Source organism: Aeromonas sp. R5-4 (assembly GCF_040908215.1).
GTDB lineage: Bacteria > Pseudomonadota > Gammaproteobacteria > Enterobacterales > Aeromonadaceae > Aeromonas > Aeromonas veronii.
Map to the genome: position 1 here is coordinate 1 of NZ_JBFODG010000002.1, position 56971 is coordinate 56971.

Consider the following 56971-nt stretch of genomic DNA (forward strand, 5'->3'; position numbering starts at 1 on the left):
TGGTGGAGGGAGAAGGATTCGAACCTTCGAAGGCAGAGCCGTCAGATTTACAGTCTGATCCCTTTGGCCGCTCGGGAACCCCTCCACGGGGTATTGCTTTAAAATTGTCGCACTTGAAATGGTGGAGGGAGAAGGATTCGAACCTTCGAAGGCAGAGCCGTCAGATTTACAGTCTGATCCCTTTGGCCGCTCGGGAACCCCTCCACAAGTGCGAGGCGCATACTAACAGATCTTCCGGTTTTGTGAACCCCCAAGCAGGATTTTTCCATTAAAAGAATTGGATTTGTGGCCGATAACCAGTGAAATCGCCATTTTCGAGAGTTATCTCATGCTGCCCAGTTCAATCCGTAATCACCTGCTCGTTGATGAGGGCCAGTTGGGGCAGCGCCTCAACCGTGACCTGCAGCATGGGGATCGGGCTGATTTCCGGCTGCATCTGGCCCTGCTGACCGATGCGGTGGAGGAGCAGCCCTGGTTTGATGCCAAACCGGCGGCCACTTCCCAGAGCCGTGACTGGCGTCTGCACTTTGATCTGCGACCGGCAGAGGTGCTGGTGGCTGAAGGGGCGGGGAGTGACTGCAGTGCCATCAATGAGCGGCTGCAGCAGGGGGGAAGCATGGTGGATGTGCGGCTCTGGCTGGTGCTGCAAACACCGCCGCTGGCGGTCAAACAACCGCTGCTGGATGAGGCTGTCTACGACAACCTGTCACCGCTGGCGCGGGAGCGGTTGCAAGGAAAGCTGGCCGATATGCCACGCCAGGAGGATCCGCTGGTATTGCTGCCGATCCTCGATCGTTTGCAACAGGGGGTGGATACCCGGTTGCACTGGCTCAGTTGATGGCGCCTGTTCACTGGTGTAACGCGATGCTTGTCGGCAAATCACAGGCAACAAAAAGGCGGGTGACCCCGCCTTTATGCTCTTTGGAATTTTTAGCCTTGCGGCATGCAATCAAGCGTCAGCTTCATCCGGTTGCGGCTGCTCTTTGAGCGCGGCATTGGCACGACGGGCAATCGGCTTTTCGGTGTGACGGTTGAGTTGGCGCTCCAGTTTTTGCCCCAGTTCGTTGATGGCGGCGTAGAGATCCTCATGCTCTGCCTGGGCAAACAATTTGCCGTTGGGGATGCCAGCACTGGCTTCGACAGTGAACATCAGACGCTCTTTGGAAACAATCACATGGGGTGTGATGAGAGGCACCTGAAGACGTTCGAGCTTTTCAAAACGGGATTCGATGCGCTCGCGGATAGCCGGGGTGATGTCGATGATTTTGCTGGTAATTTCGATTTTCATATTGGCCCCCTTCGGGTCGTCTTGCTTGTGTCTTCACCTTCAGATTACTCATTGGTAAAGATTGAAATGTGATCCATGTCACATAACCTTCCCTTGGCTATTCAGCAACTTATAAATTGTGATCTTTTCCGGTTTCGTGCCAAAAACAGCTTGAGCTCCATGAAACTGGCAGGCAGTATGACGGGAATAGGATCGTTTCTGTCCCTTCTTGGCAGCACTTCGTGTCGACCTCATGTCCGGTTTCCACTGCTTGATATCGCATGTTTGTACTCTTCCCTCGCAACCTCTGAGCTGATGAGCGGATGCAGGGGGCGTTGCTATGCCTGATTGGACATCAAACGTGGTTGGTTGTTGTGTTGGAGTGGTAAATGAAGCAGCAGGCCACGCAAGTCATGTGGTTTTTCGATCGGCAACATGATCAGTGGAGTCTCTCTGATCAGGGGGCCTACCAGCAGTGGCAAGGGGAGGGCAATCATCCCTGGGCCGCTCGCCTGTTACCGGAAGATGAGGCAGGCTTTGCCGACTTTCTCGTCCGGCTTCATGAATCACATCTGCCTGAACAGTTTATCGGTCATCTGAAAGATGATCAGGGGCAGCTCAACCATGTGCTCTGGAGCGGCCAGTTTGTGCCCACCCAGCAGATCTGCTGTGGCTGGCTGGCTCCTCTTGATACCGCCAACAGTTCAGTATCCTCTCTCAACCTCTCTTTGCCGTTGCTGCAAACCACCCTGCTCACCCAGTTGGCGCAGGCGCTCTCTGCCCGCACTGGGCTCGATTTCTTCAATACCCTGGTCAGCCAGCTGGCCCATATCCTCAAGGTGGATGCGGTCTGGGTGGGTGAGTTGTGCGGTGCCGACCGAGTCAAAGTGCTGGCTGCCGACGGGCTGGCGCAGAAGGACTATCCGCTGGCGGGTTCCCCCTGTCAGGAGCTCTACAAGCAAGGGGCCATCTGTTTCGAGGTGATCGACGAGTCGCAGGAGTATCAACCCTGGTTGGCGGCCGGGCAGACTTATTATGGTCAGCCGCTGTTTGATGCCAGAGGCCAACTTCTGGGCCATCTGGCGCTGCTCTATTCGGCCCCGGCAGATACCAGCAATCTCACCTCGGTGCTCAATACCTTTTCGGTACGGATGGTGGCCGAGCTGGAGCGTCTGCAATCCGATGCCCAGATGCGCCTCTCTGCCGTTGCATTCGAGACCCACGAAGGGATCATCATTACGGATCCGGGGTTCAAGATCCTGCGGGTCAACAACGCCTTCAGCCAGATCACCGGCTTCGACAGCCAGTCGGTGCTGGGCCTGCATCTGGAAGAGGATCTCTGGCCCAATCTGGGTGGGCTCGGCTACGAGCTCAATACCCTCAGCCGCTGGCAGGGGGAGACCCAGCGTCGCCATGTCGATGGTCACACCTATCCCCAGTGGGAGATAGTGACGCCGGTGCAGGATGAAAAAGGGGTGATCAGCCACTTTGTCATCTGCTTCGAGGATATCTCCGAGCGCAAGGCGGCCGAGCGACGCATCCAGGATCTCGCCTATTACGACGAGCTGACCGGATTGCCCAATCGCCGTCAGCTCCACGAGACCCTGGTGCAGACCTTCAACGAGGCGACCCGCGACGGTCTGATTGGCGCCCTGCTCTTTATCGATCTCGATCACTTCAAGACCATCAACGACTCCCTCGGCCACGCCACCGGTGACTGGCTGCTCAAGGAGGTCGCCGCCCGTCTCAAACGGCTGGTGCGACAGGGGGATTGTCTGGCCCGCCTCGGTGGTGACGAGTTTGTACTGCTGCTGCCATCGCTCTCGGCCAGCCCGCCCCAGGCGGAGATGCAGGCCGATATCATTGCCGAGAGGCTCATCACCGAGATTGCCGCTCCTTATACCTATGTGGGGCAGGTGCTGCACATCGGTGCCAGCGTCGGCATTACTTTGTTTCCGGATCGGGAGCAGGGGGTCGATGATCTGCTCAAGCAGGCAGACACCGCCATGTATCAGGCCAAGTCCGCTGGCCGCAAGACCCGTCGCTTCTTCGATGCCTCGATGCAGCAGCAGGCGGATCGCCGTCTGCTCATTCACAACGAATTGCGCAATGCCCTCAGCCAGCAAGAGCTGACCCTCTACTATCAGCCTCAGCATATGGTCGATGGCGGCGATATCATTGGTGTCGAGGCACTCATTCGCTGGCAGCCAGCCGGTCGCTCGCTGGTTTCGCCTGCCGAATTTATCCCCATTGCCGAGGAGACGGACCTGATTGTCGATATCGGCAACTGGGTGCTGCACGAGGCGTGCGCCCAGTATGTGCTGTGGGAGGAGAACGGCATCCACATTCCGCAGATCTCGGTCAACGTCAGTGCCAAGCAGTTCCATGCCACCGATTTTGTCGAACGGATCCACGATGTGTTGGCGCAAACCGGCATGGATCCGGCCTGCCTCAATCTGGAGATCACCGAATCCGTGGTGCTGGGTCATGCCGAGGACACCATCAGCAAGATGACCGAGCTCAAGGAGCTCGGCATCAGCTTTGCCATCGACGATTTTGGCGCCGGTTACTCCTCCCTGAGCTACCTCAAGCGGCTGCCTGCCGATGAGCTTAAGATCGACCGCTCATTCATTCAGGACATCCCGAAAGATGGCGACAACATGGCCATCGTCGAGGCGGTGATCGCCATGGCGCGACATATGGGGTTCAACGTCACGGCGGAAGGGGTGGAGTCCCGTCAGCAACTGGAGTTTCTCAAGGCGCAGGGGTGCAGTTTCTATCAGGGCTATCTCGCCTCCAAGCCGCTGCCGGTGCCCTATCTGGAGAAATATGTACAGCGGCTGACCAGACCGGAGCAACTGCGTGAAATGCAGCTGAGCGAGGCAGAAAAATAGTCCCTGCTCCCCGCTGTAGCGCTGCCCGGCAACGGGTAGAATGAGAGGCAGTAGACCCACCGCCACCGGGCGGTGTATTGCCCTCAATGGAGATGTTCAGTGAAAGCTGTATGGGGAATTGTTTTGTCGGCGCTGTTTGTGCCGACCCTGATGGCGCAGACTGCCGACCAGACGCTCTACCGTCAGGCGTATGACGCCGTACGGGCCAATGACCAGGCCCGTTTCCAGCAAATTCGTGCCCGTTTGACCCATTATCCCCTGTTGCCCTATCTCGACTACTATCAGCTCGCCTTTCGTCCGGGGGCGGCGGATTACAACGATGTGACCCGCTTTATCCGCCAGCATGGGGATACCCCCCAGTCCAACCGGCTGGAGCGCAGCTATCTGACCTATCTGGCCCAGAGCCAGCAGTGGTCGCAGTTCCTGCGCTTCTATCCGGCCAAGCCGAGCTCCACCGACCTGCTCTGCATGCACTATCAGGCGCTCTATTACACCGGCAAGCCGAAAGAGGCGTTGCAGGGGGCGGGCAAGATCTGGATGAGCGGTCAATCGCGCCCCGATGCCTGCTCCCCGCTGTTCCAGCTGTGGCAGGCATCCGGTCAGCGAACCCAGGAGAAGATCTGGCAGCGGATGACGCTGGCGTTCGAGGCGGAAAACCCCAACCTGATCCGCCACCTTGGCGCGACCCTGGGTAGCGGCTTGCAAAGCTATGGCGATCAGATGGTGACCCTGTTCGAGCAGCCCGCCAAGGCGATGAACCCGGCCTATTTCAGCAGCAACCCCTATTCCCGCAAGCTGCTCTCTCTTGGTTTGACCCGCTATGCCAATCAGGAACCGGAGTCGGTGCTGCGCCAGCTTGCGCTGTTTCGCAGCCGTTTCGGCCTGACCCAGGCCGAGGTGAAACCGGTAGAGCGTGCCATTGCCCGCCGCCTGCTGCTGGATCGCTCCATAGCCCAGCGCAGTTGGGTCGACAGCACGGTGAAAAAGCTGGCGGATCCCGATATCACCGAGCTGCGGGCACGTCTTGCGATTTGGGAACAGGATTGGCGTGGCCTCTCCGGCTGGGTGAAGATGATGCCGATGGCCCGTCAGAAAGAGGATCGCTGGCGCTACTGGATGGCGCGCTCCCTTGAAGTGCAGGGGCAGCAAAAACCGGCGCGGGATCTCTATCTGGAGACCGCCAACCTGCGTGGTTTCTACGGTTTCATGGCCGCCCAGCGCACCGGTGTGCCCTATCGCATCAAGAACCAGAGCGTCAAGCATGTACCGGACTGGCGCACGGCCAGTCAGCGCTGGCCCTTCCTGTTGCGGGTGCGCGAGCTGCTGTCGATGAACGAGATTGCGGCGGCCCGCTCGGAGTGGATCCACAACATGGATCGCAATCCGGTGGCCCAGCGCATCGAGTTTGGTCATATCGCCCTCAATCAGGGCTGGCACGAGCTGGCCATTCTCGCCAGCATTCGCGCCGAAGCGTGGGATGCCCTCGACCTGCGCTTCCCGCTGCCGCTCAAGCGCACCTTCTCCCAGATGGCGCAAGAGCGCACCATGAACACCAGTTTGCTCTACGCCATCTCCCGTCAGGAGAGTGCTCTCTATCCGCTGGCCCAGTCGCCGGTGGGGGCGCGCGGTCTGATGCAACTGATGCCTGCTACTGCCAAAGAGACTGCCGGCAAGCTGGGGGTGCCCTATCGCAACGAGCAGCAACTGTTTGATCCGGCGATGAATATTCGTCTGGGGAGCGCCTATCTCAAGCGCTTGCTGGATGTCTATGACGGCAACAGGATCCTGGCGGCGGCCGCCTACAACGCCGGGCCGGGACGGGTAAAACGCTGGCGAGAGCAGAGTGACAACAAGCCGATGGACGTGTGGGTCGAGAGCATCCCCTACAAGGAGACCCGCAACTACGTACAAAACGTGTTGTCGTTCGATCTCATCTATCAGCACAAGCTGCAGCAGCCGCTGCGCTTCATGTCGGAGCGGGAGCTCAATCACGCCTATTGAGTCGGGGGCCGCCAGCCGGCCCCTGTTTTCAAATTTCCCTGCTGCCGGGTATCATCGGGTAAGGTTTTGTTACCAAAGGAAACATGCCTGGTGACCTGGCTCCGGGAATTGCATCAGGCCGCAGGGTATACTCGGGCGTCGGCACCGACAGGTTCCCCCACAATAAAGGAATGGATAGTGGCAACGATTAAAGACGTTTCTCAGCTGGCAAATGTGTCTATCTCCACCGTGTCGCGGGTTATCAACAACACGGCACAGGTAGCACCGGAAAAGCGTGAGGCCGTACTGGCGGCCATGAAGGAACTGAATTTTCGACCCAACAGTTTTGCCCAGGCACTGGTCAGCAAGCGTTCCAACTGCATTGGCGTGCTGGTTGGCGACCTCTGCGGCGGCCCCTTCTTTGCCCAGATGATGCGTGGCATCGAAACCATGGTCGATCAGGCCAACAAGTTCACCATCGTCATGTCTGGCAACCACGATATCGCGCGCGAGCGTCACGCCATTCAGGCGCTGCTGCAGCGACAGTGCGATGCGCTGATCCTCCACAGCAAGGCGCTCCCGGACGAGGAGCTGAGCGAGCTGGCGGCAGGCTCTACCCCCATCGTGTTCATCAACCGTCAGGTGCCGGGCTTTGAGGATCGCTGCGTCTGGCTCGATAACCAGGCGGGGATCACCACCGCGTGCCAGCACTTGCTGGATGCCGGTCATCGCAACATCGCCTTTATCACCTCTGATGATGAAGAGTTTGTCGATGGTCAGCAGCGGATGGCCGGTTACACCCAGACCCTGGCCAGAGCCGGGATCGCCTTTGATCCTGCACTCGTCAGCCGCGCCTATGCCGACGAAAATGGCGGCTATGTGGCGATGAGTGAACTGCTGGCCCGTGGTGTCGAGTTCACTGCCGTGCTCGGTTTCAACGACGGTATGGTGGCCGGCGCCATCTCTTGCCTGCTGGAGCGGGGTTACAAGATCCCGCAGCAGGTGTCGGTGGTGGGGTTCGACGATATCCCCTACGCCCGCTACATCTATCCCAAGCTCACCACGGTGCGCTACCCCATCGAGGAGATGGGCAGCCGCGCAGCCGAGCTGGCGCTGCGCCTGCTCGATCACAAGCCGGTGGACGGCCTGGCGCTCAAATTTGAAGCCCAGCTGGTGGAGCGTGAGTCAGTCGCCTGACGTGCGTCAGACAGCGAACAACAAGGTGGCCCCATCGGGGCCACACTCTTTTCTGCGTTATCTCTCTAATCCGCTATTTATCCCGCCAGGGCGATCCGCTGCTGGCGGCGTGCCTCCACCCCTTCTGCCACCATATCGAGCAGCCGCCTTGTCTGTTCCCAGCCGATACAACTATCGGTGATCGACTGGCCGTAGCGCAGCGGTTTGCTGCCAATCTCCTGACGCCCTTCGCAGATAAAACTTTCCACCATGATGGCGGCGATGGCATGGCTACCAGCACCCAGCTGGTCGGCAATGTTACGGGCAACCAGCAGCTGGCGGGCATGCTGCTTCTGGCTGTTGCCGTGGCTGCAATCGATCATCAGGCGAGGGGAGAGATGATGCTGGCGCAGCAGCTCGCCAGCCTCTGTAACATGATTGCTCTGATAGTTGGGCTGCCGGCCACCGCGCAGGATCAGATGGCAGTCGGGGTTGCCATGGCTGCGCACCAGTGCCAGCTGGCCATCACCGGAAGGCTGGGTATAGAGGTGGGCCGCCCGGCTGGCGAGGATCGCCTCGACCGCGATCCGGATATTGCCATCGGTGCCGTTTTTAAAACCGATGGGGCAGGGGAGGGCGGAGGCCAGCTGGCGGTGGAGCTGGGATTCTGTGGTGCGGGCGCCAATGGCACCCCAGCTGATGAGATCCCCCAGATAGAGCATGCTGGTGAGATCGAGAAATTCGGTGGCACAGGCGAGCCCTTCCTGTCCAAGTGCCAGCAGTAACTCCCGGGATTGGGATAGTCCCTTTTCCAGTCGATCGCTGCCATCGAGGTCGGGATCGAAGATAAATCCTTTCCAGCCGAGCGTCGTGCGCGGCTTTTCGAAATAGGTGCGCATCACCAGTTGCAGCTGCTCCCCGTATTGGCCCTGCAGTTCAGCGAGCTGGCCACCATAGTCGCGGGCGGCTGCCGGATCGTGAATGGAGCAGGGGCCGATCACCAGCAGCAGGCGATCATCCTCTCCCTGCAGAATATGGCGGGCTTGCTGGCGGCTGCGAGCGATCTGGCGAGCGAGCCGTGCCGGACAGGGTCTGGCCTTTAACATCTCGTCAGGGGTGGGCAGGGTGGCAAGGGGTGAAGCATTCAGAAGTGAGGTGAACATGAGCGATCCTGATGAAAATGGAAATCTGCATGCTCTTTGCTGTCCAGTGGGGATCTTCCCCTTATTCTCTTGGTTAACAGAGCGCGGGCATGGGCCCGCGCTCTGTTATATCGACCTTGGCTACCTTAGAAGCGGGCTGAGCCGCTGACGTAGTAGCTGCGACCCGGTTCGACGTTCTGGAAGACGGTGTCTTTCTCTTGCAGGCGCACGTCGGTCAGGTTGTTGATCCCCAGTCGCAGGTCAAAGTTCTCTGTGACCTTGAAGCCGGTGCCGAGATCGAAGGTCTGATAGCTGGGCAGCTTGTGCAGTACGACAACCTTGTTGACGGTCTGCTCGGCAAACTGGGTGCCGGTGTAGGTGGTGCCGACAAAGGCATTAACCCGCTCGGTGGCCTGCCAGGTGATCTTGGCGTTGGCCTTGTGCTCAGGCCGCTCGGGCAGAGCCTGACCCTGATCGCCTTCCGCCTTGAGGTAGGTGTAGTTGGCGCCAAGGTTGATATTGTCGGTCAGATCGAGCTTGCCGGTCAGCTCCAACCCCTTGGTGGTGGCTTTCTCCAGGTTGTACCAGGTGCGGTCAGTGGAGTTCGGCAGCTGTTTGAAGGTGAGCATGTCGTCGATGTCGGAGTAGAAGAGGGTGGCGCTGGTTTCCCAGATCCCTTCTCCTGCGATGACACCCAGCTCGTAGTTGGTGCTGGTTTCCGGCTTGACCTTGTCACTGCCATAGATGCGGCAGCTGCCGCCGCAGCTCTCGATGCTGTAACCGTTGGAGTACTGGTGTGGTGCCGGTGCCTTGAAGGCCTGGCTGACACCGCCTTTCACTGTCACCACATCGTTCATCTCATAGACCAGATAGCCGCGCGGGGTGAAGTGGCTGCCGTAGATCTCGTGGTGATCGTAACGGCCGCCCAGGGTGAAGGTCAGGCTGTCGGTCAGGCCGATCTCGTCCTGAGCGAACAGCGCCTCCTGAGAGTGACTCTCTTTGCCGCCGATATCCTTGTAGCTCACTGCATCCACCAGCTCCCGATCCAGATATTCACCACCCAGGGTCAGGTAGTGGTTGGCCAGCGCCAGGTTGGTATAGCCCTTGAGAGTCAAGGTGTTCTCTTCCAGCTCCCGTTGCTGCGGGGCTGAGTAGCTGGTGTTGAAATCGTCGATCTGGGAGCTTTCATAGTTGGCCATGACGGTGGTGTCACCCCAGCTCCAGTTCCCCTTGTGGGTCAGACCAAACAGGTTGCGATCGTTTTGCTGCTGGCGGCTGTGCACCTTGTTGCCGGTTTTGCGGAAGATATCGAGAGGCCGCTCATCCTGGTTGTAGAGGTAATCCAGCTCGAAGCGCTGCTGCTCATCCACCAGCCAGCTCAGGGTGGAGGCGAAGTTGCGGGTCTGTTTGGCTTCGATAAGGGGGATGCCGTCAGCAGCTTCGGTGGGGGTCCAGGCTTGACGGTCATACACCTCGCCGTTCATCCGGATCAGCAGGTTGTCGGTCAGCGGGCCGGTAAAGCCCAGGTTGGTTCTGTGCTGATCGCCGCCATCCTTGCCCTCGATGGCCTTGAAGTCGGCATCGGCCGCCCCTTGCCAGGTTTTGCCCGGCTGTTTGGTGATGATATTGATGACACCACCGATGGCATCGGAGCCGTAAAGTGCTGACATGGGACCACGGATCACCTCGACCCGCTGGATCATGCCAAGGGGGACCGGGGTGTTGTCGAAGTTGCCGCCGCGCCACAGGGCATTGGAGGAGGAGAGGCGTTTGCCATCCACCAGTACCAGGGTGTACTTGCCGGACATGCCACGAATGCCGATATCGCTACGGCCATTGGTGTCAGCTTCAGCCTGAATGCCCACTTCGTGGCGCAGCAGGTCGGCAAGGTCATTGACGGGCGCGGCGGCGATCTGTTCGGCCGTGATGACAGAGATAGAGGCCGGAGCCGAGCGGGTATTGTGCGCTGTGGTGGTGACGGTGATCACCTCATCGGCTTGAAGCGCGTTGCTGGCGGCGATCGCTTGCTGGGTCAGCAGAGTGACGATGGTAGTAGCCAGCAGGCTGGGAGCAATAAAACGGGAGGTTGAGGATTTCATTATTTACATCTTCCATAATATACAAATGATAAGCGTTATCATTATCAAATTGAATTTGCTCCGATCGCAACTCTTTTTTATCGGCGAAGCTCAGTTTCGTTCGTCACCCTCTTTTGACTAAAAAGAAGTTAATGAAATTGATTCTCATTTGTATTGATCGTTTTTTCGCTCCTTGTTAGGATGCCGTTCACCCTGATATCTGGTGAGTCAAATGACTCACTTTAAGTCGTGTCAGGCTGTGATTCATTCCAAGGAGTAGCACCGTCATGTGTGACCATGCACTGGAAGGAGAGTGGCCCGCCACAGCGGTCGGGTTGGATAAAGTGTGCTGTTTTGCAAGCGGTGACAGGGTATTGGTCGCTTCCGGTATCCACGACAGCTTTACCGGCATCCAGCCGGAGAAGCTGCTCGCCCATCTGCGTCAGTTGCGCCAGCAGGGGATGGTCAATCCCATCGCCATCGGCGCCATTCCGTTTGATACCCAATCCCCCTGGCATCTGGTGATCCCGGCGCAATCGCAGTGGGTCGCAAGGGATGCGATGTTGCCCGCCAGCTGTTGCCAGCTCCATGGCGAGGTGAGCGAAGTGACCGGCTCCGCCCACTATCAGGGGGCGGTGCGGGCAGCGTTGCAGCAGTTCAGCGAGGGGCAACTCGAGAAAGTGGTGTTGTCGCGCGCCATTGATGTGCAGAGCGCAGAGCAGACCTCCCCCGCACACGCCTATGGCTCTCTGCTGGCCCAGAATCCGGGGGCCTATGTGTTCCAGATCCCGCTGCCGGATGGGGAGACCCTGCTTGGCGCCAGCCCCGAGCTGCTGGTATCGCGCAGCGAGATGGCGGTGGTGAGCAATCCGCTGGCGGGCTCCCGTCCGCGCCTCGCTTTTCCCGATCAAGATGCGGCCAGTGCCGAGCTGCTGGGGGCCCAGAAGGATCGCTATGAACATGCGCTGGTGGCCGATGCGGTTGCTGCGGCCCTCGCTCCCTTCTGCCGCGAGCTGGACGTCCCTCTGGAGCCGCAGGTGATCGCGACCCCTACCATGTGGCATCTCTCGACCCGCATCGCCGGGCGGCTCCATGAGCCCTCTCCCGTTCTGGCTCTGGCGCTGGCGCTGCACCCGACACCGGCGGTGTGCGGCACACCGCTCTCGGCTGCGCGTCAGGCCATCGCTCGGCTCGAGGGGTACGATCGCCGCTTCTACTGCGGCGCCGTCGGCTGGATGGATGCCGATGGTAATGGCGAATGGGTGGTCACCATCCGCTGTGGCGTGCTGGCTGGCAGGCAACTGCGGCTCTATGCCGGCGCCGGGGTGGTGGTGGGCTCTTCGCCGGAAGCGGAGTGGCAGGAGACCGCCGCCAAGCTTGGCACCATGCTGCGGGCGTTTGGCCTCGAGAGCCGGGAGCCGGAGGTGACAACATGAAGCCGCTGGTACCCTTTACCCCCTGGCCCGCCGAGCTGGCAGCCCACTACCGGGCGCAAGGGTGGTGGTGCGGACAACCGCTCACCGCACTGCTCGATGACTCCGCCGCACGTTATCCCGAGCGCACGGCCCTGATCTGCGGCGAGCGCACCCTCAGTTATGGCCAGTTAAAGCGTGAGGTTGATGCGCTGGCGGCGCGGCTGGCCGCGCGCGGGCTGGGCCATGGCGATAGTGCGCTGGTGCAGTTGCCCAACTGCGCCGAGTTCTATATCTGCTGGTTTGCCCTGATCCGCTGCGGAGTAGTGGCGGTGCATGCCCTCTACAGCCATCAGCGGCGCGAGCTGGTGGCCTTTGCCCGCCAGATTGAGCCCGCCTTGCTGGTACTCAGCCCCTCCCATCCCGGCTTTGCCGGTGAAGCGGGGAGCCTCGTGGCCCTTGATGAGCTGGTATCTCCTTCCTGCCAGACACTGCTGTTCGAGCAGGCAGAAGGCTCCGATCTTCAGTCAGGATTTGCATGGTGTGAGCCTGACCCGATAGCCCGTGCTGATGGTTCGCCGCTGACGGCTATCGCGCCAACGCCTACCCCGGCCGATCAAGTCGCTTTTTTCCAGCTCTCCGGCGGCAGCACCGGCACCCCCAAACTGATCCCCCGTACCCACGATGACTATGGCTACAGCGTGCGCCAGAGCGTAGCGGTGTGCGGTTGGGATGAGCGGGTGATCTATCTATGCGCTCTGCCAGCGCCCCACAACTTTCCCCTGAGCTCCCCCGGCGCACTCGGGGTGTTTTATGCCGGTGGCTGCGTGGTGCTGGCAAAGGATCCCTCTGCGGCAACCTGTCTGCCGCTGGTGCAGCGCCATCAGGTCAACTGGGCGGCACTGGTGCCACCGACTCTGGCGCTCTGGCTGGAGGCGGCCAGCCACTATCCGCAGACCTCTCTGGAGTGTGTGCAGGTGGGCGGTGCGCGCCTCAGCCCGGCTCATGCCGATGCGGTAGCGAGCCGCCTTGGTTGCCGCTTGCAGCAGGTGTTTGGCATGGCCGAGGGGCTGGTCAACTACACCCGCACCGAGGATGACCAGTGGCACATCGTCAATAGTCAGGGTTGCCCGATGAGCCCGGGCGACGAGGTCGAGGTGCGGGATAGCGACGGGCGCCCCTTGCCCGATGGTGAGTGCGGCGAGCTCTGGACGCGTGGCCCCTACACCTTTCGTGGCTACTTCAAGGCCGAGGCCCACAATCAGCGGGCTTTTGACCGGGACGGTTTCTACTGCACCGGCGATCTGGTCTGCCGCTTGCCCGGCGGCTATCTGATGGTGGTGGGACGCAACAAGGATCAGATCAACCGGGGCGGGGAGAAGATCGACGCTCTCGAGATTGAAGAGCTGCTAATTACCCATCCAGATGTGCGGCAGGCTGCACTGGTCGCCATGCCTGATCCCATGCTGGGGGAGCGTAGCTGCGCCTTTTTGATGTGCCGCGCCCCCCTCAATCTGCCCCGCTTGCGCCGTTTCCTGCGCGAGCAGGGGGTGGCCGATTACAAACTGCCCGATCGCCTGGTGCTGGTGGATAAACTGCCTCACACCCCGGTCGGCAAGATAGACAAACAGACGCTGCGCGAGCAGCTCGCCAAGGAGTGTGCATGACCATTCAATCCCTCGCCGCCTACCCGCTGCCCACCGCTGAGGATCTGCCAACCGGGCGGGTGAACTGGCCCTTCGAACCGGGCCGTGCCGCCTTGCTGGTCCACGATATGCAGCACTATTTCGTCGATTTCTACGGGGCGGACAATCCGCTGATCAATCAGGTCATCGACCATATCGCCACCCTGATCCGTCAGGCGCGAGCTCTTGGCATGCCGGTGGTCTATACCGCCCAGCCCGCCGAGCAGAGTCAGGCCGATCGGGCGCTGCTCAACGACATGTGGGGGCCGGGGTTGACCCGAGCGCCGGAGCGTCAACCCATCGTTCCGGCGCTGGCACCCGAGCCGCAGGATACGGTGCTGACCAAGTGGCGCTACAGCGCTTTTTGCCGTTCACCGCTGGCCGAGCTGATGGCCGAATGGGGGCGAGATCAGCTGGTGATCTGCGGCATCTACGGCCATATCGGGGTGATGCAGACGGCGGTCGATGCCTTTATGCGCGATATTCGCCCCTTCCTGGTGGCTGATGCCATCGCCGATTTTTCCCGCGAAGATCATCTGCTGGCGCTCTCCTACGTCAGCCGCAATGCCGGTCGGGTGATTACCGTGGCCGAGGTGATGGCGGCCAGCAAACGCCCTCTGACTCGCGAGTCGCTACGGGCTCAGGTGTTGGCACGGCTGCCCGCCGAGATGCAGCAGGAGCAGCCCACCGAGGATGACAACCTGCTCGACTACGGTCTCGACTCGCTGGCGGTGATGGGGCTGGTGGAAGAGTGGCGTCAGCAGGGGCTGGTGGTGGAGCTGGCCGAGCTGGCCCGCACGCCGACCCTGGCTCACTGGTGGGAGCTCCTCTCCCGTCAGCTTCACGTCAGTCAGCACAATGTCAGTCAGGACACGGCTCGTCGGGTCAACGAAGATCACGTCAGCGAACCGGAGTGCACCCCATGAGCGAGTGGCAAGGTAGAACCGTCTGGGTAACCGGCGCGGCGCAGGGGATTGGCCATGCGGTGGCGCGCACCTTTGCCGAGGCGGGGGCCAGCGTGGTGGCGCTCGATCAGCAACTGGCCGAGGCGCTGCCCGGCAACGTGAAGGGAGTGGTGATCGATGTCAGCGACAGCGAGGCCGTGACCCGCTGCTGCGAACAGCTGCTGGGCGAGGGGCTGGGGCCCGATGTGCTGGTCAATGTCGCCGGCGTACTGGCGACCGGCAGGCTCGATGAGGTGGATGACGCCCTCTTGCTGCGCACCTTCGCCATCAACACCTTCGCCCCCTTCTATCTGATGCGGGCCCTGACCCCCTGGTTTCAGGGGCGGCGCAGGGGCGCCATCGTCAATGTCTCCTCCAATGCCGGTCGGGTGCCGCGAGTGGGTATGGGCATCTATGGCGCCTCCAAGGCGGCGCTGACCAGCCTCACTCAAACGGCAGGGCTGGAACTTGCCCCCTATGGGGTGCGCTGCAATCTGGTGTCGCCGGGCTCGACTCGCACCCCCATGCTGTACGGCATGTGGCAGGAGGGGGAGGCTGAGCAGCGGGAGGGAGAACAGCGCACTATCGCGGGTCTGCCCGGGCAGTTCAAGCTGGGGATCCCCCTTGGCAAATTGGGTTCACCCGACGAGGTGGCTGCCTGCGTGCTGTTTCTCGCCTCCGATGCCGCCAGCCATATCACCCTGCAGGATCTGGTGGTCGATGGCGGTGCCACTCTGGGGGTCTAGCCCGCGCGCTGCCGGTCTGGCAGGCGTGACACTCTCTTTATGGAGGAGGCCTTACCTCCTCGCTTTTCAGCCATGCGGGCAGGAGCAACTCACTGCCCGCTTGATGTTTGCGCAAGGACATTTCCATGGAACAGACAATGGCGATGCGCGCCACTCGCCAGCGTGGGGAGCAGCCGCGCTGGCCGCTAACCACCGCTCAGGCGGGCATCTGGTTTGCCCAGCAAAAATACCCGCAGAGCCCCGCCTGCAATACCGGCGAGTACTGGCTGCTGGAGGGGGCGCTGGCTCCCCATCACTTCACCCGCGCGGTACGCCAGACCATCGACGAGATCCCCGGTCTGCACTGCGCCTTTGTTGCCACTGTCGATGGCCCGCAGATGGTGGCCAATCCCGCTTGCTGGCAACTGACCGAGCGGGATCTGCGCAGCGAAGCCGACCCGCTTGCAGTCGCGCAGGCCGAGATGCGTGCGCAGCTGGCAGTTCCCTTCAATCTGGCCGGGGGGCCGCTGTTTGCCACCACCCTCTATCGCCTCGGCGAGAGGCGGTGGGCCTGGTTTATCGCCGTGCACCATATCGCTATCGACGGCTTTGGCCTGAGCCTGCTCTGCCAGCGGGTGGCAAATTGGTATGAGGCGCTCTGTGCCGGCGAGCAGCCTGCCCCCTGTCGTTATGCGACCCAGCAGGAGTTGCTGGCTGAAGAGGCGGCCTATCAGGATTCGCCACGCGCCGCGCGGGATCGCGATTTCTTCATGCAGCAGCTGGCCGGGATGGAGAACCCGGCGTCGCTCTCCCGCCGTCCGGCGCAAGGGCCGGGCCCCACCTATCGTCTTGAACAGCGGCTGGCTGGCCGCCAGTGGCAGGCATTGGTAGAGCGGGCGAGTCGCTCGCTCTGCCACCCCTACAGCCTGCTGCTGGCGGCGGTGGCCAGTTATGTGCTGCGGATGAGCGGCGCTGGCGAGGTGGTGCTGGGTATTCCGCTGATGGGGCGGCTTGGCTCATTGGCGGCCGATACCCCCTGCATGAAGGTCAATGTGGTGCCCCTGCGCATCGAGTTGAGCGGCACCAGCCGGGTAGGGGCGTTGCTGGTACAGGTCGAGCGGCAATTTGCCGCCCTGCGTCGTCATCAGGGCTGCCGTCAGGAGTGGTTGCAACAGCGCCAGCCGGGCCAGCCGTTGTTTGGCCCTCAGGTCAATCTGATGCCCTTTGCCCGTACCCTCAGCTTTGGTGAAGGAGACAACCAGGTTCGTGGCGAGGTAGAGGTGCTGGCGGCGGGGCCGGTGGAGGAGTGCGCCTTCTACTTTGCCGAGGAGGCAGGCGTGATAACCCTGACCTTTGAAGCACATCAGGGGCGCTTCAGCCAACAGGAGAGCGAACGTCATCTGGCCCGATTGGTAGCTTATCTGGCGGCCTGGAGTGAGGCGGATGACGAGGCCCTGGCTGTGCGCTTGCCGCTGCTGCTGCCTTGCGAGCAGGCTGAGCTGGCGCGCTGGAACCAAACCGACCATCCGTTGCCGACCACCACCCTGAGCGCACTGCTGGCCGAGGGGCTGGCGGCGGCGGAACAGAGCGCCATCGCGCTGGAGTGTGGCGCCGAGCACTGGAGTGTGGCCGAGTTGCGCCAGCGAACCCGCCAGCTGGCCAGCTATCTGGCGGGGAGAGGCGTGGGCCCCGGTTGCCGGGTGGCGGTGGTGATCCCGCGCTCTCCCGAGCTTATTCTCGCCCAGCAGGCCATCATGGCGGTGGGGGCCGTCTATGTGCCCGTTGATCCGGACTATCCGGCGGAGCGGATCGGCTACATTCTTGCCAGCAGCGATCCTGTGCTGGTGTTGACCAGTCGTACGCTTAAAATGCCGCTCGACGTGGCGGCGCCACTCGTCTGCCTCGATGCCACCAGTGTGGCAGAGCAGTTGGAGACGATAGACGTGACGGCGATAGCACCTTGTGATCTGCCTGTCCCCAAGCCGGAAGATGCGGCCTACATCATCTACACCTCCGGCTCGACCGGTCGGCCCAAAGGGGTGGTGGTGAGCCACGGCGCCATCGTCAACCGACTGCTCTGGATGCAGCATATGTATCCCATCGGCCCGGCGGATCGGGTGCTGCAAAAGACCCCGGCCGGTTTCGATGTCTCCATCTGGGAGTTCTTCTGGCCCTTTATGACCGGGGCGCGGCTGGTGCTCGCCAAACCGGGCGGCCACAAGGACCCCGCCTACCTTGCCGAGCTGATTGAGCAGGCCGGGATCACCACCTTGCACTTTGTCCCCTCCATGCTGCAGATCTTCGTGGCGCAGGCCGAGCCTGCCCGTTGCTGCGCCCTGCGGCAAGTCTTCTGCTCCGGCGAGGCGCTGCCCGCGGATCTGGTGCAGCGCTGGTATGGGGCATTTTCAGCCCCCCTGCACAACCTCTATGGCCCGACCGAGGCGGCGGTGGATGTCACCTGGTATCCCTGCCGGGCAGACGAGGCGGTGACCAGCGTGCCCATCGGCTATCCGGTCTGGAATACCTGCATCCACATTCTCGACCCCTGGTTGCAGCCGGTGCCGCCCGGTGTGGAGGGGGAGCTCTGGATCGGCGGTGTACAGGTGGCGGAGGGCTACTTTGGCCAGCCCGAGCTCACCGCCGAGCGCTTTATTGCCAACCCCTTCGGCGCGGGACGGCTCTATCGCAGCGGCGATCTGGCCGCCTGGCGCGAGGATGGCGCTATCGAGTATCTGGGGCGCCTTGATTTTCAGGTGAAGATCCGCGGCCAGCGCATCGAGCTGGAGGAGATCGAACAGGTGCTGCTGCGCCATCCCCGGGTGGCGCAGGCGGTGGTGCTGGCCCCCGAATTTGCCCCCGGCGATCGCCGTCTGGTGGCCTATGTGGTGGCCGCAGATAGCACAGAGCTGACGCTGGCCGAGCTTACACCTGCCCTTGGCGCTGCCTTGCCCGACTACATGGTACCGGGGCTCCTGGTAAACCTGGCTGAGCTGCCGCTTACCCCCAATGGCAAGCTGGATCGCAAGGGGCTGCCGCTGCCCGATATGGCGTCGGCGGTGGGTCAGTCACTGCCGAAGACCCTGCTGGAGGAGCGGCTCTGTCGCCTCTTCGCCGAGATACTGGGGCTGGCGCGGGTCGGCGCCGACGATAACTTCTTTGCCCTCGGCGGCCACTCCCTGCTGGCGGCGCAACTGGTGGTGCGCATTGAAGAGTCGACCGGACAGGTGCTCACTTTGGCCAGTCTGTTCGAAGCGCCGAGCCCAGCCCAGCTGGCGCGTCGTCTTGGCGGCGAGCGGGAGGCCATGCCCATGCTGTTGCCCTTGCGGGCGCCCGGTGCGCAGTCCGGCGTATCAGGGCCCACCCTCTTTTGCGTCCATCCTGCAGGGGGGCTCGGCTGGTGTTATGCGCCGCTGGTGCCCCATCTGCCGACCGACATGGCGGTCTATGCCCTGCAGGCGCGGGCGCTCTGCCAACCGGATGCGCCGCTGCCCGCCAGCTTCGACGAGTTGGCCCTCGATTATGTGACCGAGCTGCGTCGTCAGCAGAGCGAGGGGCCCTACTGGCTGCTCGGCTGGTCCCTCGGGGGCATGCTGGTGCACCGGATGGCCGCCATGCTGCAAGAGCAGGGACAAGAGGTGGCCATTGTGCTGCTGCTCGATGCCTACCCCTGTCAGCAGTGGCAGACCCAGCCGCTGCCCGACGAGCAGCGGATGCTCGATGCGCTGCTGCGAATGGGGGGCATTGCGGTTGCGGATGAGGCGCTCGACTCCCTCACTCGAGACGAGGTGGTGGCCCGACTGGGGGCGGAGGGGAGTGCGCTGGCTATGCTCGACGAGCAGGTGGTGAGCGCCATGATTGAGCTGGTGGGCCACAACAACCGGCTGATCCGTGAGCCGGTCGACTACTGCTACCACGGGGAGGTGATCTTTATCGAAGCATCAGCTTCCCGCCAGCCCTGGCTGGATGGACGTGGCTGGGAGCCGCTGACAAAAGGGGAAATCCGCTATGAGCGCTTCCCCTGCCTGCATCAGGAGATGGTGCATCCCGACTGGCTGGCGAAGGTCGGTGTCCTTATTGGTGCGCGGGCCGATGGGGTCTGGCAACAACCGCACATCCGGCAGGAGGGGGGCGCATGACCCCGGTTGCTGCCATCCGGGAAGCCTTGCTGGCGGGCAAGTCGGTGGGGCTGGGGGAGCCGCACTGGCACCCGGATTTTATCCGGCGCCAGCACGCCTGGCTGTGTGATCCGGCGCTCTGGGGAGTTATGACTGATCTGGTGCTGGAGTGCGGCAATCGCCATCATCAGGGCTTGCTCGATGCCTGGCTGGCGGGGGAGGAGTGCTGGCAGGGGGCGCCGCTGACGCTGGCACGACTCTATCCGGTCTGGCTCGACTCCTGCGCCTTTCCCGCCTGGATGGCCCCCGAGTTTCCGGCTCTCTTTTCCGCTCTGCGCCAGAGCAATCTGGTGCGCCCTAAACATATGCGGCTACTGGTGCATCTCTGCGAGCCCTTATTCGAGTGGCAGGAGATGAGCCCGGAGCGCTGGCAGCAGCACAACAGGGGGCGGGATCAGGCGCTGGCCGACTATCTTCTAACACTTCCCCCGCGCGGCGTGGTGGTGCTGGCAGGGGCGCGCCATCTGCTCAAAGCAGCAGGGGATCCCCACTTTGCGCAGCCGACGCTGGGCCAGTTGCTGGAGGCTGCACGGCCGGGCTGGCTGCAGGTGCTTCACCCCTGGCCAATGGTTGATGGAAAGGGAGATGAGGAAGAGGAGCGGGTGTGCGAGTTGGCCGATATCACAACTGCTGACCTCTATCCCCACTGGCCGACGCATCCGCCGCTGGAGACCCTCATCGACAGGTTGGTGCGCGTGACTGACCGGGGACGGGAGATGCGAATTTGCCCGACTTTGCTGGCCGAGCCCTGGCGCAGCCACTTGCTAAGCCGCGCTCACTTGCTGCCAGCTGGCATGGCCAGCCAGCTGCAACACTGGCTGGCGTAACTGCTGGTTGGAGTAACCCCTGACAAGAAGTAACAGCTAACTGAAGTAACTCAATGGGGGAGCAAGGCTCCCCTTTTTCACATTTTGCATCCTGCATTCAGCGCTGCAAAGTTGCACCATTTACGGCATACCTTGCCACTCATCGCCGAAAATTCAGCTCCTTTGCTACTTTAAAGAAGTTTCTACTGGTCTTACCTGAGTAAATCCCTTTGCTTTTTATTTAACAAGGTATTTACATCTAGGTGTCACCAGCATCGGTGACGCTCACAACGGCAAGGAGCCAGTTATGACCCATGTCGACATCCCTTTCCTTCGTTACCTCGATGCGGAAGGGTGCCCGGTCGCCACCTTACCGACCTGGCTGGACAAGGCGATACTGCACACCTTTTACCGCAATATGGTGATGGTGCGCAGCTATGACAAAAAAGCGATTGCGCTGCAACGAACCGGCAAACTCGGTACTTTTCCCTCCCATCTCGGCGCAGAAGCCGTGGGGATTGGCATTGGTCTCGCCATGCAGCCGCAGGATGTCTACGTTCCCTACTATCGGGACATGCCCACCCTCTATGTGCGTGGCGTGCCGATGGAGAAAAACCTGCAATATTGGGGTGGTGACGAGCGGGGCAGTTTTTTTCTCAAACCCGATGGAACTCCCTCTGAAGATCTCCCCATCTGCGTCCCCATCGCCACCCAGATCACCCACGCCTGCGGTATTGCCTCGGCTTTCAAACTGCGTAATCAACCGCGGGTTGCCGTAGTCACCATCGGCGACGGCGGCACCTCCAAGGGGGATTTTCTGGAGGGGCTCAACTGCGCCGGTGTCTGGCACTTGCCGATGGTCATCATCGTCAACAACAACCAGTGGGCTATCTCGGTGCCGCGCAAGCTACAATCGAGCGCTCCTACGCTGGCCCAAAAGGGGATTGGTGCAGGGGTGCGCAGCCTGCAGGTGGATGGCAACGATGTGGTCGCGGTCTACGATGCCGCGCGCAGTGCCGTCGAACGGGCCCGCAGCGGCAAGGGGCCGACCCTGATAGAAGCGGTCAGTTATCGCCTCGGCGATCACACCACGGCCGACGATGCCACTCGCTATCGCGATGGGGCCGAGGTCGAGGCCGCCTGGGCGAAAGAGCCGGTCAAGCGGCTGCGCCAGTTTATGCACAGCCAGGGGTGGTGGGATGAAGAGCAGGAGCAGAGCCTGCTGGCGGAGGCTACCCGGGAGGTAGAGCAGGCGGTCGCCCGTTATGAGACGATGGCGCCCCAGCCGCCGGAGGCGATGCTCGATTATCACTACGCCAGCCTGCCCGCCGAACTCGTGCCCCAGCGCGAGCGAGTGATTGCCAAGGGGATGAAGCAGGAGGTTGGCCATGAGTGAGATCAGTTTGCTGGAAGCGGTCAACATGGCCCTTCACTACGAGATGGAGCATGACCCGGATGTGGTGGTGCTCGGCGAGGATGTGGGGGTCAACGGCGGGGTGTTTCGCGCCACCGTGGGCCTGCGCGACAAGTTCGGTTTCAAGCGGGTGATCGACACGCCGCTGGCCGAGGGATTGATCGCCGGGGTGGCGGTCGGCATGGCGACCCAGGGGCTCAAGCCGGTGGCTGAGTTCCAGTTTCAGGGCTTTATCTTCCCCGGGATGGAGCAGATCATCTGTCAGGCGGCGCGGATGCGAAACCGCACCCGTGGCCGCCTCTCCTGTCCCCTCGTCTATCGCTCCCCGTATGGCGCGGGCATTCATTCGCCTGAACATCACAGCGAGAGTGTCGAGGCGCTGTTTGCCCATATCCCTGGGCTACGGGTAGTGATCCCCTCCAGCCCGAGACGCGCCTATGGCCTGCTGCTCTCGGCCATCCGCGATCCGGATCCCGTGATGTTTTTCGAACCGGATCGCATCTATCGCTCGATGAAATCCGAGGTGGTGGATGACGGTGTCGGCTTGCCGCTGGATGTCTGCTTCACCCTGCGCCCGGGCCGGGATATCACGGTAGTGGCCTGGGGGGCCTGCATTCAGGAGGTGATGCGGGCGGCTAACCTGCTGGCCGAGCAGGATATCCAGTGCGAGGTGCTGGATCTGGCCACCATCAAGCCGCTGGATATGGAGACCATCCTCACTTCGGTGCGCAAGACCGGCCGTTTACTGGTGGTACATGAGGCGTGTGGCAGCTTCGGGGTCGGGGCCGAAATTGTGGCGCGGGTGACCGAGCAGGCACTTCCCAGCCTCAAGGCGCCACCCAAACGGTTGACCGGGGTGGATGCCGCCGTCCCCTACTATCGCAACGAGGCGTATTACCTCATCACCGAGCAGGATATCGCCGATGCCGCTCACCAGCTGATGGAGAACCAGTGGCTATGAAATTTTTCAAATTACCGGATTTGGGTGAAGGGTTGGCCGAAGCCGAGATCGTCGAGTGGAAGGTGAGTGCCGGTGATACCGTTGCGGTCGATCAGGTGCTGTTGTCGGTGGAAACGGCCAAGGCGCTGGTGGATGTCCCCTCTCCGGTGGCCGGGGTGATCGCCCGTCTCTGCGGCGCCGAGGGGGATATCCTCCATATCGGTGCGCCGCTGGTGGAGTTCGAGGGGGGCGAAGATGATGGCACCGTGGTGGGCAAGGTGAGCGCCCATCAGCAACATATCGAGGATCATTTTGTGGTGGGGGCCATTGCCCCGGGGGGATCGCTGGTGCAAGCCATGCCTGCGGTGCGACTGTTGGCACAAAAACTGGGTCTGTATATCGACCGGATCAAGGGAAGTGGCAGCGGCGGCATGGTGACCGAGCTGGATGTGCAGCAGGCATTCGAGTCACAGCAGAGCAGTGGCAACGAATTCCTCAAAGGGTCGCGCAGGGCCATGGCCAAGGCGATGGAGCTCTCTCATCAGACTGTGGTGCCGGTCAGCATCACCGATGAGGTGGATTTGCGTCACTGGCGCCCTGATGAGGATGTGACGGTGCGCCTTATCAAGGCCATTGGCGTGGCGTGCCGCGCAGAGCCCTCGATGAATGCCTGGTTTGATGGCGACACCCTGTCACGGCGGCTGTTCAAAGAGGTTAATGTAGCCATCGCTGTGGATTCAAAGCATGGCCTCTATGTGCCGGTGATGGAGAACGTGGCCGAACGGGAGGGGGCAGATATCCGGCAGGGGCTGGATCGGATGATCGCCGATGTGAAGGCGCGCGCCGTGCCGCGCGAGATGTTGCAGGGGGCGACCATTACGCTCACCAACTTCGGTGCTATCGCAGGCCGCTATGCGAGCCCCATTGTCACGCCGCCGCAGGTGGCCATCATAGGGGCTGGCAAACTGTTCGAAAAAGTGGTGTTCATCCATGGTGAAGCGCGTCCCGTAAGGGCATTGCCGCTGTCGATGACATTTGACCACAGAGCCTGCACCGGCGGCGAGGCGGCTCGTTTTCTCAGAGCGCTGGTCGAAGCGTTGGAAGCAGCCACCTTATAACGGTTTGTGCCCTGTCATTGGCAGGGCACAAATTTGTTTGCGTAATCTACAAAGCCACGTATAATCCAAACCAGCTTGAAAGGGCGATAGTTATGTCAATGAATACGATGTTTCACATCTTGTCCTGTTGTTCATAAGTTAATCCCGTTTTTTGAGCTTTACCCGCTGAAAAGCATAAGTAATTATTTTGAATACAGGTTTAAAAGATATGTCTAACATGATCACCGGTACCGTTAAGTTTTTCAACGAAACCAAAGGTTTTGGCTTCATCCAGCAAGAAAACGGCCCGGACGTTTTCGTTCACTTCAGCGCCATTCAAGGTAACGGTTTCCGTACCCTGGCTGAAGGTCAGCGCGTACAGTTCTCTGTGACCCAAGGTCAGAAAGGCCCGCAGGCTGAGAACGTAACCGCTCTGTAATTCTTACAGAATTTAAGAAAGCCGTGGTACCTCTGGTGCCACGGCTTTTTGTTTATCTGGCTTCTGCTACTGACTCCCATGTGCTGAATCATGCTGCTATCGCTCCTGCTTGCTGCCACCTTGACTCCGACTTCCGATGCGCCGGTACCGGTTCAATCCGCGATGGAAGCGCAGGTGATCTGCCAGCAATTTGTCCAGGTCCGAATAGGTGCTGCGCTGCAACCCGATGAGGTAAATGCGCGACTGGTACCTGAAAGGGAGGGGGAGTGGCTGGTGGATGGCAAAGTAAAAGGACCCGAAGGTCCTTTGCTGTTTGCCTGTCATCTTCACCAAGGGGAGCGCTGGGAGCTACTCAATTTTTCGCTCTGGGCACCACAGCCGGTCAAAGCGGTTTGAGTGCGACCAACAGATGTTGCAGGTGTTCAACCATGGTCATGCCAAACGGGGTGAGATAGCCGCCATCTTCTGCGCTGATGAGCCCCTGTTGATGCAGACGGGCTGCCGCCTGGCACAACTCTTCAGACATATCGCTGCGTAATTTAATCCCCAGGCTCATGTTGGCCGGATCAAAGCATGCCAGTATTTTCAAATCGTTCACGAATTCGTTAGAAACCTGGTCGATCCCAATCATGGATTTACTCCTTACGCTAAAGATGTATGCAAACTAGCATCCCCGGATCCACTTTAGTGGGCGCTGGCTCAAATTATTGACCTTTGACTGGATGCTGCGTTTCAAATGCTGTTTTTTTCGGCGTAATCAGATGGTTGGCTGACAGCTTCGCCAAGGGCCGAGCCGGACCAAACGTGGTAGGATAGGGCACTTCTTTATATCGGACGGTCTATTGGTGGCTGTTCGCCCTGTTCAAGGTATCGCTCATGGTCAAGATCACTCTGGTATCCCTGCTGCATTCACTTTGTACCCGCTTTCCGGTTTACCCCGCTGCTTCGTTGACGTCCCTGCTGGATGCCCATCAGGGCGAGGTGTGGTTACCTGCACGCAAGGGGGCTGACATTGCACTGTTGCGCAAGCATGCCAATGGGGCTCATGAGCTGGCGTCACTCGATGCGGGCTGGTGCGATTTTGCCGCCAGCGACAGCGGTGATACACCCGAGCTGGATGCACTGGCCAACTACGACAGCGAGATGATGGATAACCTGCTGATGTACTGGCACTGCGCCGCCAAGATCAACAGCCCGATCACCGATAACCTGTTCGAGTTGCGCCGCGAAGTGGTGGATGAGGCCCACGGGGTGAAACTTGCTGCCGCCTGGGAGCAGCAACAACAGCTGCGTTTTGATCAGCTGATGGCGATGGCGGCCAATGGCCGGGATCTGCTCTGCTTTGTCGAGGTAGAGTCCGCCTACTGGCTGCGGCAAAAGCTGAGCGAGCAGCCTGATGTGGAGCTGATCACCCCTGCGCTGTAAAAGGGGCAATATGATGGCTGGCGGCCTCGCTATCGAGGAGGCTGCTCTATCCTTATTTGCGTCATTGTCCTCCCCATCCGGTGCCAAGGGGCTGCAAGCTGGACAAGCTGACGACAAGATGTGAACATGGCGCCCTTTATCGAGAGAGAGACTTGGCCAATGAGCTATGAACTGAGCGACACCGAGCGCAATGCCGCGCTGCAACTGAACGCTGATTACCGTTACGATCACTTCATCAGCAAGCTGGTCGAGCATGAAGAGCTGTTCGTCCTGACTGACGAGCATGGCGTCATGATGCTGACCACCGATGATGAAGATTGCATCCCGGTATGGCCGCACCCGGAGTACGCCAAGGCGTGGGCCGAAGGTGAGTGGGCCGATTGCAAGCCGCAGTCCATCACCCTCAAGGTGTGGCTGGAGCGCTGGGTTGACGGTATGGAGCAGGACGAGCTGTGTGTTGCCGTGTTCCCGACCCCGGATCAGGAAGGCATCGTACTGGAGCCGGCCGACGTGGCTGACGCCATTGCCGAGAAGCAGGCCAAGCGCGGCTGATCACCGAGCTATTCGCAACACTGGTTGCCAACAAAGACCCCGCTATCTGGCGGGGTCTTTTGTTTTAAGGACTTTTGCCGATGGGCTGATGCAATCAGGGCTGGCGATAAGTGGTGTCGATGATGGGCTCGGCCGGGAAGATCTTGCCACTCTTGATAGCTGCCCTGGTCTCGGATTTTAGCTCTTCATCAATCCATAGCAGACCGCCATAGCTGTAACCGCTGTTGTCGCCACCGAGGGGCCAGTAAAGTTGCTCGCTCTTGGGGGTTGCAGGTACTTTTGGCAGTTTGATCCAGCGCCATGCGCCTTCCCGGGTGTAGGGCACCTGATACGCAGGCACGAAGCTGGCCAGTTCATAGAGCCGCTGCTGGATCTGCCGTGACAGGGCCGCCTTTTTGGCAAAGTCGAACTCCTTGTCATACTGCTCCACCAAGGCTGTGATGGCGTCGTCATCGATGTTCATGATGTTGTTGGTCTGGGGTTTGTTGGCGTTGATCTTGTGGAAGAACTCCCAATAGGCGGGATAGCGGCTGCCCGCCCAGGCCATCCAGGCGCTCTGGTGCTTTTTCTCCAGCATCGATTTGAAACCGGCCGATGCATCCATCAGGTTGAGCTCCAGATTAAGCCCCGCCTTCTTGGCCTCTTCCCGCAACAGCGTGAGCCGCTGGGCGTGCTCCGCCGTGGTGTAGGTGATAGCGAGGGTAAGTGACTGCCCCTTGTCGTTTTGCAAAATCCCCTGCGGCCCCACTTTGTTGAAACCGGCTTTGGCAAAGTATTCCCGTGCCAGTTTGGGATCGAACGGACGGGCCTTGATCTCGCTGTTGGTAAATTCACCCTGACCGGAGCCATAACTGTTGAGTCGCTGGTAATCCCCCCGCAGCAGGGTGGTGAGCATCTTGTCGAGGTTGAGGGCATGCTGGACCCCGAGCCGCACATCGAGATTATTCAGCTGCGGATCGGCGGTGTTGAGATAGAGCCCCATCGGCGATTGCGGAGTCTGGTTGTAGAACCAGGTGCGCCCGATATAACCCTTCTCGAACTCCGCGGTTTTGGTCTTGTCGTGCCACCAGTTGGGCATCACCAGCGGGAAGGTGTCGAGATCGCCGCGCAGGAAGTGCTGCCAGGCGATGTTCAGATCCCTGAGCACCTTGATCTCGATCCGCGCAGGATTGAAGCGATGCTGGAAGTAGCGCTCGTCATCCCCCCACCAGTTTTCAATCCGTTTGAAGGTGACCGATTTACCCTTTTTCACCTGATCGAGCTGATAGGGGCCGGTGACCGGCAACACCTTCCAGTTGTACTCCTTGACCCAGTTGGCGGTGAGCTTGATGGCGTGGCTCGGCTCCGGGCTGATGGGCAGTGACTCGAGCAGATCTTGGCGGCTCTTTTCGGTGCCGCTGGTGATGGCCAGGGTGTGATCATCAAACTTGGTGATGTCTGCTATCTGGGTGCTGTAGTAGTTGTTGTACCAGGGGTCGTTGATCTCTTTGCTGCGCATCATCTTGAGGGTAAAGAGCCAGTCATCGGCGGTGACCGGCTGGCCGTCTGACCAGCGCGCTTTGGGATTGATGCGAAAATAGAGGGTCTTGTTGTCGGTGCCGAAAGCCCACTCGTTTGCCAGCATCGGCATGGGGTTGCCGGTGACGGGATGAGTGCTCAGCAGTGGCAGGTTGGTTTCCCGCACGTAACCGGCAAAGCCGCCGTTGGAGTCGGGGCCATATTTGCGCAGGGTCAGGGGGAAGCTGGTCATAAAGGTGCGAAAGGTGCCGCCGCGCTTGGCGGCCGGATCGGCATAGAGAGGATCCTGGTTGTTGCTCTCCCACTTCAAGTCGGCGGGCAGCGTGGCACTCCAGCCAAACGGGCTCCAGCACAGGGTCAGGGTGATGGCGGTGGTGCGAATGATAGGGGAGAGTCGGCGTTCCCCGGCTGTGATGGTCGATGGCATGTCCTTGCTCTCCTGAAGTCTGCTTCCTGCAGATCACACACTGGTGATGTCAGTCCCGATGGGGACTGGCTCATCATGGAAATTTTATCCTGTCAGGTCAATGAAATAGCGTGAATTAGCGGGTGGCCTAGGCCGCAACGCAGTGCAGGATGATCCCCTTGGCCGCGATGGCGGCCCGCATGGGGGCGGGCAGGGCATCGTCGGTAACCAGCACGTTGATCTGGCCCGGCGCGCCAAGCTGGCTCGGGTGGATGGCGCCAAATTTGCTGCTGTCGGTGATCACCACATTGGTCATCCCCTTGGCCAGCACACTGTTGACCACATCGGCCCGCATCATGTCGCGGCCGGTGAACCCCATCTCGGGATGAAAGCCATCCACCCCGATGAAGGCCTTGGAGAAGTGCACCTGCTCGATGCAGAGGCGAGTGAGCGGCCCTACCACGCTCTCGCTCTGATGCTGGAACAGCCCGCCGAGCAGCACCACCTGAGCCGGGGTGTCTTTGAGCAGATGGGCGATATAGCTGCTGATGGTGATGATGGTGACCCGTTTGTGCAGGGCCAGATGGCGCGCCAGCATGGCGTTGGCGCTGCCCCCTTCGATAAAGACCGTCTCACCATCTTCCACCAGCTGGGCGGCCCGCTCGGCGAGGCGCTCCTTGAGCAGGAAGTTGATGTTCATCCGCGCATCCGGGTCATCGGTCTCCAGCGCCATGGCCGAGCCGTGTACCCGTCTGAGCAGTCCCTGCTTCTCCAGCGCGGTGAGGTCGTTGCGCACCGTCACCTCAGACACGCCGGTATGTCGGGAGAGTTCACTCACGCTCATCTTGCGAGCCTGATGGACCAGAGTGAGGATCAGTTGGTGGCGTGGATTCATGGTGCGCTCACATGCAAGGTGTTGGATAGCGGCAAGCCACCCGTGGGGTGGCTTGCCAATCATATGACGTCACTGGCGCCATGGGTGCGCCCCGTCAGAGACTGTGCTCGGTGCGGGCGATGATATCATCTTGCGCATCCGGGGATAAGGCGGTGAAGAAGGCCGAATAGCCCGCCACCCGTACCACCAGATCCCGGTATTGATCCGGATTGGCTTTGGCCGCCAGCAGGGTCTCGCGCGAGACGATGTTGTACTGCACGTGCCACCCCTTGTGCACCTCGAAGAAGGTGCGCAGCAGGCTCATCAGCTTGGCCTTGTCCCGCTCGTTCTCAAGGCTCGCCGGACTCAGCTTCTGGTTGAGCAGCACCCCGCCGAGGATGGCCGCCGTGGGCAGCTTGCCGATGGAGTTGAATACCGCCGTCGGGCCGAGACGATCCGAACCTGACGACGGGCTGGCCCCTTCCGCCAACGGCGTGCGGGCGTGGCGACCATCCGGGGTGGCCATGGTGGCGGCACCGAAGGGCACGTTGGCGGAGATGGAGGAGGTGCCGGCATAGTAGGTGCCGCCGATGGGGCCACGGCCGAAGCGGGTATTGTGCAGCCCATTGAGCTCGTCGATGTAGCTCTGGTAAGCCTGCACCAGCAGCAGGTCAACCTCGTCCAGATCGTTGCCATATTTGGGGGCGGCATTGGTGAGGCGCTGGCGCAGCTGCTCCCCCGCCAGCCCGGCAAAATCCTGCTCCAGCGCGGCAGCCAGTTCAGCCTGATCCACCACGCCCTGCTCGAACACCAGTTTCTTCAGGGCCGCCAGACTGTTGCCGAGGTTGGCGATCCCCACCTGCAGACCTGAGACCCAGTCATAGACGGCGCCCCCCTCCTTGATGGTTTTGCCGCGCTCTATGCAGTCATCCACCAGGGTGCTACAGAGGATGTCATGGGCTTGAGCCTCCAGCACGCTGTCGACCACGCAGTCGATCTCGATGGATTTGCGGGTGAAGTAGCGCACCTGCTCATCCCAGCGGGCCATCACCTCGTCAAAGTTGCCAAAACTCCCGTCTCGCAGCGACTGGGGTTGGGGCAGGAATACCTTGCCGGTGGTGGCATCGCGGCCACCATCGAGGGAGGCCAGCAGGATGCGGGCGAAGTTGATAAAGCTCATGCCGGTGCAGCGGTAGCCCCACTTGCCGGGCACGGCGGTCTCAATGCAACCGATGGCTGCGTAGTGGTGGGCATCCTCCACGCTCACCCCGAGCTTGATGAACTCGGGGATCACCACCTCGTCGTTGTTGAAGGCGGGCATGCCAAAGCCGCAGCGGATCACCTGAATGCAGGCGTCGAGGAAATCCTCGCTCATCTCGGCATGGTAGCGCACCGAGAGGTTGGGTTGGGTGGATCTCAGCTGGCCGCAGGACTCCAGAATCGCGTAGGAGAGGCCATTGACCGCGTCATGGGCTGCACCATCCCGCCAGTTCTGGCCGCCGATGGTGACGTTCTGATAGAGCGGGCTGCCGGCAGAGGCCTTGGAGTGGGTACCGGAGCGGATCTTGTTCACCTCCAGCAACTTGAGCCAGCACCCTTGCAGCAGTTCGATGGCGCGGGGGCGTGACAGGGATTCCGACAGCTCCACCTCGCGGCGATACCAGGGGTAGAGGTACTGATCCATCCGGCCAAACGACACCGAGTGGCCGTTGGATTCGATCTGCAGGATGAGCTGGATAAAGTAGCAGAGCTGCAGCGCTTGCCAGAAGGTCTCGGGGGGCTGGTGGGCGATGTGGGCGCAGTTGAGCGCGATGGTCTCAAGCTCGTTTCGGCGCTCGGGGCGAGATTCCTGTGCTGCCATATCATGGGCAAGTGCGGCGTAGCGCGAGATGTGAGCGCTGACCGCATCCAGAGTGATGGCGACGGCGTGCAGGAACTGCTCGCGCTGCAGATCGGCCCAATCCGCCAAATCCAGCCGACTGCGGCGCTCGGCCACCTTGGCCTTGAAGCCATCGAGACCCAGAGTGAGCAGCTGCTCATAGTTGACCGAGAGGTGGGCATCCCCCGAGGTCATGTTGCCCTCGGCCTTGATGATGCCGCTCTCCAGCAGCGCTTTCTGCTCGTCGGTAAAGAGGCCGAAGCAGCGATCCTGCACCGTCTGGCCGCGCCAGAAGGGGGTTAGGGCGTGGATGATCGCCTTGTCGGTTTCGCTGACCGCAAAACCGGCGCCGGGACGGTCTGCCAGCTCGTCGATCTCCTTCTCAATCCAGCTCACCGTGTATTCGGGAAACAGTGGCGCCGCCCGTACCTGACTGGCCTGATTGCCGACGATAAGCTCGTCGTGCTTGATCCAGATGGTGCGCTCCTTGAGGTGATGGGCCAGCGCCAGGGCGCGGCGCACTGGTAGTGGCCGGGCGAGATGAGCCTGATAGGCCTCGGTGTAGTGGCGGGCACGCTCGGTGCAGACCGGCGGCTGAACGATGTGGATCAGGCTCTCTTTGTGGGCGCGGATCCGCGGGCTGAGGGTATTGAGGTCGAGCTGGGTCATGATCTTATCCTTTGGTCACAGGGGTCAGCCCCTGACGTTGGGCGTATGCATGGGCAAAGCTGAGTAAATCGGGGTCGTCGAGCGGTGTCTCCGGCGCCTGATAGGGCAGATCCAGCAGGGCATATTTGCCCACGCCTAAGGTGTGGTAGGGGAGGAAGTGGATCTCCTGCACCGTGCCGAGGCTGGCGGCGGTGTCGGTGATGGCACTGATCGATGCGCGGTCGGCATTGAAGCCGGGAATGAGCGGCACCCGGATCTGCATCGGCACGCCGTGCTCGGCGAGGCGTTTGAGGTTCGCGATGGGCAGCTCCACCTTGCCGCGGGTCCAGTGGAAGAATCGTTCTTGATCCACGTGTTTGAGATCCGCCAGCATCAGATCCAGTGAGGGGAGACTTGGCTCAATCTGGTGCCAGGGCACATGGAGGCAGCTCTCGATTGCGGTGTGCAGCCCTTTGGCCTTGCAGCGGGCCAGCAGGGCGGCGGCAAAGTCGGGCTGCATAAACGGTTCGCCACCGGAGAGGGTGACGCCACCGCCGCTGCGCTCGAAGAAGGGGCGATCCCGCAAGATGGTGTCCATCAGGGTGTCCAGGGTTTCATCGCGGCCGCACACCTGTAGCGCTTCGCTGGGGCAGAGGCCGCGCAGCCGTTCCATATCATCGGCCTTGAAGGCAGAACGGTTGAGCTGGATGCCCTCGCTGTCACGCAAGATTGCCGGACACGCCTGGCTGCAGAGCTGGCATCCCTCGATGCACTGGCGCCGGTCGAGTAGTATGTCCGGCTTGGGAGAGCGGCTTTCCGGGTTTTGACACCACAGACAGGCCAGCGAGCACCCCTTGAGAAACACCAAGGTGCGAATGCCGGGGCCGTCGTGAGTTGAATATCGTTGCAGGTCGAAAATCATACCGCCTCCTTTTGTATTTGCATTCTATTTGCTTTCATTCGAAAATTGATTTGATTTCGATCAAACTGTTTGCAGATGTTTTATCGCTAGAATGGCGACATATTGAACATCCCGTTAAGGAGTTAGAGATGGAGCTGTATCTCGATACCGCCGATGTGGCGGCAGTGCGTCGCTGGTCACGGATCCTGCCGTTGGCCGGTGTCACCACCAATCCTTCCATTACTGCCGCCGGGGGATTGTCGCTCTGTGAGCTGCTGCCCGCCCTGCGCGACGTGCTGGGCCCCAAGGCGCGCCTGTTTGCCCAGGTGATGGCCAAAACCGAAACCGAGATGGTGCGCGAGGCATTCGCCCTGCGTGAACTGGACCCGGATCTGGTTATCAAGATCCCGGTATGCGCAGAGGGGCTGGCTGCCATCAAGAGCCTGACCGCCAACGGTGTGCCGACTTTGGGCACCGCTGTCTATACCCCGCTGCAGGGTTGGCTGGCGGCGGTGGCGGGGGCGGAATATGTCGCGCCCTACGTTAACCGGCTGGATGCCCAGGGCGGCGATGGCATTGCCACCGTGCAGGAGTTGCAACAGCTGCTTGAGTTGCACGCCCCGAACAGCAAAGTGCTGGCGGCGTCATTTCGCACTCCCCGTCAGGCCCTTGACTGCCTGCTGGCCGGTTGCCAATCCATCACATTGCCGCTCGATGTGGCCGAGCAGTTGCTGAACGTGCCGGCGGTGGATGCGGCATTGGCGAAGTTTGATCAGGATTGGCAGCGCGCCTTCGGTCGCTGATCCCGGTGACAAGCTGATTGCCGTGATTGAGAGGGGGAGGGTGAAGAAGCGCGGGTGATGGGGATTGACCGACTAGACTGGAAACAGGTGGCTACATTCGCGGGCCGCCCTGCAGTCTACCGGAGGTATCCCATGAGCGACCATCTGCTGCTCCCCCATGGTGAAGATTTGCGTCGTGCGGTGCGTTGGCTCAGCGAGCACCACCAGCACGATATCGCCGCCATTGAAGAGGCCAGCCTGCGTTTTGATCTCTCGCCGCTGGATGAGGAGTTTCTGATCCGGCACTGGCTCGACAGCCAGCGCCAATCATGAATATCTGAGGTGAGAGATTTAGAAGAAATTGGCGAGGTTGATGCCAAACTCTTTGGGGTCGACCGTGTTTTCGATGCTCTCCTGCACCCCTGACTTGGCCAGATCCAGCCACTGTACATCGAGGTAGTGACGCTGGGTGGCGTGATAGATCACCTTGACCACTGGCTTGAGCGGCTGCTGCTCGTTGCGCTGCATCACGATAGCCAGGCGCTGGTTTGAGAGCTGTACCAGAGTGCCCACCGGATAGACCCCCATGCACTTGATGAACTTGGTAACCAGTTCGGCATCAAAGTGCTGATTGATCCCCTTGAGCAGAATGCGGAAGGCCTGGGTCGGCTGCATACCTGCTTTGTAGACCCGATCCGCGGTGATGGCATCATAGACATCGACGATGCCGCTCATCCGGGTATAGAGGGAGAGCTGCTCCCCCTTCAGTCGTTGCGGGTAGCCGGAGCCATCGAGCCGCTCGTGGTGGTTGGCGGCCACCTCCAGCATGGTGGGGGTAATGCCAGGGGTATTGCTGAGGATCTCGTAACTGTGCACCACATGTTGGCGCATGATGGCGAACTCCTCATCGGTCAGCTTGCCCGGTTTGTGGAGCACCTCGTCCGGGGTCATGATCTTGCCCACGTCGTGCAGCAGGCCACCCAGGGTCAACTCCTTGAGCACGCTGCGCTCAAGCCCCAGATAGCGGCCGAAGTTAGCCAGCAGAATGGCCACGTTCATGGAGTGTTCCATCAGGTAGGCATCCTTGGCGCGAATTCGAGCCAGACAGAGCATGGCATCGCCGTGGGTGAACATGGTGTCCACCATCTCTTCGGCGACTTCGGCCAGCGGGGTGATGTCGATGGGTTCACCCGCTTTGAGGTGGCGAATGAACTTGCCTTGCAGCTCGCGCGCTTCCTGATAGAGGCGGCGGATTTTAAGCTCCCGTCCTTCGCCGTTGGCACTGGCACGGCGCCCTACCTGGGCGCTGTTGGCATTGAGATCGGGGGAGGTAACGGCGTCACTTTCGGCACTGCCCAGCTTGCTGCGGGCCAGATCGATGCGTACCGTGAGCACCCCCTGACGCACCAGATTGGCAATTTGCGCCACGCTAGTCACCAAGCCCATCTGGGCGATCTCCATCCCACCTGTCTGGCTGGCGATAGCAATGACATACATGCCGGGTTTTAGCTGGTTGACGGGAATGACGGGATAGGATGCTTGAGACTTCATGAAGGCTTCCTGACTCTTATTATTATGAGTATCGTTCGGATGGGTCACACCGGAGAAGTGTAACATCGGATGACCAGTTCGTCATAATTGGCAACCCCTTAACAGTGGCGTTGTCGCCCCCGCCCGATATAATGACGCCCCTTTACTTGTTGGACTCCGAGGTTGTGAATGCGGCTTGATAAATTTCTGTGCGATTGTTCCGATTTGACCCGCTCGCTGGCAGGCAAACTGATCCGTCAGGGTGAGGTCATGGTGGATGGCATTGTGGTCAAGCAGCCCGCTTTTCATATCAATGAGCAGAGCCAGATCGAGTTTGACGGCGTGTTGCTGACGCTGGAGCAGCGCAACCGCTATTTCATGCTGCACAAACCGGAAGGTTACGTCTGCTCCAACGAGGATCCGGATCACCCGACCGTCTTCTTCCTGATGGATGAGCCGGCGATGGGCAAGCTGCATGTAGTGGGGCGCCTCGACCTCGATACCACGGGTCTGGTGCTGGTGACCGACGACGGCCAATGGTCCCACCGCATCACCTCGCCGCGCCACGAGTGTGCCAAGACCTATCACGTCTGGCTGGCCGATCCGGTGAGCCCGGATGCAATCGAGCTGTTCGCCGAAGGGGTCTACCTGCGTAACGAGACCGATAAAACCCGTCCTGCCCAGCTGGAAATTCTCGGCGAGTGCGAGGCCCGCCTGACCATCCACGAAGGCAAGTACCATCAGGTCAAGCGGATGTTTGCCTCCATCGGCAACAAGGTCGTTGGCTTGCATCGCGAGCGGGTGGGCGGTCTGACGCTGGATGAAGAGTTGGCACCCGGTGAATACCGCGAGCTGACCGCTGAGGAGATTGCCCTGTTCTAATCAGGGATGGTGCCGGGTGTCAGTGAGTGCTGAAACCCAGCACCAGCGCCGTGCCCAGGGTGGCAATCAGTGCACCCGCCCAGGCGGCAATGGATGGCCGCTCCCCCGAGTGCCACCACAACAGCGGCAGCAGCAGTACCGGCGTGGTAGAGGAGAGAATGGCCACCATGCCCACCTCGCCCTGCCGCAGCGCCATCAGGATCAGCGTCATCCCCAGCCCCATCGCCAGAAAACCGTTGGTGGCAATCATGGCGAGGATATGGCGATTGACCGGTTTGAGCGGCATGGCCAGCGGCAAGCGCCCCAGCCGAAGGACGCAATGGGCCAGCAGGGCACTGCCCATCCGGATACCCGATGCACTCACCGCATCCACCTCACCACTCATCATCACCGGTTTGGCGATGATGGCTCCCACGCTCTGACACAGTGCCGCCGTCAGGCCAAGGCCAATTCCCAGCGCCAGATTGCCACGGATCTGCTCCCACTCGTTGCTGCTACTGCGTCTGCCAAACAGGATCGCCAGCATTACGCCGGCAAAGACCAGCATGGCCCCCAGCAGTCGCCAGCCCGTCAGCTGTTCATTAAAGAGCCAGAGTCCAAGCAGGGCGGAAAACAGCGCATGGCAGGAGAAGAGCAGGGCACTGCGTCTTGGCCCCAACCGGTTCATGCAGGCAAACAGCGCCGTATCGCCCACGAAGATGCCGATCAGCCCCGAGATGGCGAGCAGGGGCAGGGCGCTTGCGGTGAGGGTTTGCCAGCCACCGGTGAGCAGACTCATAGTGCCGAGCATCAGGCTGACCAGAAACATGCGCCAGCGGCTGTAGGCAAATGCGCCGAGATGACGGGCCGGTTTGACCGAAATTAGCGCTGCAATTGCCCATAAACTGGCCGATGCGAGGGCCAGCCACTCATAACCCATAAAAACTCCTGAAAAAATTAACCCGAAAGACTCCATCTCCCGGGCAAGCCCGATACAATACGGGGCGTTTTCGGGGATAACAAGAGCGGCATCAGGCATTCATCAGGCGCGCCGTCGGCCTTCCCCTCCTGCAGTGGTGTTATTCGAGGTTTTGTCATGAGGTATGGTTTCTTCCCCAAGCTGGCGCAACGCTGGCTCTCCCCGCTATTACTTGCCGTGCTGGCAGGGCCCCTGGCCCATGCCACCACCGTTGAGCAGCAGCCTCTGCTTGCCGAGCGGCAAACCCTGGTAAAGGGCAACGGTGCCGAGCCGGAGTCGCTGGATCCGGCGCTGGTGCGCTCCGGTTTTCCGGGGGAGGCCGTGCTGGTCGATCTGTTTGAAGGGCTGGTCAGTGATGATGGGCAGGGGAATATCGTCCCTGCTCAGGCACAGCGCTGGGAGGTGAGTGAAGATGGGCTGGAGTGGCGATTCTTCCTGCGCCCTCAACTGAAATGGTCCAATGGCGAGCCGCTGGTGGCCGCTGATTTCGTCTATGCATGGCGCCGTCTGCTCGATCCGGCCATCAACTCCCCTTCTGCCGGATTGCTGCTGGCCACGGGGATCAACAATGCGCAATCCATCTATGCCGGCGCGCTGGAGCTCGGCAATCTGGGCATTGAAGCGCAAAGCGATCAGATCCTGAAAATCACCCTGGAGCGGCCGGCTCCCTATTTCCTGCAGCTCATCAGTCAGCGCCCCTTTGTGCCAGTCAACCAGAAGGCGATAGCCAAATTTGGCAAACAATGGACCGAGCCCGGCAAGCTGGTGAGCAATGGTGCTTACCGGCTGGCAAGCTGGACGCCAAACGAGCAGATAGAAGCCGAGCGCAATATCCACTACTGGGATGACCTTCACACCCGTATCGGACGGGTCACCTATCTGCCTATCACTTCGCAACATGCCGAACGGCTGCGCTATGAGGCTGGTGAAATACAGCTCACCAACAAGGTCTCCCTCGGCTATTACCAGAAGATGAAGCGCGAATCTCCGGAGCGGCTCTGGGGCTTGCCGCTGTTTGGCACCTATCTCTATGCGTTCAATCTGAAACGCCCCGAACTGCAGGATGTGCGGGTGCGTCAGGCGCTCTCCATGGCGGTTGATCGACAGCAGCTCATTGGATCGGTGAGCGGGCAGGATGAACAGGCGGCATGGTCGCTGTTGCCGGAGATGCCGGGTTACCCTCGGGTGATATTGCCTGTGGCGCTTGAAGATATGCCGACCCGCCAGGCCAAAGCGGCAGCGTTGTTGTCAGCGGCCGGGTATAACAGTGCCAATCCACTCAAGCTGAGCATCACCTACAACAGCGCCGAAACCCACAAGCAGATGGCGATGGCCATTGCCGCCATGTGGCAGAAGCTGGGGGTACAGGTCACTCTCAACAGTCTGGAGTGGGGCGCCTATCAGGTGGCCAAGGATAGCGGTGATTTTCAGGTGGCCAGAAGCTTTCTGTTTGGCGATTACGTGGAGCCATCAGCCATGCTGGGCAGCTTCCGTTGTCAGGATCTGCGCAACGAGAGCGGCTACTGCAATCCCGACTTTGATCTGCTGCTGGAGCAGGCGGCCAATACGCTGGACAGCGCGAGTCGGGTTGAACTCTACCGGCATGCCGAACAGTTGCTGCTTGAGGAGGCGCCGATCCTCCCCGTGTATCATTACAATCAGATGAGACTGGTCGATCCCGCGCTGCGAGGGTTGCCCAGCCAGAATTTGAAAGGGACTATTGCCACCAAGGATCTCTATTTCAGCCCGCAGTGAGGAGCATTTCATGAAACTTGCCATCATTTCCGACATCCACGGCAGCATCATTGCGCTGGAGCGGGTGCTGACCCAACTTGAGCCCTGGCAGCCGGATCACTATCTACTGCTCGGCGATCTGCTCAACCATGGCCCGCGCAATCCTCTGCCGGAGGGATATAACCCGGCCGCCGTGGCTGATCGGCTCAACGAGCTGGCACCGCGAATCATCGCGGTGCGGGGCAATTGTGATTCCGAAGTGGATCAGATGCTGTTGCGCTTTCCCATCACAGCCCCCTACAACCAGTTGCTGGTCGATGAGCGGCGCTGGTTTGTCAGCCATGGCCATCTTTATCGCCCGGACGAGGTACAGCTACCGCCGGGTAGTCTGTTCCTGAGCGGTCACACCCATGTGCCGGTGCTGGAGTGGCAGGGGGAGCGGGTATTGATGAACCCGGGGTCGATCTGTTTCCCGCGCGGCGAGTTGCCTGCCAGTTACGGGTGCTATGAGGACGGGGTACTGCGCGTCAATGCGTGTGAGAACGGGCGAGAGCTGTTGCGACTGGAGCTTTAAAACGGAGAGCAAAAATGCAAGGCCTGATAAGAGATGTCAGGCCTTGATACCGTAGGAGCGGGTGCCAGAGCGAGTATTACCCTTGGCGTCATAGGTCAGGCTGTTGCGATCGCGCAGCTGACTCAGAAAGGTTGCCAGACGACGGTTGGAGACGATGCTCAATTCAAGCAAGCGACCGTTGATATCATTTTGTGCCTGACAGGCATCCAGCTTTTCCCGGATCCGGGTCATCTCGTCAGGATAAGCCGCCAGTTGCTGAGCCAGCTCAGGCCATTGGGCCAGCTGTTTATCCAGACTCTCTATTTCAGCAAGCAGCAGCTGTTTTCGCTCGGTGAGTTCGGGCAGGGCCAGTGCCTGATGCTTTTCGAGCAAGCTGAACTCCTCTTCCAGAATGCTTTGCATCTGGCTGAGGTGTTCATCCTGGGTATGCAGTAACGAAGGCAGATCCATCATCCGAGAACTTTGTCCAGATTGGTCTCAAAGCTGAACATCTTCTTGGCCACAGCGTCGCTGTTAACCTGATATTCGCCACTCGCGACGGCTTTTTTCAGCCGTTCGACCTTGCTCTCATTGCCGGTCGAGGCGGTATTTAGGTTTTGTTGCATCTTTTGCAATTGTTGCGCCTCACTGGTCAAGGAGACGGAGTCCAGCTTGACAGTAGCCGCTTTGTTTTCGGGCGATGAGGTGACTGACTTGCTGCCTGTCCCCTGGCTATTAGCGGTATTTTGCAACCGATTATTCGCCAAGTTGTTGATATTGTTGATGGCCATTTTAGTTACCTTCGTCTGCTTTAAGGTTTGCTTACCTGTTTATCGGTGCGGCAGATCAAAACTTTAGAAAAAAGTTGCCAAGGATCCGGATTTAAAAAGTGACCGATACGGCACCTACTGCACTGACTTTACCCTCAACGGTTTTGCCGGAGCGAATATTGACGAGTTTGATGATCTCTCCGAAGCTGCCATCTTGCAAGGCTCGGGCCATGGTTTTGATCTGGAAGTTGCTGTTTTCTGCCGTCAGGGTGACCTGATCCCCTTTGCACACTACACAAACCTGGCTCAAACGGATGGGTTGCCCCGGTTTTAGCTCCCGCTTGCTGCGTACTCCGACAAGAGGGGCTGTGTCAGTCAGGTAGTCGCCGCGGATCAGGGTCTGATCCTGATAGGCCAACACCAGCTGGCTTTCACTCAGCAGGTCCCCCTTGGCGATGGGGTTGGTCACAGTGACATAGGGTTTTTGAATGCTGACCCGCACCGGGAGATAGACGTCCCAGGGCCTCTCTTCCTCACATTTAAGGTAAACTGTTGTATTACGGCGAATTTCCATTTTTGCTGGTAAGCTGATAGTGAGCAGATCTTCGCAGCGGGTCAGTGGGAGCCGTTCATCCAGCGTGGCAGAGGTGACCTCGGCTCTGGCATCCAACGGAATATCCAGCTGGCTGTAAACGAACTCTTGTGCCTTTTCTTGCAGATAAGTAGTGACGTCCGAGGCGTAGCTGGAAGATATGCTGCCAAAAAAGAGGCTGATGAGTAAAAGTCGGTTAATCATTTTCGCTCGTTGGTCGATAAGTTGTTCACGCATATCACCATATTTAACTATGATTGCTTCAGAATCTGTTCGTTGTCACATCGATAGTCTGACGCAATCCATCACGCATGCATGATTAATGCCAAGCGTTTTTAGGGAGTGTTTATGGCCAGTATCCTGGACTCGGTCAACCAACGTACCCAGCTAGTGGGGCAAAACCGGCTGGAGTTGTTGTTGTTTCGTCTCAATGGACGTCAAAGATTTGGCATCAACGTATTCAAAGTGCGTGAAGTGTTGCAGTGTCCCCCCTTGACCGTGATGCCCAAACTGAACTCCTGCATCCGCGGGGTCGCACATATTCGGGGCCAGACGATCTCGGTCATCGACCTCAGCATGGCGGTTGGCAAACGCCCGATTGATGACCTGAGCAAATGCTTCATTATCATCTCCGAGTACAACCGCTCTATTCAGGGTTTTCTGGTGCATTCGGTCGAGCGCATCATCAACATGAACTGGGAATCCATCCTGCCTCCGCCCAAAGGTGCGGGTCGCATCAACTACATGACTGCCGTGACTGAAGTCGACGGCGAGTTGGTCGAAATTCTTGATGTTGAGCGGATATTGAACGAAATTTCGCCGGTTGCAACGGATGTTAGTGAGGAGTTGGTTCAGGCCAGTGTCGACCACCCGACTCTGGGGCGTCCTGTTCTTGTTGCGGATGACTCCTCAGTGGCACGCAAACAGGTACAACGTGCGCTTGAGGCCATCGGTGTCGAGTGTGTGTTGGCAAAAGATGGCCGCGAAGCATTGAACATGCTGCTGGAAATGACCAAAAATGGTCCTATCAAGGATCAGGTTGCGCTGGTTATTTCGGATATCGAAATGCCGGAAATGGATGGCTATACCTTCACTGCCGAGATCCGGAATAATCCCAATCTCAAGGATTTGCATGTTATTCTGCATACCTCGCTCAGTGGAGTATTCAACCAGGCAATGGTGCAGAAAGTTGGTGCGAACAATTTTATCGCCAAGTTCCAGCCTGATGAATTGGCCAAGGCCGTACAAAACGCACTCTAATAAAGAAGAACAGCTGCATGAAGACACTTTCGGACGACTTATACAAACAGTTCAGCAACTTTCTGGCGGTACAGAGCGGAATTGTGCTGGGGGATAACAAACAGTATCTGGTGAAGAGCCGTCTTTCACCTTTGATGGCTCAGTTTGGCATCGATAGTCTGTCTGATCTGGTTACCCGTGCAATGAGTGTGCGAGAGCGTGATCTGAAAATGGCCGTGGTGGATGCTATGACGACCAACGAGACCCTCTGGTTTCGTGATACTTATCCGTTTCAGCTTCTTACCGACAAGATTTTCCCCGAGTTGGGGAAAAGTGGCCGCCCCATCAAGATCTGGTCGGCTGCATCCTCGTCAGGTCAGGAACCCTATTCCATTGCCATGACGGCACTGGAGCAGCAGATGAAAAAGCCGGGGACCTTGCCTGGTGGCGTACAGATTGTCGGGACGGATATTTCGACGACCATGCTCAATCAGTGTAAGGAAGGCGTTTACGATAGCCTTGCTCTGGCGCGCGGTTTGTCACCGGAGCGCAAGAAGATGTTTTTTGAGCCTTACGGTGACAACAAGATGCGGGTTGCCGAGCGAGTCAGAAAATTGACCACCTTCCGGCCACTCAACTTGCTGGAGAGTTATAGTCTGCTCGGCAAGTTTGACATTATCTTTTGCCGTAACGTGCTCATCTATTTTGCGCCGGAAGTGAAGTCGAAGATCCTCAACCAGTTTGCTGCCAGTCTCAACCCCGGTGGATATCTGATGTTGGGCGCGTCGGAGTCACTGGCCGGGTTGACCGACCGGTTCGAGATGATCCGCTGTAATCCGGGGATTGTCTACAAGGTCAAATAGGCCTGATGGCCTTGATATTCGGGGTCTGCCGAATATTGCCAGTTCATGCAAAGAGGGAAGCTACGAGCTTCCCTCTTTCTTAATCTACAGCTCAGTCTTTCTATTTACCTACCATATCTCGCCACTGCAAAAGTGGTTGCAACCTTAAGGTGGCCAAATGATGCCGTCTGACTCAAGGCTCGAGATGCTCCTGCCGTTTTCGGTCTGCAATGTGCTCATACCCAAACCATCGAACTGAGTGATTTGCTTATGGCACACCTCTTGCAAACAAAATAAACCAAGCAGGAGGTGTGCTATGGCTCTTTCATTTGACAAGGCATTCGGTGTGCATCAACACACCATAAGCGTTCGCGCCAAGCGTGCTGAGGTGCTTTCCAGCAATATTGCCAACGCAGATACCCCGGGCTTCAAAGCCAGGGATATCAATTTTGCTCAGGCATTGCAGGAGGCCCAGTCGCATCAGGGTTTTGGTTTGGCAACGACCAGCGAAAAGCACTTTGCCTTGAATATGGACGCCCCGGGTACCGTGCAATATCGCAACCCGCTGCAACCGGATACAGGTGACGGCAATACAGTCGATGTGCAGCAGGAGCGCAGCGAATTTCTGCGCAATAGCCTCGAGTATCAAACCTCCCTTGAATTTATGAATAGCAAGATCAGTGGCCTGCTCAAGGCACTGAAAGGAGAGCAGTGATGAGTTTGTTCAAGGTCTTTGACATAGCAGGCTCGGCTATGAGTGCACAGTCAGTGCGCCTCAACACAGTTGCCAGCAACATGGCCAACGCGGACAGCGTCAGCTCCAGTGTGGAAAATACTTACCACGCCAGGCGGCCAGTCTTTGCCGCCCAGCTCGATCAGGCGATGTCTGACAAGCAGGGCTCGGTCGGGGTTGAGGTGAAGGGGATTGTTGAGAGCAAGGCGCCACTGCTCAAGGAGTACAACCCCAACCACCCGATGGCGGATAAAGACGGTTTTATCTTCAAGCCAAACGTCAACATGGTTGAAGAGATGGCCGACATGATCAACGCCTCGCGCAGCTACCAGACCAACGTACAGGTTGCAGATTCGGCCAAAAAGATGCTGCAGCAGACGCTCCAGCTTGGCAAATCCTGATAGGAGGGATGCAGCATGGTCGATACAACCAATAACGTGAACGGCATCAGCCGTACCACGACCCAGACGACAGGCAGCACAACGGCGCCGAAGAAAGAGCTGGATCAGGCTTCGTTTATGAAGCTGCTAACAATGCAATTGTCGTATCAAGACCCCTTCAAGCCGGTCGACAATGCCCAGATGCTCTCACAGATGGCCTCCATGTCTACGTCGGAGGGGATCAGTAGTCTGTCTACCCAGATGGGGAAACTCAATGACCAGATGATTTCTAGTCAAGCCCTGCAAGCATCCTCTTTGGTAGGTCAAAATGTGCTACTGCCAAGCAATATAAGCTATTTAGACAAAGAGGGGCCACTATCAGCAGTTGTAGCGGTTGGTACTACTAATAAATATGCGAATATCAAAATCACTATCGAAGACGAAAAAGGACAAGTTATCAAAGAGTTTCCTCTGGAAGGAGAGCAAAAAGGTAACGTTGAAGTTGCTTGGGATGGTACAGACAAGGCTGGTAACCGAGTTTCTGCAGGCAAGTATGTCGTCAAAGCTAGCGGTACTCTTGATGGCAAGTCGGAAAATATTGCTTCATACGCTTATGCCAAAGTGGATAGCGTTGCCTTGGGCAATGCAACTAACCCAACTCGCCTCAACTTGAGAGGGCTGGGGAGCGAATATCTGAACAATATTCTGCAAATTTCAGGCACCAATTCAAATCCGACGGTTACACCGTCAAAAACCACGTCGACAGCATCGATCTAAGGAGCTGGATATGTCATTTAACAATGCCTTGAGCGGTGTCAACGCGGCACAAAAAGACTTGAACGTCACCGCCAACAACATTGCCAACGTTAACACCATGGGCTTTAAAGAGTCCCGTGCCGAGTTTGCGGATGTCTACGCCAACTCCATCTTTGTCAATGCCAAGACTCAGGTCGGTAACGGTGTGGCGACCGGTGCGGTTGCCCAGCAGTTCCACCAGGGGGCGCTGCAATTTACCAATAACGCGCTGGACTTGGCGATTCAGGGGAATGGATTCTTTGTGACTTCCGATGGCCTGACCAACCTGGATCGCACCTATACCCGTGCCGGCGCCTTTAAGCTCAATGAAAACAGCTATATGGTCAACAATCAGGGCCATTACCTGCAAGGCTATGAAATTAATCCTGATGGTACGCCCAAGGCAGTCAGTATTAATGCAACCAAGCCTATTCAAATACCTGATAGGGCTGGTGAGCCTAAAATGACTTCATTGGTGGAGGCAAGTTTTAACTTGAGTATCGATAGTAAAACAAAGCCTACTTTGCCCGCTAATTTTGATCGCACTAACTCGTCAACATATGCTCATTCAACATCAGTAACTATTTATGATTCGCTTGGTGCTCCCCATACAATCACCAAATATTTTGTCCGCCATGAAGATCCGGCCAATGCGGGGCAGCCTCTGAACCCGGGAACTTGGAGTATGTTCATGTATGAAGGGGACAAGCCTATAAATATTAATGGTGGTACTGCGAGTCCAGGAGCAGGTATTCCCACTGGTCTGCAGATGACATTTACTCCTTCGGGTAAGCTGGATACAACAATACCGGTTGCGCCTATCAAGACTGTTGCGTTGGGCAATGGCGCTGGTGGTGCAGGGATTATCAACAATGGTGCAGATCCGACCCAGACGTTGGAAATTCGTCTTGGGACTGTTACCCAATACAACTCACCTTTTGAAGTCAACAAATTGACTCAGGATGGTGCGACAGTGGGCCGTCTAACAAAGGTTGAAATTACGCCGGACGGTGTTGTTTCTGCCACGTACAGTAATGCTACGACGTTAAAAGTGGCTATGGTTGCGCTGGCCAAGTTTGCGAACTCGCAAGGATTGACTCAGGTTGGTGACACATCTTGGCGGCAGTCCCTGCTCTCAGGGGATGCATTGCCTGGTACTCCTAATTCAGGTACGTTTGGTAGCATAAAATCTTCAGCGCTGGAGCAGTCCAACGTGGATTTGACATCCGAGCTGGTGGACCTGATCACTGCCCAGCGTAACTTCCAAGCCAACTCCCGTTCTCTGGAGGTCAACAGTTCGCTGCAGCAGACCATCCTGCAGATCCGTTAATCGCGCAATAAATGATAATGAGAGGGGGCTTGGCCCCCGCTCTGTTTCTGTCGCATTCCCATCCTTATCCCCCCATATTTCTGCTGTTGGCACTCTAATTGCATTTCTCCTGTCAGAGTCATCTGTTTGACGGAGAATTCCATGGATCACCTGCTTTATATCGCCATGTCCGGTGCCAAAGAGACCATGAACAGCTTGGCTGTTCGCGGCAACAACCTCGCCAATGCCAATACCACCGGCTTCAAGTCCGATTTCGAGCAGGCCAGAAGCATGCAGGCGTTCGGTGAGGGCTTGCCAAGCCGGGTGTTTGCCATGGCTGAGCGCCCGGGTCAGAACCTGCAGCATGGCATGTTGATGACCACCGGACGGGATCTGGACGTGGCGGTGGATGGTCCGGGCTGGATTGCCGTGCAGGATCCCAAGGGCGGTGAGGCCTATACCCGCATGGGGAATTTGCAGGTCAATGCGACCGGCAACTTGCAGACCTCGACCGGACTGAATGTGGTGGATGACGGTGGTCAGCCCATCGTATTGCCTATGCCGATGGAGAAACTCGAGATCAATCGGGATGGCACCATCAGCGGTCGGCCGGAGGGGGCTGCCGCCAACTTGCCGGAAGATTTTCAGCGGATCAAGTTGGTCAATCCGGCCGCCGATGCGGTGGAGAAAGGGCAAGATGGTCTGTTTCGCCGCAAGGATGGCCAGAATGAACCCGCCTCTGCCAATGTCGGCCTGATTGCCGGCTCCCTTGAGGGGAGCAACGTCAATGTGGTGGATGAGATGACCAACCTGATCCGGCTGCAACGCCAGTTCGAAACCCAGGTCAAAATCATGAAGACGGCCGAAGAGAATGATGAAGCTCAAACCCAACTGCTGCGAATCAGCTAATCAAGGAGTTACCTATGAATCCCGCACTCTGGATCAGCAAGACCGGGTTGGATGCACAGCAGACCAATATTTCGGTCACCTCGAACAACCTGGCGAACGCCAGCACCGTGGGCTTTAAAAAGTCACGGGCCATCTTTGAAGATCTGCTTTATCAAAACATCAATCAGCCCGGTGGCCGCTCCTCTGCCGATACCGAGCTTCCTTCCGGCCTGATGTTGGGGGCGGGTGCCAAGGTGGTGGCGACCCAGAAAAACCACAGCCAGGGCAACGTGCAAACCACCGACAACTCGCTCGATTTGATGATCAGTGGTCGTGGCTACTTTGAAATTCAGCTGCCGGATGGCAGTGCGGCCTATACCCGTAACGGTCAGTTCACCCTCAACGATGAAGGGACCATAGTGACCCCGGGTAATGGCTACCCGCTGCAACCGGAAATCCAGATCCCGGAAAACGCCCAGAGCGTTACGGTGGGTGAAGATGGCCAGGTCTCGGTGCAGCTCAAGGGCGATGGCGCTTCTCAGGTCGTCGGTCAGATCAACATCTCCGACTTCGTTAATGCCAGCGGCTTGCAGCCGATGGGGGAGAACATGTTTGTCGAGACCCAATCCAGCGGCGCTGCTGCGCAGGGGACTGCCGGTGCCGATGGCTTGGGGGTGATCAAGCAGGGGATGCTGGAGACTTCCAACGTCAACGTGACCGAAGAGCTGGTGAACCTCATTCAGGCTCAGCGGGTTTACGAGATGAACTCCAAGGTGCTCTCCGCCGTGGACGGCATGATGTCCTTCCTGATCCAGCGTACCTAATTAGGAGGTGCATGATGAAAGCCGTATGGATGCTGGGATTGTTGGTGCTGGGAGGGTGTAGCAGCACTCCCAATACGCCCAAGCCTGATGATCCCGAGTTTTCCCCCGTCTACGGGGAGTCGGAGCCGGTGTCGGTGCGACCGACAGGGGCGATTTTCCAGCCGGATCAGGTCAATGGCATCTATTCGGATATCAAGGCACACAAGGTAGGCGACATCATTACCATCGAGTTGTCGGAGTCGACCTCCGCCTCGAAAAAGGCCAATACCCAGAGTGGCAAGAATAACAAGTTCAATCTGGACCCGGTCAAGTTGGGTGGCGTGCCCGTGACCGCCAGCCCCTATGATCTCTCAGCCTCCATTGCTCAAGACAGCGCGTTCAAGGGCCAGGCCAAGGCGGATCAGAGCAACAGCCTGCAGGGCAATATTTCGGTCAGCGTGGCCAAGGTACTGCCCAACGGCAATCTGGTGGTGCGCGGCGAGAAGTGGATCATGCTTAATAATGGCAATGAATATATCCGGATCACCGGCCTTATTCGCCCGGAGGACGTGACGTCTGATAACAGCGTTTCGTCCCAGAAAGTGGCCAATGCCCGCATTTACTACGGTGGTACCGGCGATCTGGCCAATAGCCAGGAGCAAGGGTGGCTTACCAGCTTTTTCAATGGTCCCTGGTGGCCGCTCTAGGAGATGTTATGAAGTCACTCCGTCTTGTCACACTGCTCTGCTGTCTGCTGCCCTTGGGCGTGGCCAATGCGGCTCGGATCAAGGACATCAGCTCGGTTGAAGGGGTGCGTAACAACCAGCTGATTGGTTACGGTCTGGTGGTGGGGTTGCCCGGCACTGGCGAGAAGAACAACGCCTTCACCGAGCAGACCTTCCGTACCATGCTCAACAACTTTGGCATCAAGGTGCCGGACAACATCAAGCCCAAGATCAAGGATGTGGCGCCGGTGGCGATCCATGCCGACCTGCCCCCCTTCTCCAAGCCGGGCCAGACCATCGACGTGACGGTCTCTGCCATCGGCGAGGCCAAGAGCCTGCGGGGCGGCACTCTGCTGCAGAGTTTCCTGAAAGGGCTCGATGGGCGGGTTTATGCGGTCGCGCAGGGCAGTCTGGTGGTCGGTGGTCTGGGGGCCGAGGGGGCTGATGGTTCCAAGGTAGTGATCAATACCCCGACCGTCGGACGGATTGCCAACGGTGCGACCGTGGAGCGGGAGGTGCCCAACTCCTTCAGTCAGGGTGACACTATCACCTTCAACCTTAACCGCCCCGACTTTACTACGGCGCGCCGTCTGGCCGATGTGGTCAACGATCTGGTGGGGCCCAATACAGCTCAGGCGCTCGATGCTACCTCGGTCAAGGTCTATGCCCCGCGGGATCCGGGTCAGCGGGTCTCCTATCTCGCCACCATCGAGAATCTGGAGGTGGATCCGGCCAACGAGGCGGCCAAGATCATCGTTAACTCCCGCACCGGCACCATAGTGATCGGCAGTCAGGTCAAGCTCAAACCGGCGGCCATCAGCCATGGCGGGTTGACGGTGACCATCGCCGAAAACCAGCAGGTCTCCCAGCCCAACCCGTTGGCGGGAGGAGAGACGACGGTGACCAACAACTCGACCATCAATGTCCAGCAGGAGCCGGGGCGGATGTTCAAGTTTGATACCGGTGCGACCCTGGACGATCTGGTCCGGGCGGTCAATCAGGTCGGGGTCGCCCCCGGTGATTTGATGGCCATCCTTGAGGCGCTGCAGCAGGCAGGCGCCATCGAGGGGCAACTGGTCATATTGTAACAAGCGGCAAGTGGTTGCCACGGGTGGCAATGAGGTAAGCAAAATGGCGGAGTTTGACAGCAACAGCGGCATGAATCTCGGGATGGTACAGGATATCAAGAACCTGGACCGTCTGCGCCAGATGAGCCAAAGCAAAGAGGGGCAGGCCGAAGCGCTCAAAAGTGCGTCACGCCAGTTCGAGTCAATCTTTACCCAGATGCTGTTTCAGAGCATGCGTCAGGCCAACGGGGTGTTGACTCAGGACAACCCGATGAACAGCAGCTATACCCAGTTCTATGAAGGGATGCTGGATGAGCAGCGGGTTGCCGACATGTCCAGCAAGGGGGGGCTGGGATTGGCGGACATGGTGGCTAAACAGCTCTCTCCCGAGACCTTTACCCATCAGGATGGACGGGTGCTCAAGATGCCGCAGCGCACCGAACGGACCTACAAACCCTATCAGCCACCCACGGCCGCTGCCGATGATTTGATCGCGGCATCAAAAGTTGGCAAAGATTTTGCTGAAAAAGAGATGACCGAGGGGGTCAAGGAGAGCCACGCACTCACTATGCCCCGTCGACCGCACCGCAGCATTCCGCCCATGGGACGCATGACCAGCGAAGAGGGCAGTGCCACCGGTAGTGGGGGCAAAGAGTTCGATACGCCGGAAGAGTTCGTCAATCGCCTGATGCCGCTGGCCAAGAAAGCGGCCGACAAGCTGGGGTTAAGCCCGGCGGTACTGGTCGCCCAGGCGGCACTGGAGAGCGGTTGGGGCAAGCGGGTGATCAAGGATGGCGAGGGGCAGGTGACCCATAACCTGTTTGGTATCAAGGCCGATCCGCGCTGGGAAGGGCCAAAGGCTGTGGTCAGTACGCTCGAGTATGAGCAAGGCGTCGCCTCCCGCCAGAAAGCGGCATTTCGCTCCTATGAGTCGTTTGAAGAGAGCTTCAACGACTATGTGGACTTCCTCACTTCCGGCTCTCGCTACAAGGGCGCCCTGGCGAAGGTGGATAGTCCTGATCGCTACTTTGAGGCGCTGCAACAGGCGGGTTATGCCACCGACCCGCACTACGCCAGAAAATTGAAACAGGTATTGCGCAGTGATGCCATTGCCCAATACAACGAGATGGAGCTGTAACGTATGGCAAGCGACCTGCTTGGGATTGGTTCATCGGGCGTGCTGGCACAGCAACGCCTGCTGCAGACCACCAGTAACAACATAGTGAACGTCAATAGCCAGGGCTATGTGCGTGAGCGTACGCTGGTGTATACCAATACCATCGGTCTGGGGACCGGTGACCTCAAGACCGAGCGGGTGATCAACGACTATATGCAGGGGGAGGTGCGCCGTGATACCTCTGCCTATCATGCCTCCCTGACCCATTATGAACAGCTGGCTGGCGTTGACAGCTTGCTTGGGGATACCAGCAACAGCGTGGGGGCGGCCATCACCTCCTACTTCAAGTCATTTCACTCAGCCAATGAATCGCCTGCCGAGATCGGTGGGCGCAAGGTGGTGATGACGGAGTTGAGTGGCATGGTCAACCGTTTTCATACCCTCTCGGCGCAGCTCGACAAGCAGAGCGATACCCTCAACACCCGTATCGAAGATGAAACCAAGCAGGTCAACAGCCTGCTCACCAGTATCAATGATCTTAATCAGGCCATCATCCGCACCCAGGGGTCACCCGAAGAGAACCTGATGCTGTTTGATCAGCGGGATGAGGCGATCCGCCAGCTGTCGGAGAAGATGGATATTCGCACCGTAGCTCAACCCAACGGCAGCATGCTGGTCAATATGAGCACTGGCCATTCGTTGATCCTCGATGGGGGCGTCGCCCAGTTCAAGGTGATTGCAGGAGATCCTGACTCCCGGGATCAGGAGCTGCAGCTGACCCTGGGGGCGAACAAGGCAACCATCGATCACGATACGTTTGGTGGTGCCATGGGGGGGCTGTTCAAGGCGCGTACCGACCTTGAGCCGACCAAGCGCGAACTGGGGCAGCTGGCCGTGGCGATGGCGGATGCGATGAACCAGCAGAACCGCCTCGGGATGGATCTGGATAACGAGATTGGCGGCGATATTTTCACCCTGCCTGCCAGCAAGGGCTTACCCTACGGCAATAACACGGGGACGGTCGGGGCGAATGTCAGCTTCGTGCCGGGCAAGGGGACATCAGTGACCCCGTTTGATTACGAAGTGCAATTTAGCAGTGCCACTGGTTATGAGGTGTTTTCGCTGGACAAGTCTGGCAATCGTACCTTGATCACTGCGGGGGCTACCCCACCAACAACCTTTGAGCTGACCGGGCACGGGATCTCGATCGATCTCACCGGCACGCCGGCTGCGGGTGACAAACTGTTGCTGCAACCAACCAAAAGTGCGGCCGCCGGTCTGGGTCAGCTGATCACCCGACCGGAAGATTTGGCCCTGGCCTCTCCGCTTAAAGCGGAAAAGACCACCAATAATGGCGGCGGGGCTGATATCAAACTGGGTGGCGTATTCAATACAGGTGCGGGGTCAGGTTTTGGTACCAATAGTCTGAGCCCGACAGCGCCTCAGGTCGTCAAGATTGACGCCAACGGTAACTATCAGGTGTTTCAAGCCGATGGCACTACCCTGATTGGCACTGCCCCTGCGAGCAGCAAGGGGCAAAACCTGATGTCGGCTATCGTTAACCCTTTCCCCGCCGGAGCTGCAGTCTATGCCAACCCGAAACAGGCGCCCGGCTACGAGTTCAGCATCACCGGAACGGTGGATGCCGGTGACAGCTTCAAGCTCAGTTACAACAGCAATGGCTTTGCCGATAACAGCAATGGCCTGGTTCTGGCTGAGCTGCAAAACAAGGATCTGGTGCGCAAGAGCACCAATGGTGGGACGACCAACGACAAGATGACCTTCAATCAGGCCTATTCCGGGTTGGTGATGGAAGTGGGTAACAATACCAGCCAGGCAAAAACGCTGCTCAAGGCCAATGAGTCCAAGCTTATCCAGAGCACCGGCATCTTTGAAAGCGTGTCTGGGGTCAATCTGGAGGAGGAGGCGGCCAATCTGATCCGCTTCCAGCAATCCTATGCGGCATCGGCGCAAATCGTCAGCACGGCCAAAACCATTTTCGATACACTGCTCTCTTCCGTGAGGTAACGTCATGCGCATCACCACCAACATGATCTACGACCGGAATATCTATTCCCTCAACAGTGCCAACGAGCGGTTGAATACTGCCTACCAACAGCTGCAAACCGGTAATAAATTTCAGACTGCCGGCGAAGATCCCGCGGGGATGAGCCAGAAGATGGCACTGACCAAGGAGATCGACCTGTTCAAGCAGTACAGTGTCAATGGTAGCTTGTTGGAAAACAGCCTGGGGCATGAAGAGACAGTATTGGATTCTCTTAATACGGCAATGCTCAGTGCCCAGACCCTGATCCAGAAATCAAATAACGGCTCTATCAGTGACGATGATCGCAAGGCCATCGCCAGCGAGCTGGAAGGGTTGCAACAGCAGATTTTCGACCTGATGAATAGCAAAAACTCATCGGGTGAATTTATATTTGGCGGCAATCAGAGCAAGACCCAGCCATATATCAAAGATGTCAACGGAAAATATATTTATCAGGGTGACCCTGGTCAGCGAAATATTCAGGTCTCACCCACAGTACAAATTGCTGCCAATGATTCCGGGCAAGATCTGTTTGAAATTGTGGCGACCAGAAGAACTGCCAGTGCAACCACAGCAAATATCAAGGTTGGGATAGGCGATCAGGGTAACTTTGATAATTTCTATAAGTCCAATTATAACTCGGCACTGCCCAGCAACACCTATACCGTATCAACCACCATAGGCCCGCCAGATACCTATGATATCAAAGATGCTGGTGGCAATACGTTGCAAACGGGTAACTACACTGCTGGTACCAAGATCCCTTTCAATGGGTTGGAATTGACCGTCAGCTCGTCTGCGGGCAGTTCTGAGCAGTTTGCTCTCAATCCACCGAAGAATGACAACATATTGAATGGTATGTCGGATTTTATTACGGCTCTGCGAGATCCGGCTATTTCTGCCGAGGCCTTCGAGCAGAAAATAGCCGATGCCACCGTTCATATGAAAAATGCCCGCCTGAATATCGATCATGGGTTGGGTGAGTTGGGCGGCCGGATGAACAGCCTGGAACAGGCTATGGGCTCCAATGAGGGATTGAGTACCCTCAACGCCGAGGCGAGAGCCAAGGTGTCGGAAGCGGATCTCTATGAAGTGATTTCCGCGCTGTCAAAAGAGGATGCGGCATTGAGTGCCTCGCAACTCTCTTTCAGTAAAATAAGCCGTCTGACGTTATTTGACTATATTCGCTAATTAAAGAAGGGCCCCTTTGGGGCCTTTGCTTTTGTCCAGACTATGAAAATTGGTTCCGTGTCATCTCCTGCCAATTGTAACAAGCTGTTGCCGTTGCCAATTTAATGGTGGTTGCGGGGTTGACCTCCCTGCGGGATTGGATAATCATGCCGCCCGCACAACAGAGGGTTGTGCGAATTATTTGCAGCATCTCGTTAGGCGAGGCTCCTGTATAAACACAGGCCACTGATCTCACGACGTCCAGAGACGCCCAAGATCAGGACAGTTTTCATCGGATTAAGGTGTAAACCCAAGTGGCTTCCGGCATGCCGGATACGTTATACAGTGCTAAAGCTGGTACGTGGGGATGATGACACGCCGAACGGCGTCATTTCCTGCCTATTACTCGTCAATCAAATTGCTGTTTTCTTGTCGTTGCATCCGGCTATTTCCGGAGGCATTCAGGCTCGCCTGAAATCACATGAGGATATCTGTGATGAAGAAAACACATACCATTCTTAACCGTCACCAACTGCTCGATCTGGCCGCCCTGCAGGGTTGGCTGGAACATAATCTGGATCCGGTTCAGCGCGCCGATCAACTGTTGACCCTGCGTCCGGAAGAGCTCAACTGCATCTTTGACACCCTGCCAATTCCGCAAGGGGCCGAACTGCTTGGCTCGCTCTCGGCCGAGAGTGCCGGGCGCCTGTTGCAGCGGCTCCATGGCAGCATCGTCAGCGTGTTGCAGGAGGCCATTCCCCGTCGCGAGATGGTCGCCATCCTGCGCAAACTGGGTCGTCAGGATCGCACCATGTTGCTGGCTCGCTTCCCGACCCAGGCGCAGACCATGTATTACTCCCTGCTGGATTGGCCCACCGAGTCGGTGGGGGCCAACATGCGCCACGAATATCTGGCTGTGCGGGAGGAGGACACGGTCGGTCACGCCAAACAGCTGATCCACGATGCCTGGGACAATGCCCAGCTGTTTCGCCATATCTATGTGGTCAACGGGGATGGTCGTCTGCAAGGGAGCCTCTCCCTCAAGACCTTGCTGATCGCCGACCCGCTGGCCAGTGTCGCGACCCTGATGGATCGGGAGACGGTGCGGATCAACGCCCGTGCGGATCAGGAGTTGGCAGCGCGCCTGCTCATCGACCGCGATCTCTCGGTCCTGCCGGTCGAGGATCAGGGGCGACTGGTCGGTATTTTCCACGTCGATGATGCGGCGGATATTCTGGAGCTCGAATCCACCGAAGATGCCGAGATGCAGGGGGGATCATCACCGCTCGATACCCCTTACTTGCAGGCGACGCCCTGGCAGCTGTGGCGCAAACGGGTGGGCTGGCTGCTTATCCTGTTTGTGGCGGAAGCCTACACCGGCACAGTGCTGCGGGCATTTGAGGAGCAGCTGGAAGCGGCTATCGCGCTGGCCTTCTTCATTCCGCTCCTGATCGGTACTGGTGGTAACAGCGGCACCCAGATCACCACCACCATAGTACGAGCCATGGCGGTCGGGGAGGTGAGTTTGCGCAATCTCGGCACAGTGCTGAAAAAGGAGCTCTCCACCGGTCTGCTCATTTCGGGTGCCATTGCCATGGCGGCCTGGGTACGGGCATGGAGTCTTGGCGTCGGTCCCCAGATTGGCATGGTGGTTACCTTTACCATCATCGCTATCGTGCTCTGGAGTGCCACGGTCGCGTCCATTATTCCCATGGTGCTGCGCCGTTTTCGCATCGATCCGGCGGTGGTCTCTGCGCCATTCATCGCGACGCTGGTGGATGGTACCGGCCTTATCATCTACTTCGAGATGGCCAAGTGGTTGTTGCCCGAGTTGCAGTAACGGGTAGATTGATATGAAAAAGGCAGCCATTGGGCTGCCTTTTGTATTTATCTTTCCGGTTTAGCCGAGCTGGAACAACAGTGGCCAGCCCTGCTCCTGACAGTAGCGGTGCTCCTTCTCCAGATTCTGCATCAGGAGACGGTTCTCCTCGCACCAGTCGATCGGCAGGGTCACGACCAGCTGATCCCCTTGTACCGCGACTTTCCACTCGGGCAGCAGGTTGTCCTGCCGCTTGTGGTGAGCGGCGACTGCGAGGCGCAGGATGCGGATGCAGCGCAGCACCGTCTGCATGTCGTGGTTGGGCAGGGGAGGCAGCTCGGAGAGCTTGAGCCCCTTGCGCTGAAAGCGTACCAGCGCGGCCAGCAGTGCCTGATCGTCCTGGTTGAAGCCGGGCAGGTCGGTGTGTTGCAGGATATAGGCGGAGTGGCGATGGATGCCGCTGTAGTTGATGGCAAGGCCAATTTCGTGCAGCCGCGCCGCCCAGCCGAGGATAGCGCGATAGGGCTCTACTTCCATCTGCCAGGGCTCTTGCAAGGCATCAAACAGGGTCAGCACGCTCTGCTCCACCCGGGCGGCTTGTTTGCGGTCCATCCGGTAGTGGGTACCGAGCGCCTGTGCGGTACGCTCGCGAATATCGTGGTGCTGCAAGCGCTCCTCGAACTCATACAGCAATCCTTCGCGCAGAGCACCGTCGGAGTAGTCGAGCCGCTCGATGGGCAGCGAGGTAAACAGGCCGAGCAGGATGGCGACCGCAGCGGCAAACACCTCCTGACGCTCCTCGGTAAGCCCTGTCAGCTTGAGGTTATCGACTCGCTTGCGCTCAATCATCAGCGCCTTGAGCCGCTCCAGCCCCTCCAGCGTAATACTGCCATCGGTCAGCCCCTCACCTTGCAGCACGTCGCGCACGGTGCGGATCGAACCTGAGCTGCCAAGACAGCTCTGCCAGCCCAGCTTGCGGTACTGGTTGACGATGGGGGCGAGCTGGTGCTGCGCCTCCAGCACGGCATTGGTGAAGTGCTTGTCGCTCAGCTTGCCGCTGGCAAAGAAGCTCTGGGTAAAGCTGACGCAGCCCATCTTGCGACTGGTAAGGGCCTTGTGTTCAAACCCTTCACCGATGATGAGTTCGGTGCTGCCGCCGCCGATATCGATGACCAGTACCTGGCCCTCTATATGCTGGGTATGGGCGACCCCCTGATAGATGAGCCGTGCTTCTTCCTGCCCGCTGATGATCTCGATGGGGTGGTTGAGCACCTTGGCTGCTTCACCTACAAATTCGCGGGCGTTGCTGGCGCGGCGCAGGGTATAGGTACCTGCGATGCGGATCTGATCCGGCTTGATATTGGTGAGGCGCTCGGCAAACAGCGACAGGCAGGCGAGGCCGCGTTCCATCGCCTCCGGGCTCATCCGCTTCTGCTCATCCATCCCTTCCGCCAGCCGTACTCGCTCCTTGATGCGATCGACGATGCGAAAACGCCCTTCGCTCAGATGGGCGATCACCATATGAAAACTGTTGGAGCCGAGATCCACGGCGGCATAGAGACTATTGTCCATTGTTTGACTCGATACGTTTGAGATAGTCGTAAATCGCCACCTGAGAGCGGATCTTGCGGCGGTTGCCCCGCTTCACATATTCGTTCTGCTGGTCGGCATCAATGACCCGCGCCTTGCAGGTATCACTCAGTTGTAGTTCGAGAATGTCCATGATGCGCTGCTTGAGGCGCTCATCATAAATGGGGGTGCCCACCTCAATACGGCCGTCGATATTGCGGCTCATCCAGTCGGCGCTGGAGATATAGAGCTGGGGGTTGCCCTTGTTGTGGAACACCATCACCCGCGGG

Annotated in this window: 51 protein-coding genes, 2 tRNA genes and 1 riboswitch (1 of these 54 cut by a window edge); of the genes, 36 read left to right on the plus strand and 17 right to left on the minus strand. The window is 58.8% G+C overall.

Features of this window, described 5'->3' with window-relative positions; genetic code table 11:
• Both AB5Y83_RS01295 and AB5Y83_RS01300 read right to left on the minus strand, forming a co-directional pair.
• Window positions 1-85, minus strand: a tRNA-Tyr gene (locus AB5Y83_RS01295).
• 34 nt (window positions 86-119) lie between these two features.
• Window positions 120-204: transfer RNA gene (locus AB5Y83_RS01300), tRNA-Tyr, on the minus strand.
• A 124-nt stretch (window positions 205-328) separates the two neighbouring features.
• Between AB5Y83_RS01300 and AB5Y83_RS01305 the strand changes: the two genes are divergently transcribed.
• A complete protein-coding gene (locus tag AB5Y83_RS01305; protein ID WP_368174562.1) occupies window positions 329-838 on the plus strand; it encodes a VC2046/SO_2500 family protein in 510 nt (169 codons plus the stop codon).
• 111 nt (window positions 839-949) lie between these two features.
• Here the strand turns inward: AB5Y83_RS01305 and raiA are convergent, their stop codons facing one another.
• Window positions 950-1288, minus strand: coding sequence for a ribosome-associated translation inhibitor RaiA (raiA, locus tag AB5Y83_RS01310; protein WP_005334257.1), 339 nt, complete (start codon window positions 1286-1288; stop codon window positions 950-952).
• A gap of 368 nt (window positions 1289-1656) precedes the next feature.
• On the opposite strand from raiA, the gene AB5Y83_RS01315 reads away from it, so the two are divergent.
• The 3 genes from AB5Y83_RS01315 to AB5Y83_RS01325 all read left to right on the plus strand — a co-directional run bounded on the left by AB5Y83_RS01315 (window position 1657) and on the right by AB5Y83_RS01325 (window position 7338).
• Window positions 1657-4161, plus strand: a complete 2505-nt coding sequence (locus AB5Y83_RS01315) for a bifunctional diguanylate cyclase/phosphodiesterase (RefSeq protein WP_227094894.1) — start codon at window positions 1657-1659, stop codon at window positions 4159-4161.
• Between the two features lie 99 nt (window positions 4162-4260).
• Window positions 4261-6162, plus strand: a complete 1902-nt coding sequence (locus tag AB5Y83_RS01320) for a transglycosylase SLT domain-containing protein (protein WP_042080224.1) — start codon at window positions 4261-4263, stop codon at window positions 6160-6162.
• A gap of 177 nt (window positions 6163-6339) precedes the next feature.
• Window positions 6340-7338 carry a LacI family DNA-binding transcriptional regulator gene (locus AB5Y83_RS01325; protein WP_069527099.1) on the plus strand — a complete coding sequence of 333 codons (999 nt, stop codon included), beginning with the start codon at window positions 6340-6342 and terminating at the stop codon, window positions 7336-7338.
• A gap of 77 nt (window positions 7339-7415) precedes the next feature.
• Here AB5Y83_RS01325 and AB5Y83_RS01330 read toward each other — a convergent pair whose 3' ends face one another.
• Both AB5Y83_RS01330 and AB5Y83_RS01335 read right to left on the minus strand, forming a co-directional pair.
• Window positions 7416-8480 (minus strand): 3-deoxy-7-phosphoheptulonate synthase, encoded by a 1065-nt coding sequence (locus AB5Y83_RS01330; RefSeq protein WP_368174563.1) that lies wholly within the window; start codon window positions 8478-8480, stop codon window positions 7416-7418.
• 125 nt (window positions 8481-8605) lie between these two features.
• The gene (locus AB5Y83_RS01335) at window positions 8606-10558 is read right to left on the minus strand and encodes a TonB-dependent receptor (protein WP_368174564.1); all 1953 of its coding nucleotides are present in this window, start codon (window positions 10556-10558) and stop codon (window positions 8606-8608) included.
• 266 nt (window positions 10559-10824) lie between these two features.
• Between AB5Y83_RS01335 and AB5Y83_RS01340 the strand changes: the two genes are divergently transcribed.
• The 11 genes from AB5Y83_RS01340 to AB5Y83_RS01390 all read left to right on the plus strand — a co-directional run bounded on the left by AB5Y83_RS01340 (window position 10825) and on the right by AB5Y83_RS01390 (window position 24570).
• Window positions 10825-11973 (plus strand): isochorismate synthase MenF, encoded by a 1149-nt coding sequence (locus tag AB5Y83_RS01340; RefSeq protein ID WP_368174565.1) that lies wholly within the window; start codon window positions 10825-10827, stop codon window positions 11971-11973.
• Window positions 11970-13616, plus strand: coding sequence for a (2,3-dihydroxybenzoyl)adenylate synthase (locus tag AB5Y83_RS01345; RefSeq protein ID WP_368174566.1), 1647 nt, complete (start codon window positions 11970-11972; stop codon window positions 13614-13616). Before AB5Y83_RS01340 ends, AB5Y83_RS01345 begins: the two co-directional genes overlap by 4 nt.
• Window positions 13613-14560: an isochorismatase family protein gene (locus tag AB5Y83_RS01350; protein ID WP_252412342.1), complete on the plus strand. Its 948-nt coding sequence runs from the start codon at window positions 13613-13615 to the stop codon at window positions 14558-14560. Before AB5Y83_RS01345 ends, AB5Y83_RS01350 begins: the two co-directional genes overlap by 4 nt.
• Window positions 14557-15324, plus strand: coding sequence for a 2,3-dihydro-2,3-dihydroxybenzoate dehydrogenase (gene dhbA, locus AB5Y83_RS01355; protein ID WP_368174567.1), 768 nt, complete (start codon window positions 14557-14559; stop codon window positions 15322-15324). Before AB5Y83_RS01350 ends, dhbA begins: the two co-directional genes overlap by 4 nt.
• A 125-nt stretch (window positions 15325-15449) precedes the next feature.
• Window positions 15450-19439: an amino acid adenylation domain-containing protein gene (locus AB5Y83_RS01360; RefSeq protein WP_368174568.1), complete on the plus strand. Its 3990-nt coding sequence runs from the start codon at window positions 15450-15452 to the stop codon at window positions 19437-19439.
• Complete coding sequence (locus AB5Y83_RS01365) at window positions 19436-20305, plus strand: hypothetical protein (protein ID WP_368174569.1); 870 nt, start codon at window positions 19436-19438, stop codon at window positions 20303-20305. Before AB5Y83_RS01360 ends, AB5Y83_RS01365 begins: the two co-directional genes overlap by 4 nt.
• Window positions 20306-20591: 286 nt before the next feature.
• A complete protein-coding gene (gene pdhA, locus AB5Y83_RS01370) occupies window positions 20592-21680 on the plus strand; it encodes a pyruvate dehydrogenase (acetyl-transferring) E1 component subunit alpha (RefSeq protein WP_368174570.1) in 1089 nt (362 codons plus the stop codon).
• Window positions 21673-22659 (plus strand): alpha-ketoacid dehydrogenase subunit beta, encoded by a 987-nt coding sequence (locus AB5Y83_RS01375; RefSeq protein WP_021231077.1) that lies wholly within the window; start codon window positions 21673-21675, stop codon window positions 22657-22659. The genes pdhA and AB5Y83_RS01375 overlap by 8 nt, the downstream gene beginning before the upstream one ends.
• Entirely contained in the window at window positions 22656-23756 is a 1101-nt protein-coding gene (locus tag AB5Y83_RS01380; protein ID WP_368174571.1) for a dihydrolipoamide acetyltransferase family protein, read from the plus strand. Before AB5Y83_RS01375 ends, AB5Y83_RS01380 begins: the two co-directional genes overlap by 4 nt.
• 208 nt (window positions 23757-23964) lie before the next feature.
• A complete protein-coding gene (locus AB5Y83_RS01385) occupies window positions 23965-24174 on the plus strand; it encodes a cold-shock protein (protein WP_005302803.1) in 210 nt (69 codons plus the stop codon).
• Between the two features lie 90 nt (window positions 24175-24264).
• Window positions 24265-24570, plus strand: coding sequence for a hypothetical protein (locus AB5Y83_RS01390; protein ID WP_021231075.1), 306 nt, complete (start codon window positions 24265-24267; stop codon window positions 24568-24570).
• Here the strand turns inward: AB5Y83_RS01390 and AB5Y83_RS01395 are convergent.
• Window positions 24557-24805, minus strand: a complete 249-nt coding sequence (locus AB5Y83_RS01395; protein WP_005334209.1) for a TIGR02647 family protein — start codon at window positions 24803-24805, stop codon at window positions 24557-24559. The genes AB5Y83_RS01390 and AB5Y83_RS01395 overlap by 14 nt on opposite strands.
• A gap of 245 nt (window positions 24806-25050) precedes the next feature.
• On the opposite strand from AB5Y83_RS01395, the gene AB5Y83_RS01400 reads away from it, so the two are divergent.
• Window positions 25051-25599: a hypothetical protein gene (locus tag AB5Y83_RS01400; RefSeq protein ID WP_021231074.1), complete on the plus strand. Its 549-nt coding sequence runs from the start codon at window positions 25051-25053 to the stop codon at window positions 25597-25599.
• A gap of 159 nt (window positions 25600-25758) precedes the next feature.
• Window positions 25759-26151, plus strand: coding sequence for a DUF2750 domain-containing protein (locus AB5Y83_RS01405; protein WP_005334204.1), 393 nt, complete (start codon window positions 25759-25761; stop codon window positions 26149-26151).
• A 94-nt stretch (window positions 26152-26245) separates the two neighbouring features.
• Here the strand turns inward: AB5Y83_RS01405 and AB5Y83_RS01410 are convergent, their stop codons facing one another.
• The 4 genes from AB5Y83_RS01410 to AB5Y83_RS01425 form a co-directional block, all read right to left on the minus strand.
• Window positions 26246-28096, minus strand: a complete 1851-nt coding sequence (locus AB5Y83_RS01410; RefSeq protein WP_368174572.1) for an extracellular solute-binding protein — start codon at window positions 28094-28096, stop codon at window positions 26246-26248.
• Between the two features lie 127 nt (window positions 28097-28223).
• On the minus strand, window positions 28224-28970 hold the full coding sequence (locus AB5Y83_RS01415; protein ID WP_181224371.1) for a DNA-binding transcriptional regulator YciT: 747 nt from the start codon (window positions 28968-28970) through the stop codon (window positions 28224-28226).
• A 94-nt stretch (window positions 28971-29064) separates the two neighbouring features.
• Entirely contained in the window at window positions 29065-31497 is a 2433-nt protein-coding gene (locus tag AB5Y83_RS01420) for a formate C-acetyltransferase/glycerol dehydratase family glycyl radical enzyme (protein ID WP_368174573.1), read from the minus strand.
• 4 nt (window positions 31498-31501) lie between these two features.
• A complete protein-coding gene (locus tag AB5Y83_RS01425) occupies window positions 31502-32398 on the minus strand; it encodes a glycyl-radical enzyme activating protein (protein WP_368174574.1) in 897 nt (298 codons plus the stop codon).
• A 128-nt stretch (window positions 32399-32526) separates the two neighbouring features.
• Between AB5Y83_RS01425 and fsa the strand changes: the two genes are divergently transcribed.
• Both fsa and AB5Y83_RS01435 read left to right on the plus strand, forming a co-directional pair.
• Window positions 32527-33180: a fructose-6-phosphate aldolase gene (gene fsa / locus AB5Y83_RS01430; RefSeq protein ID WP_279487424.1), complete on the plus strand. Its 654-nt coding sequence runs from the start codon at window positions 32527-32529 to the stop codon at window positions 33178-33180.
• Between the two features lie 132 nt (window positions 33181-33312).
• Window positions 33313-33492: a hypothetical protein gene (locus tag AB5Y83_RS01435; RefSeq protein ID WP_128816504.1), complete on the plus strand. Its 180-nt coding sequence runs from the start codon at window positions 33313-33315 to the stop codon at window positions 33490-33492.
• Window positions 33493-33510: 18 nt separating this feature from the next.
• Here AB5Y83_RS01435 and AB5Y83_RS01440 read toward each other — a convergent pair whose 3' ends face one another.
• Window positions 33511-34710: an HD-GYP domain-containing protein gene (locus AB5Y83_RS01440; protein ID WP_005350638.1), complete on the minus strand. Its 1200-nt coding sequence runs from the start codon at window positions 34708-34710 to the stop codon at window positions 33511-33513.
• 168 nt (window positions 34711-34878) lie between these two features.
• Here AB5Y83_RS01440 and rsuA point away from each other — a divergent pair, with 168 nt between their 5' ends.
• Window positions 34879-35571, plus strand: coding sequence for a 16S rRNA pseudouridine(516) synthase RsuA (rsuA, locus tag AB5Y83_RS01445; protein WP_005359501.1), 693 nt, complete (start codon window positions 34879-34881; stop codon window positions 35569-35571).
• 19 nt (window positions 35572-35590) lie between these two features.
• Here the strand turns inward: rsuA and AB5Y83_RS01450 are convergent, their stop codons facing one another.
• Window positions 35591-36490 (minus strand): DMT family transporter, encoded by a 900-nt coding sequence (locus AB5Y83_RS01450; RefSeq protein WP_201990399.1) that lies wholly within the window; start codon window positions 36488-36490, stop codon window positions 35591-35593.
• A 156-nt stretch (window positions 36491-36646) separates the two neighbouring features.
• Here AB5Y83_RS01450 and AB5Y83_RS01455 point away from each other — a divergent pair, with 156 nt between their 5' ends.
• Together AB5Y83_RS01455 and yfcE are read left to right on the plus strand one after the other, a co-directional pair.
• The gene (locus tag AB5Y83_RS01455; RefSeq protein WP_021231065.1) at window positions 36647-38284 is read left to right on the plus strand and encodes a peptide ABC transporter substrate-binding protein; all 1638 of its coding nucleotides are present in this window, start codon (window positions 36647-36649) and stop codon (window positions 38282-38284) included.
• A gap of 10 nt (window positions 38285-38294) precedes the next feature.
• Entirely contained in the window at window positions 38295-38837 is a 543-nt protein-coding gene (gene yfcE, locus AB5Y83_RS01460; protein WP_021231064.1) for a phosphodiesterase, read from the plus strand.
• A gap of 36 nt (window positions 38838-38873) precedes the next feature.
• Here yfcE and AB5Y83_RS01465 read toward each other — a convergent pair whose 3' ends face one another.
• From AB5Y83_RS01465 to flgA, 3 genes are all read right to left on the minus strand, one after another.
• Window positions 38874-39290, minus strand: coding sequence for a flagella synthesis protein FlgN (locus AB5Y83_RS01465; protein ID WP_021231063.1), 417 nt, complete (start codon window positions 39288-39290; stop codon window positions 38874-38876).
• Window positions 39287-39607 carry a flagellar biosynthesis anti-sigma factor FlgM gene (gene flgM, locus AB5Y83_RS01470; protein ID WP_021231062.1) on the minus strand — a complete coding sequence of 107 codons (321 nt, stop codon included), beginning with the start codon at window positions 39605-39607 and terminating at the stop codon, window positions 39287-39289. Before flgM ends, AB5Y83_RS01465 begins: the two co-directional genes overlap by 4 nt.
• 91 nt (window positions 39608-39698) lie before the next feature.
• On the minus strand, window positions 39699-40382 hold the full coding sequence (gene flgA, locus AB5Y83_RS01475; RefSeq protein WP_005334175.1) for a flagellar basal body P-ring formation chaperone FlgA: 684 nt from the start codon (window positions 40380-40382) through the stop codon (window positions 39699-39701).
• A 144-nt stretch (window positions 40383-40526) separates the two neighbouring features.
• Between flgA and AB5Y83_RS01480 the strand changes: the two genes are divergently transcribed.
• The 14 genes from AB5Y83_RS01480 (at window position 40527) to mgtE (ending at window position 55133) form a co-directional block, all read left to right on the plus strand.
• Window positions 40527-41438, plus strand: a complete 912-nt coding sequence (locus AB5Y83_RS01480; RefSeq protein ID WP_005334174.1) for a chemotaxis protein CheV — start codon at window positions 40527-40529, stop codon at window positions 41436-41438.
• Window positions 41439-41455: 17 nt separating this feature from the next.
• Window positions 41456-42280 (plus strand): protein-glutamate O-methyltransferase CheR, encoded by an 825-nt coding sequence (locus AB5Y83_RS01485; protein ID WP_021231061.1) that lies wholly within the window; start codon window positions 41456-41458, stop codon window positions 42278-42280.
• A 295-nt stretch (window positions 42281-42575) separates the two neighbouring features.
• On the plus strand, window positions 42576-42974 hold the full coding sequence (gene flgB / locus AB5Y83_RS01490; protein WP_005334169.1) for a flagellar basal body rod protein FlgB: 399 nt from the start codon (window positions 42576-42578) through the stop codon (window positions 42972-42974).
• A complete protein-coding gene (gene flgC / locus AB5Y83_RS01495) occupies window positions 42974-43393 on the plus strand; it encodes a flagellar basal body rod protein FlgC (protein ID WP_005350658.1) in 420 nt (139 codons plus the stop codon). The genes flgB and flgC overlap by 1 nt, the downstream gene beginning before the upstream one ends.
• A gap of 15 nt (window positions 43394-43408) precedes the next feature.
• Window positions 43409-44149: a flagellar hook assembly protein FlgD gene (locus tag AB5Y83_RS01500; RefSeq protein WP_021231060.1), complete on the plus strand. Its 741-nt coding sequence runs from the start codon at window positions 43409-43411 to the stop codon at window positions 44147-44149.
• Window positions 44150-44159: 10 nt separating this feature from the next.
• On the plus strand, window positions 44160-45497 hold the full coding sequence (gene flgE, locus AB5Y83_RS01505; protein WP_021231059.1) for a flagellar hook protein FlgE: 1338 nt from the start codon (window positions 44160-44162) through the stop codon (window positions 45495-45497).
• 141 nt (window positions 45498-45638) lie between these two features.
• A complete protein-coding gene (gene flgF, locus AB5Y83_RS01510) occupies window positions 45639-46385 on the plus strand; it encodes a flagellar basal-body rod protein FlgF (RefSeq protein ID WP_005334159.1) in 747 nt (248 codons plus the stop codon).
• 14 nt (window positions 46386-46399) lie between these two features.
• Entirely contained in the window at window positions 46400-47188 is a 789-nt protein-coding gene (gene flgG, locus AB5Y83_RS01515) for a flagellar basal-body rod protein FlgG (RefSeq protein WP_005334158.1), read from the plus strand.
• A 14-nt stretch (window positions 47189-47202) separates the two neighbouring features.
• Window positions 47203-47874, plus strand: a complete 672-nt coding sequence (gene flgH / locus AB5Y83_RS01520) for a flagellar basal body L-ring protein FlgH (protein ID WP_005350662.1) — start codon at window positions 47203-47205, stop codon at window positions 47872-47874.
• Window positions 47875-47882: 8 nt separating this feature from the next.
• On the plus strand, window positions 47883-48980 hold the full coding sequence (locus tag AB5Y83_RS01525; protein ID WP_005350664.1) for a flagellar basal body P-ring protein FlgI: 1098 nt from the start codon (window positions 47883-47885) through the stop codon (window positions 48978-48980).
• Window positions 48981-49023: 43 nt separating this feature from the next.
• Complete coding sequence (gene flgJ, locus AB5Y83_RS01530) at window positions 49024-50097, plus strand: flagellar assembly peptidoglycan hydrolase FlgJ (RefSeq protein ID WP_021231057.1); 1074 nt, start codon at window positions 49024-49026, stop codon at window positions 50095-50097.
• Window positions 50098-50100: 3 nt separating this feature from the next.
• A complete protein-coding gene (locus AB5Y83_RS01535; RefSeq protein ID WP_368174575.1) occupies window positions 50101-52104 on the plus strand; it encodes a flagellar basal body rod C-terminal domain-containing protein in 2004 nt (667 codons plus the stop codon).
• A 4-nt stretch (window positions 52105-52108) separates the two neighbouring features.
• Entirely contained in the window at window positions 52109-53314 is a 1206-nt protein-coding gene (gene flgL, locus AB5Y83_RS01540; RefSeq protein WP_021231055.1) for a flagellar hook-associated protein FlgL, read from the plus strand.
• A gap of 183 nt (window positions 53315-53497) precedes the next feature.
• Window positions 53498-53667: riboswitch (M-box (ykoK) riboswitch) on the plus strand.
• Window positions 53668-53789: 122 nt separating this feature from the next.
• Window positions 53790-55133 carry a magnesium transporter gene (gene mgtE / locus AB5Y83_RS01545; protein ID WP_368174576.1) on the plus strand — a complete coding sequence of 448 codons (1344 nt, stop codon included), beginning with the start codon at window positions 53790-53792 and terminating at the stop codon, window positions 55131-55133.
• Between the two features lie 60 nt (window positions 55134-55193).
• Here the strand turns inward: mgtE and ppx are convergent, their stop codons facing one another.
• Both ppx and ppk1 read right to left on the minus strand, forming a co-directional pair.
• Entirely contained in the window at window positions 55194-56684 is a 1491-nt protein-coding gene (ppx, locus tag AB5Y83_RS01550; protein ID WP_368174577.1) for an exopolyphosphatase, read from the minus strand.
• Window positions 56674-56971 carry the 3' end of a polyphosphate kinase 1 gene (gene ppk1 / locus AB5Y83_RS01555; RefSeq protein WP_005350671.1) on the minus strand. 1772 nt of this gene lie beyond the right edge of the window, so the window shows 298 of its 2070 coding nt (coding positions 1773-2070); its start codon lies off the right edge, out of view; it ends in the stop codon at window positions 56674-56676. Before ppk1 ends, ppx begins: the two co-directional genes overlap by 11 nt.

Coding starts and splice junctions, on each gene's coding strand:
- AB5Y83_RS01305 (WP_368174562.1), top strand. CDS start 329: ATGCTGCCCAGTTCAATCCGTAATCACCTGCTCGTTGATGAGGGCCAG.
- raiA (WP_005334257.1), bottom strand. CDS start 1,288: ATGAAAATCGAAATTACCAGCAAAATCATCGACATCACCCCGGCTATC.
- AB5Y83_RS01315 (WP_227094894.1), top strand. CDS start 1,657: ATGAAGCAGCAGGCCACGCAAGTCATGTGGTTTTTCGATCGGCAACAT.
- AB5Y83_RS01330 (WP_368174563.1), bottom strand. CDS start 8,480: ATGTTCACCTCACTTCTGAATGCTTCACCCCTTGCCACCCTGCCCACC.
- AB5Y83_RS01335 (WP_368174564.1), bottom strand. CDS start 10,558: ATGAAATCCTCAACCTCCCGTTTTATTGCTCCCAGCCTGCTGGCTACT.
- AB5Y83_RS01340 (WP_368174565.1), top strand. CDS start 10,825: ATGTGTGACCATGCACTGGAAGGAGAGTGGCCCGCCACAGCGGTCGGG.
- AB5Y83_RS01345 (WP_368174566.1), top strand. CDS start 11,970: ATGAAGCCGCTGGTACCCTTTACCCCCTGGCCCGCCGAGCTGGCAGCC.
- AB5Y83_RS01350 (WP_252412342.1), top strand. CDS start 13,613: ATGACCATTCAATCCCTCGCCGCCTACCCGCTGCCCACCGCTGAGGAT.
- dhbA (WP_368174567.1), top strand. CDS start 14,557: ATGAGCGAGTGGCAAGGTAGAACCGTCTGGGTAACCGGCGCGGCGCAG.
- AB5Y83_RS01360 (WP_368174568.1), top strand. CDS start 15,450: ATGGAACAGACAATGGCGATGCGCGCCACTCGCCAGCGTGGGGAGCAG.
- AB5Y83_RS01365 (WP_368174569.1), top strand. CDS start 19,436: ATGACCCCGGTTGCTGCCATCCGGGAAGCCTTGCTGGCGGGCAAGTCG.
- pdhA (WP_368174570.1), top strand. CDS start 20,592: ATGACCCATGTCGACATCCCTTTCCTTCGTTACCTCGATGCGGAAGGG.
- AB5Y83_RS01375 (WP_021231077.1), top strand. CDS start 21,673: ATGAGTGAGATCAGTTTGCTGGAAGCGGTCAACATGGCCCTTCACTAC.
- AB5Y83_RS01380 (WP_368174571.1), top strand. CDS start 22,656: ATGAAATTTTTCAAATTACCGGATTTGGGTGAAGGGTTGGCCGAAGCC.
- AB5Y83_RS01385 (WP_005302803.1), top strand. CDS start 23,965: ATGTCTAACATGATCACCGGTACCGTTAAGTTTTTCAACGAAACCAAA.
- AB5Y83_RS01390 (WP_021231075.1), top strand. CDS start 24,265: ATGCTGCTATCGCTCCTGCTTGCTGCCACCTTGACTCCGACTTCCGAT.
- AB5Y83_RS01395 (WP_005334209.1), bottom strand. CDS start 24,805: ATGATTGGGATCGACCAGGTTTCTAACGAATTCGTGAACGATTTGAAA.
- AB5Y83_RS01400 (WP_021231074.1), top strand. CDS start 25,051: ATGGTCAAGATCACTCTGGTATCCCTGCTGCATTCACTTTGTACCCGC.
- AB5Y83_RS01405 (WP_005334204.1), top strand. CDS start 25,759: ATGAGCTATGAACTGAGCGACACCGAGCGCAATGCCGCGCTGCAACTG.
- AB5Y83_RS01410 (WP_368174572.1), bottom strand. CDS start 28,096: ATGCCATCGACCATCACAGCCGGGGAACGCCGACTCTCCCCTATCATT.
- AB5Y83_RS01415 (WP_181224371.1), bottom strand. CDS start 28,970: ATGAATCCACGCCACCAACTGATCCTCACTCTGGTCCATCAGGCTCGC.
- AB5Y83_RS01420 (WP_368174573.1), bottom strand. CDS start 31,497: ATGACCCAGCTCGACCTCAATACCCTCAGCCCGCGGATCCGCGCCCAC.
- AB5Y83_RS01425 (WP_368174574.1), bottom strand. CDS start 32,398: ATGATTTTCGACCTGCAACGATATTCAACTCACGACGGCCCCGGCATT.
- fsa (WP_279487424.1), top strand. CDS start 32,527: ATGGAGCTGTATCTCGATACCGCCGATGTGGCGGCAGTGCGTCGCTGG.
- AB5Y83_RS01435 (WP_128816504.1), top strand. CDS start 33,313: ATGAGCGACCATCTGCTGCTCCCCCATGGTGAAGATTTGCGTCGTGCG.
- AB5Y83_RS01440 (WP_005350638.1), bottom strand. CDS start 34,710: ATGAAGTCTCAAGCATCCTATCCCGTCATTCCCGTCAACCAGCTAAAA.
- rsuA (WP_005359501.1), top strand. CDS start 34,879: ATGCGGCTTGATAAATTTCTGTGCGATTGTTCCGATTTGACCCGCTCG.
- AB5Y83_RS01450 (WP_201990399.1), bottom strand. CDS start 36,490: ATGGGTTATGAGTGGCTGGCCCTCGCATCGGCCAGTTTATGGGCAATT.
- AB5Y83_RS01455 (WP_021231065.1), top strand. CDS start 36,647: ATGAGGTATGGTTTCTTCCCCAAGCTGGCGCAACGCTGGCTCTCCCCG.
- yfcE (WP_021231064.1), top strand. CDS start 38,295: ATGAAACTTGCCATCATTTCCGACATCCACGGCAGCATCATTGCGCTG.
- AB5Y83_RS01465 (WP_021231063.1), bottom strand. CDS start 39,290: ATGATGGATCTGCCTTCGTTACTGCATACCCAGGATGAACACCTCAGC.
- flgM (WP_021231062.1), bottom strand. CDS start 39,607: ATGGCCATCAACAATATCAACAACTTGGCGAATAATCGGTTGCAAAAT.
- flgA (WP_005334175.1), bottom strand. CDS start 40,382: ATGATTAACCGACTTTTACTCATCAGCCTCTTTTTTGGCAGCATATCT.
- AB5Y83_RS01480 (WP_005334174.1), top strand. CDS start 40,527: ATGGCCAGTATCCTGGACTCGGTCAACCAACGTACCCAGCTAGTGGGG.
- AB5Y83_RS01485 (WP_021231061.1), top strand. CDS start 41,456: ATGAAGACACTTTCGGACGACTTATACAAACAGTTCAGCAACTTTCTG.
- flgB (WP_005334169.1), top strand. CDS start 42,576: ATGGCTCTTTCATTTGACAAGGCATTCGGTGTGCATCAACACACCATA.
- flgC (WP_005350658.1), top strand. CDS start 42,974: ATGAGTTTGTTCAAGGTCTTTGACATAGCAGGCTCGGCTATGAGTGCA.
- AB5Y83_RS01500 (WP_021231060.1), top strand. CDS start 43,409: ATGGTCGATACAACCAATAACGTGAACGGCATCAGCCGTACCACGACC.
- flgE (WP_021231059.1), top strand. CDS start 44,160: ATGTCATTTAACAATGCCTTGAGCGGTGTCAACGCGGCACAAAAAGAC.
- flgF (WP_005334159.1), top strand. CDS start 45,639: ATGGATCACCTGCTTTATATCGCCATGTCCGGTGCCAAAGAGACCATG.
- flgG (WP_005334158.1), top strand. CDS start 46,400: ATGAATCCCGCACTCTGGATCAGCAAGACCGGGTTGGATGCACAGCAG.
- flgH (WP_005350662.1), top strand. CDS start 47,203: ATGAAAGCCGTATGGATGCTGGGATTGTTGGTGCTGGGAGGGTGTAGC.
- AB5Y83_RS01525 (WP_005350664.1), top strand. CDS start 47,883: ATGAAGTCACTCCGTCTTGTCACACTGCTCTGCTGTCTGCTGCCCTTG.
- flgJ (WP_021231057.1), top strand. CDS start 49,024: ATGGCGGAGTTTGACAGCAACAGCGGCATGAATCTCGGGATGGTACAG.
- AB5Y83_RS01535 (WP_368174575.1), top strand. CDS start 50,101: ATGGCAAGCGACCTGCTTGGGATTGGTTCATCGGGCGTGCTGGCACAG.
- flgL (WP_021231055.1), top strand. CDS start 52,109: ATGCGCATCACCACCAACATGATCTACGACCGGAATATCTATTCCCTC.
- mgtE (WP_368174576.1), top strand. CDS start 53,790: ATGAAGAAAACACATACCATTCTTAACCGTCACCAACTGCTCGATCTG.
- ppx (WP_368174577.1), bottom strand. CDS start 56,684: ATGGACAATAGTCTCTATGCCGCCGTGGATCTCGGCTCCAACAGTTTT.